This is a genomic window from Bradyrhizobium sp. NBAIM01, from assembly GCF_020194115.1.
In the GTDB taxonomy this organism is placed as follows: domain Bacteria; phylum Pseudomonadota; class Alphaproteobacteria; order Rhizobiales; family Xanthobacteraceae; genus Bradyrhizobium; species Bradyrhizobium yuanmingense.
Genome location: NZ_JADYVU010000004.1, coordinates 451,656 through 509,326, shown reverse-complemented (window position 1 = coordinate 509,326; position 57,671 = coordinate 451,656). Strand labels below are relative to the sequence as shown.

Below are 57,671 nucleotides of genomic sequence, written 5' to 3'. Positions count from 1 at the left end.
GGCCGTACATGATCTTGGAGAGGAAGTAGCCCTTGACGCAGTTGAGGCCGCGATTGACCTCGGCCTTGATGTCGCCGTGGGTGGCGACGACGCGGTTGTCCTTGGTCGCGACCATCACCGAGCAGCCTGTGCCGCAGAAGCGGCAGGCGGCCTTGTCCCATTTCAATTCGCTCTCCTTCCGCTCGGCGGCGAGGTTGGCGGCGAGCGCCGGTGCCGGCAGGCCGGCGGCGGCCGCGGCGATCGCGGCGGCCTCGAGCTTGAGCATCTGGCGGCGGTCGAGCTTCGGCGATGTCATGATGGCTCTTCCTGACTCAGGCGGTTTCAATGGCGTGGAAGACGAGCGCCGCGGAATAGACGTTCGGCAGCGACTGGATGGTGTTGAGCATGGTGCCAAGGCTGCCGGCATCCGCCGCTTCAGCCACGACGACGAGCTTTCCGCGCGCGTCGCGGGCATGAATCTCGCAGCCGGGAAGCGCTGCGATCTCCGCTTCCAGTTCGGCAAGGCGCTCGGGCCGCGCCTGCACGATGATGCTGGCGATCTCGGCGCCCGGCGGCGCGATGACGCGGTCGGCGCTGAGCATCCGGCCGGTGATCAAGGCGCGGCGGTTGAGTGTGGCGTGAGCCATGATGCCTGTCTTTCGCTGGTTGCCGGTCAATGCGGGGAGGGCGGCGGGCCGGGAGGGCCGGCGAACATCTGGTAGATCCAGACGCCAAGGCCGTAACTGCCGACGGTCCCGACCGCGAGCACGGGCATCACGATCGCGGTCAGGAACAGGAAGGCGAAAATCTCCATGCGCTTACGGCGCACGCGCGACGTCGTGTCGTCAGGGGCCGACATATTCGGTCTCTTGAAGCTGTGGGGAATCGTGACGGCATCCGGGCCGTCGCCTTGCTGCACTTTAGATACGTTCCACCCGACAGCGCGTTGATTTGGATCAATGTCGGTTGGCTGCTTCTCGCTGCGCCGGAGGATGGATCGTCTCCCACGTGGCGGAATTGCGCATCCGTAGACAGCGTCGCCTCGCGCATTAAGATGCCGTTAACAACAATAAGCGGGAGAGCGACGCCATGAAGTTCGGCATCTTCTACGAGCTGCAGCTGCCGCGGCCCTGGGTGGCCGGCGATGAGCTCGCCCTTTATCAGAATGCGCTCTCGCAGATGGAGCTCGCCGACAGGCTCGGCTACGACCATGCCTGGGTGGTCGAGCATCACTTCCTCGAGGAATATTCGCACTCGCCCTCGCCGGAATCGTTCCTGGCTGCCGCAAGCCAGCGCACCAAGAACATCCGGCTCGGCCACGGCATCCTCCAGCTCACCACCAACCATCCGGCGCGCGTCGCCGAGCGCGTCGCGGTGCTGGATCTGCTTTCGAACGGCCGCTGCGAGTTCGGCATGGGCGAGAGCGCCTCGATCACCGAGCTCGAGCCGTTCGGCCGCGACATGGAGACCAAGAAGGAGGTGTTCGAGGAGGCGGTCGCGGCCATCTTCCCGATGTTCAAGGACGCAGGCTCAGAGCATCACGGCAAATATTTCGACATCCCCTTGCGCAACGTCGTGCCCAAGCCGGTGCAGAAGCCGCACCCGCCCCTGTGGATGGCCTGCTCGCAGCTGCCGACCATCGAACGTGCCGGCCGCCACGGCTTCGGTGCGCTCGGCTTCCAGTTCGTCAGCGCCGATGCCGCGCATGCCTGGGTGCACGCCTATTACAACGCCATCACCAAGCGGCTGCACAAGCTCGCCGACTACGAGATCAATCCGAACATGGCGCTGGTCTCGTTCTTCATGTGCGCGAAGACGGATGAAGAGGCGCGCGCCCGCGCCGACGGCGCCACCTTCTTCCAGTTTGCGCTGCGCTTCTACGGCGCTTCGCAGAGCCGCCAGCGCCCCGCGCCCTACACCGTCAACATGTGGGACGAGTACAACAAGTGGAAGCGCGACAATCCGCAAGCCCAGGAGGCGGCGCTGCGTGGCGGCCTGATCGGCTCGCCCGAGACGATCCGGAAGAAGCTGAAGCGCTTCCAGTCCTCGCACATCGACCAGGTCATCTTGCTCAACCAGGCCGGCAAGAACAGTCACGAGCATATCTGCGAGTCGCTGGAGCTGTTCGGTCGCGAGGTGATGCCGGAGTTCCAGAACGATCCGGCGCAGGCGGCCTGGAAGCAGGGCGTGATGAGCGGCGAGATCGAGCTGGAAGAGATCGATACCGAGGCCTTCACCGATCGCTACGGCAAGCTGGCGATCAACGTGCCCCCGCGAAGGCGGCGGCGGGGTAGCGTGTAAGCAACGACAGGTCCTGCTTCCTGGCGCTGAAGCCGGTGCGGTGAGCCGCGCAGGAGTGCGGCGTTTTGACCCGGAGCAGACCTTTCGAACTCTCTGCATCCAGCAATGGCTGGGCGCTCGACGTCCCTTGCGCTGCTTCACGCATATCGTCGTCCCAGCAAGCGCCCAAGCGGCGCGAGGAACGATTCAACACAGCGTGAGTTCGACCTCAAATCCAAGAAACAAAGCAAGAGGGTAACGCGATGACACGATCCGTGGAGGAGTTGAGACGGGAGTCCGAGCGTAGCCGCGCGGAGCTGGCGGCGACGGTCGGACGGTTGAAGGAGCAGATATCGGACACCGCCGAGGACATTCGCCACAAAGTCTCGCCGCAGCACATCAAATCCGAAGTCACCGAATACGTCAGCCACAAGACCCAGAGCTGGGTCGAAGGGCTCAAGCAACAGATCATGGACAACCCGATGGGCGCAGTGGCCGCGGGCGCCGCAGTGGGCGTTCCGTTGCTTCGGTTGGTGCGAGGTACGCCGTTGCCACTTCTCATGATCGGCGCAGGACTCGCCCTGACCTCGAAGACGGTGCGCGATCGTGCTGCAGACGTCACCGGCCCGGTCTTGGACAAAGCCGGGCACATGCTTGAGGGGGTGGCCGAGGGCGCACGGGCGATGCAGGGTGATGCCAAGGAGACGCTGTCCTCCGCGCAAAGCCGAACCGCTGGCATGGCTGATGACGCGCAGGAGAAGGCCGCCGGCATTGCCGCTGATCTGCGGGAGAGCGCGGCGCGTGCTGCCACTTTTGCGAGTGAAAAGCTCAAGAGTGGCATGAATGCAACCAGGGATGCCGCCGCGAGCGCGCCTGACCAGGCCCGGCAGGCCATTGGCGACAATGCTGCGCTCATCGGCGGCCTGGGCATCGCGATCGGCGCCATCATTGCGGCTGCTCTTCCCGAGACCAAGGTCGAAGCTAAGGTTATGGGCCGGACGAGCGACGGGGTGAAGCAGGCTGCTGCCGCCGCGGCGCAATCCGGGTTCGAGGCCGCAAGAGACGCCACCACGTCGGCGGCCGATGCTGCGGCGCAAAGGGTCGCCGATGCTGATCTCGGCACCCATGCCAGCCGCATGACGCAGAACATGGCGGACACTCTGAAGGAGGCTGCGGACGACGTCGTCAAAGCTGCCTTTAGCCCCTCTCAAACCAAAACCTGAAGGAAACCATCATGAGCGATTTGGACCCGCAGAACGTGAAGCAGTTCACAAAGAACCAGGACAAGGGCACCGCGAAGGACATGAAAGAGCAGATCGGCGATGCCGGAGCGGAGATGAAGCAGCGCGCCGGCGATGCGTTCCGGGCATCGGCCGACGTCGCGCGAGACAAGTTCGGCGAGGCCGCGGATGCAGCAAAGGGCGTCGCGGACGGAACCATGGACCAGATTCAGAGCCAGGCGCGCGAACAGCAGCGATCGGGCGCCGATTTCGTCGAGCGCCTCGCGGCCAACATCCGCGAGGCCGGACGGGCTTTCGAGAGCGACGTACCGTTCGCCGCACGCGGCATCGGTTCGGCGGCGGACTATGTCGAGGATGCCGCCCAGAAGATTCGGGACGGAAGCTTCCGAGATCTTGTCGCAGGCGCGACCGATTTCGCCAAACGTCAGCCGGCCGCCTTTCTTGGCATATCGGTGCTGGCTGGCTTCGCGGCCGTTCGCTTCCTGAAGGCATCGGGCGGACAGTCGTCATCCCAAGGGCAGCGCAACACCCCCGGCAGCACGTCGGGGAGCGGGCAAACGTCGGGCGGGAGACCGTTTTCGGCGGGAGAGCAAAACTGGAATCGGGAGTCCGGGACCCGTAACCCCCATACGCAACAATCCTCATCCTTCCAGGGCAGCACGTTACCATGAGCATCGAGCGCGATATCAAAACCAGCAAAAGCGAGTTCAGGGAAATCTCGACGCTGCTCGGCGATGCCATGTCGCAGTTCGCCAAGCTGTTCCAGAACGAGATCGACCTGGCAAAGGCAGAAGTTGGCGAGAAGCTCCAGAATATCGGCGGCGCCGTCGGCTTGATCGTAGGCGGCGCCGTTCTGGTGATCCCGGCCATCGTCATGGCCTTGTTTGCCCTCTCGGCCGCATTGATCTCCGCAGGATGGTCGCAGCCACTGTCATATCTGACATCGGCAGTCATCGCTGCGGCCATCGCCGCCGCGCTGGTGGCCATGGGCATGAACCGGCTTGATATGCGTCAGCTGGCTCCCCGCGAAACGATCGGCCAGCTGGAAAAAGACAAGGACACCGTGAAGGGAATGGTGCGATGAGCAGCACGAAAACCGGTTTTATCGACAATCTGGTAACGGCCGCCAGGGACAATCCGCTTGCCGTGGCCCTCATCGGAGGCGGCGCGCTTTGGCTATTGGCCGGCGACCAGAAGTTAAAGACTGTAGCGCGTTCTGCTGCCGAGGCCGTCGAACCCGTTGCCGACTTAGGGACGCGCGGCTTCAGCTCGGCAGCATCCGCGATCAAGCGGACCGTGGCGCCGCCGACCGCCCCCGAAATGGACAACGACGGCTCGCAAGGGGTCGGGGAGACCCTGCGTGGCGCGACCGCCGCCGCTTCCGATACTATGTCGCAGGCCGCCGAGGGCGTCCGGGATCGTTTCGACGAGGGCGTCGCCTTCGCGCAGGAGCAATTCAGCAAGCTGGGCAATGCGCTTCCGAACAAGGACACCATGGCGAGTGCGAAGTCGTCACTGGCGGACATGCTGGAGCGGCAACCGCTCGTGCTAGGGGTCGTGGGCATCGCAATTGGTGCGGCCGTGGCGGGCGCGTTCCGCGCCTCCGAGATCGAGAACCAGTATATCGGAGACGTCAGCGACGACGTGAAGGCTGACCTGAACCGGCGCGCCGGTGCGGTCTCGCAGGCCCTGCGTGAAGCCTCGGACACGGTTGTCTCGGAAATCAGCGATACCGGCGCCGAGATTGTGGACCGAGTCAAGCAGGCCGGGATGGACGCCGCGGCAGCTGCCCGCGCCGAGGTGAAGGCTCCGTAGTGAGGCGACGGAGAGCGGGGTGCGCTGGCCACGCGCCTCGCTCTGGTTGGGTGATCAGGCAGGTGGGTTGTCCTGAAGGCGAACCTAATCCCAGTATGGAATGGCCGGACGGGCGATCATCAGCCAGAAGATCATCAGCACGGCCGCGAAAGCCGGAAAGCCGAAGGCGAACCACCACCAGAAGAGACGGTGATAGCGGGCGGGCAGCTTGCCGTTGCTCGCGACCGCTGCGACGGCGAGATCGCGCATCTGCATCTGCATCCACACCACCGGCAGCCAGAAGGCGCCGATCACGAGATACAGTGCAATCGACGCCGCCACCCAGCCGTCGCCGAGGGAATACCCGCTCGACCAGGCGAGCCATGTCCCGGTGATCGGCTGCAGGATCACGGCACTCGCCGTGAACAGGAAGTCGGCCAGCACCACCGTCCGCGCGACTCCCGCGATCTCGCGCGGGTCGCCGCGCAGATGTGCCACCAGCATGAAGAAGGCGATGCCGGCCCCGGTGCCGAGCAGCACGGCAGCGCCGATGATGTGCGCCATCTTCACGAGGAAATAGATCATCAGCGATCCTCGCGGATGGCCATGGCGACCAGATTGAGCATGATCACCGGCCAGATCTTCAGCATCGGTCCCAGCGGATCGGCCCACAGTCGCGGCACCAGGACGGTGCCGATCACGGCATAGGTGAGCGAGATGATCAGTGCGGCCCAGAGTCCGTAGCGGCTCAGAGGCCGCCAGAGAATGGCGATGCCGATGACGATGTCGGCGAGCGCGCCCGCGGTGACGACGAGCGCCGCGACGTTCCCTTGCAGCCCGCCTTCAAGCAGCAACGACATGCCGATATTCCAGCCCGCGCTCAGCGAGATGATGCCGGTGGCGATCCAGAACGCGCCGAAGACGCCAAAGATCAGCGGCTTGAGCGCATACAGCTGTGCAAACCAGCGTTCCTGCACCGACGCAGGCTCGCGTGCGAGCGCGACTTCGAGATCGCGCGGTGGAGTGCCGGTCAATCGACGCCAGGGCTCGGGATCGCCGGTCGCACCGCGGCGCATTTCCGCCTGTGCCGTCGTGTTGATGGGCGTTGGCCATCCCAGCATCTGCGCAACGTCGCCCGCACGATAGGCAATTGAAGCCGCCCAGCGCGGCAGCTGCAGGCGATAGGCCGGGCGCCAGCGCAGCCAGGCGCGAAACAGCGCGACCGCATCGCTGAAGGCGATCCGCCGCGGGCCGGCCAGATCGACCGCGACCCGTGAAGGCGCGCCGGGCTGCAGGAAGAACAGCACGGTCTCAACGACGTCGTCGAGATGCACCGGTTGAATCGCCGCCGTGTCCGGCATGACCGGCAGAACCGGCAGCGCCGCCAGCCCGCGCAGCAGCGCGCTGCCACCATAGGCGGGCCGGCCGACCACGACAGAAGGCCGCAGCACCACCCAATCGAGCTCCCGCGCCATCAAGGCGGCTTCGCCCTCGCGCTTGGTGCGGGAAAAATCGCTGAGCGCATCGACATTGCTGCCGATTGCCGAGAACAGGATGACCCTGCGGACCCCGGCGGTCTCGCAGGCCGCATAGAGTGCCGCGCTGCCGGCGACATGAACGCCTTGCATGTCCTGTCCCTGCAGCGCACCCGCTGCATTGATCACGGCATCGACGCCGGCGAGAAGGCCCTTCCATTTCGACACATCGGTGGTCCGGGCGACGTCGAGCGCGACGTGGCGAGGATCGTGCGCCGCCGCGGGATGACGCGACACCAAGATGCAGTCATGTCCTTCGGCGGACAGCCTGGCGTGGATCGCCGATCCGATGAGTCCTGTAGCCCCGACGAGAAGGATGCGCATCGACTGATCCTTCGATGAGCGGCCTGGGCAACGCCCTGATCAAGCCTTGAAGATACGGACCAATAAAGCGGGGCTGCAATCGTTCCTCGCGGGGGAACTGATGGGTTTGGCTGCAGGCAGAGAACCGGACACCCCGCCCCGCGCAGCTCCCTTGAAGTCAATGGCGGATGATCGAAAGGGTACGGAGCGACGCAGCGGCGTGATCCGCGAATGCCCTCACAGCCGGTGCGGTGCGCCGGGAACCGGGAATCACGACTTGAACCGGTACGGCCGGCTCATAGGCCGGAAGAAGACGCACGAGCTTGCCTGACGAAATCTCGGCTTCGACCTGATAGGATAAAAGTCGAGCGATGCCTTGGCCCGATGTCACGGCGGCAATGACCGTGTCGAGATCTGTCGTCATGAGGCGCGGCATCACGCGAACCGTGTGCAAGCGACCTCGATTTTGAAAACGCAGTTCGGTCGGCCCCGCAAATCCGGAAAAGAACACGACATCGTGCTTCGGTATGTCTCGCGGATGTCGAGGCTCAGGTTGCCTGCGCAAGTAGGAAGGGCTGGCCACCAGGACGCGACGGACCGACCCCACTGATCTGACGACGAGGCGCGAGTCGCGCGGCTGACCTATCCTGACCGCAACATCGATGCCTTCACTGATCAGGTCGAGCGACCTTTCGCCCATGACGAGCTCGATACGGATCGCCGGATGAGCGTCAAGGAAGCTCGATACGATCGGGGCGACATGACGGCGTCCGAAGATGGTGGGAGCGGCTATTCGCAGGATACCGTGCAGCGGAGCCCCCTCCGTCTCGACAAGCCTGCTCATGACGGTCGAGTAGCCGTTGACCAGCTCGCGGGCGCGCTCAGCAAAGTGGCGTCCGGCATCCGTCGGTGCAAGGCGGCGGGTTGTTCGCTCCACCAATCGTCTTCCGACCCTTTCCTCGAGGGCCGCAAGCGCGCGAGTGACCGCGGGAGGCGAACGCTTCAATCGCTTTGCTGCGCCTACCAGACTTCCAACCTCAACTATCGCGACGAATGTCGCAAGTTCATCGAGCCTGTCCATCGGATCATTCCCCGAAATGGAATTGTGACTTTCAGCATTAATTCTAGTGCAATTCAGGAGGTCGTAATAGCCTTCGAATGCGGTCGGCAGCGGAGGCGATCATGATCGCGGCAGCGCGAGAGGCCATAAAGGCTGATAACGCAGACGCAGTGCTCGCGTTTTTCAACGAGCATCAGTGCCCCGCCTTTGTTTCGCAACTCGTTTCGAAAGGTGCCCTCATGCCCGCAGCATTGGAATTTCTGTTGTGGTGTGTCGCGCTCGCAACGTGGCTGATGCTTCTTTGCGCGCTGGTCAGTGAGCGCTTGAAGCGGCTCTCAAAGCTTTTCAGTCATCTGCGCGAGATTGCTTTCAGGCACAGGGTGAAGTGACTCGGTGGGGCCATCGGATCAGCCTCATCTGAGAAAATCGCGACGATGCCGTCTCGAAGGGGGAGGCGCAGCGTGAGACCCGCCAATGGTGTCTGCAACAGCCGAGCGGCCCTGGGCGGCGGTGCTCGTGAGCGCTTCCGGTAAGATTCCGTTGCTGCTATCCTCTCGCAAAAGAGCGTCTTGCGGAGGAATACGGTGCGACCCAACGGGACAACCTTTCATCCGTCGGCCGGCGATGTCACGCCCGCGGTGCTCGCCATCGGCCGCTCCGATTTTCCCGATGTGCTCATCGACACGCTGCGCCGGCAGGCCGATGTCGGCCATTGCATGGTGTTCGCGCTGAGCCGGGCAGGCGCGGCAAGCTGCCTGCTCGATGCCGGCAACATCCCGATCGGCGCCGATCTCGGCGCCGCCTATGCCGGCCAGTTCCACGAAACGGATCCCAACCGCGATGCGCTGTTCGAAGGCGAGGGCGGCGCGCCGATCATGCTGCCTCGCTTCGCGCCGCGCATGTACGGCGCGCGCTACCGCAAGATCTTCTTCCAGGATTCCGGCATCGTCGACAAATGTGCGACCGCGATCTGGACCGGTGACACCTGCTTCTACGTCAACTTCTATCGGATCGCCGCGCAGGGCCGCTTCAGCGCCGCCCAGCGCGAGCGGCTCGGGGCGATCGCACCGGCGATCGCAGCCAGCGTCGCCCGCCATTTCCAGGAGAAGCCGACGTCCGATCTTGCGTCCCTGTTCGCGACGCGCAAGCCGCTCTCCGCGCTCACCCTGCGCGAGCAGGAGGTCTGCCGCCATATCCTCGGAGGCTTCAGCTCGGAGGCGATTTCGCAGGCGCTCGGCATCAGCCTGCATTCGATCCTGACCTACCGCAAGCGCGCCTATGAGCGGCTCGGCATCTCCTCGCAGAGCGAATTATTCGGAATTGTGCTGCGCCTGCTGACGGGTCCGCGCGGCCTGAACTAGGGGCTCCAAGTCCGCGATGTCTGTGTCCATCCAACTTTAGTTGAAGCATTTGGCCTATCATCCGATGCGGTTGCGGCACGTAGGGCCGATCCGAGGATGAGAACATGCCAGACTGGCTTCTTGCACCTATCTGCCTGGTCGCCTTGCTGGGAGTCATTGGCTACGCCTTTTACCAGGGCATGAGGGTCCCGCCGGATCGAAACAATACGAACTTTGGACCCGGCCAGAATGATGGTTGGTCCGGCGGCTCTGACGGCCATTCCGGAAGTTAGCAACGTCGGCGCGGCCGAACGTCCGACGAACCCGAGCTAACCCGACGATCGCTTCTCGACAGCCGCCGCGATTTTCTCCAGGGCGGCGTTTGTGTGCCGCAAGTCGACCAGCTGCTGTTCGCACATCTCGATGATCGTTCGTCCAGACCGCCATCCGAACGACCGTGCGCCCCCTCGGCAACAAAGCCAGATCAGCGCTGCCAGAAAGACGCCGGCAGCGAGCCAGGATAGCGCCTGCTTCCGGTCGACGTCCGCGAAGGCCTGGCGGAGGTCGCCCTTGCGCAGGTACGCAATCGCGCGGCTGCCGTAGGCGGCATAGTCGTGGGCATATTCGGGATCAACTGCGATCACCCGGTTGTAGTCGGCAATGGCACGGTCAAAATCGCCTTTGGCAAAATAGGCGTTGCCCCGGGCCATGAGAGCGAAGCTATTGTTCGCATTCAGCTGGATGGTGGCGGTATAGTCGGCAATGGCGCGGTCGTTGTCCCCTTTCCTTTGATAGGCGTAGCCGCGCTCGCCGTATCCGACCCGCTTTCCATGGTCTGACAGGCCGGCTTCGAATGCCTGGTCGACGTCGGCTATTGCCCGGTCGTGGTCGTGCCGTTGGTTGTAGATGTGCGACCGGTTGAGCAGTGAGCCGCCAGCTTTCGGGTTTACCCGGATCGCCGCGGTGAAATCTTCCAGGGCGCGGTCATCGCGATCGGCGAAGCTTGTCCATGGCCAGGAACAGCCACGCGCATGATACAAACTCGACAGGTCTTCGCCGTTGTAGTCTCCGCTCTGGATCGCGCGTGTGCAGGCAGCGATGATCTCGGCAGAGGCTTCCTTCGTCCGTTCCAAACAGACTTGTCGATCGTCGGCAGCCGCTGGCCGGCTGACGACGGCGGCTGCGAGTGCCAGAACAACTAGCAGGATGTCGGCGGCAATGCCCGAGCGCATGACTTCGTCCCCGCGATGCCCGGTGTTCGCGCTAACCAGGAGACGGCTTTTCCAGAGCGGTCGCGATCCTCTCCAGCAATGCATTGGTTCGCCTGTTTTCCGCGACCTGCTGCTCGTATAGATCGACCCAGCTCGCCCCGGATGATGAGCGCCGGATCGTGCGCGAGTACCATAGCCAGGCGCCCACCAGCACCAGGAACGGCAACCAAGACACGATCAGATTAAAGACCCAGGATGAACCACCGCTTCCGCCTGGTGTGTTGGCGAACGCAAAGAAAACGACGAGAGCTCCGACGAGACTGACCCACAAGGCAATCAACAGAAGTCGAGATCGAAGCTTGGTCATTTCAGTCACGGCAGTTCCCTTTGGTCGGCTGACAAGGCCGATACTATCATGAGTTGATTTCTCCTCCATGCTCTCGCGCATGCGGTCGTTGCAACGTGGTTAGCCGTTTCTTTGCTGTACGCCTTGGCCATCATGACGCCCACCGTCACGAGGGCACACCGTGAAAGTCGTTGCAATTGTCCGGATTGAGCCGGAAGCCGTCGTTGCCTTTCGCTCAGGACGTTCGCGCGGGGTCCCTCAGCGGAAATTAACGTTGCGTCGCCAACATGCTCGACATGCATTCCAAACGGCGTCGTCAAGTGCCCTATCTGGTTCACACCAACAGAGAGCTCGGCCTGATGCTCCGGGGCACCAAGCCCCTCGCATATTTCATGGATATCGTCGGCCAGGAGCCGGACATCTGTATTCGGTATTGGCGCATGTTCGACCGGCATGTCGCTGAAGGCCGCCTGACGAAGCGCGAGCTGATCGAGCCATGTCCTGGGGCGCCGCAGCTCGAATATCGGATGCTGTTCTACACATTGCCCGGTCACGAGTGGCGGATTGACGCCATGCTTGCGCTGCTGAACGAGCCCGGAGCCTGGTCCGATGATCGAGAACGGCGCTTCGGCGAATTGCTCGGTTACGAGACCTGGCAGATCGACCATTGGCTGACGCATGGTCGCTCGCCGACCGACGCTTAGCTTGCTGTCCCGCACACTGGCAACCCTGCAGCGCTCGAGGAGCCCCTTGCTATGCGGAAAGTCGGGAACGATAGGGCGCGGTGAGCAGCAGCATGAACAGCGCTCTCTCGGCCTGGTACTTTGCTGCGGGTCGACTGGCTTCCCGGCCCTGCATCACCACCGCGCCTTGAATGGTGCAGACGCTCCAGCTCCATGTCCTGCGCCTGCGCTGCGCCAGGGTCACTTCGAAAATCGGAAATTCCGGTCCCGCCATCGCCGCCGCTTCTCGCCAGACATCCAATTTGGGCGGAGTTGAACCCGGAGCGCCGGCCTGTGTCTTCACCCATTTGGGTGAAGCGAAGCTTGTCCCTGCCGACGCACGCCACCGGACAAGTCCGGCGTCAATCTCTCAGCGGTAATTTGGGGATCGCGCCGAAGAGGGCAGCTGCGCTCTTCTGGTTGCGCGTTCCCGTCTTGGCGAGGACGGCCTTGACCTGGGTGCGGATGGTTTCGCGGCTGAGCCCGTGATGCGCGGCGATGTCGCCGATCGTCTGTCCTTGCGCGATTCCGCGCGCAACGCGCGCCTCGCTCGGGGTGAGGTCGAACAGGCCGCGAATGAGGGCGAGGCTCGGGGCCTGTGAGGCGGTGACCGGCGTCGCGATGAGGAGGCCAACCGCTCCATCGAAGAGATCGCGGGCCTCGCCCGGCATCGAAACCAGATGAAGCACCACCCGATCGAGATCGCTGGCGCGACGCGCGGCGAAGGAGCACACGGCCTTGTCCGGCGCATCGAGTTGGGCGAGGCCGGCGCGCAGCAGGGTGTCGGCGGCGCGGTCCTTGATCGCGATCCGGTCCTTCGGCAACCATTGCAGAAGGTCGGTCATGGCTTCGATCAAGGCGTTGGCGGTCAGAACCCGCCCGGAGCGCGTGATCGCGAGGGCCGGCAAGCCGACCAGCGACAGCGCCTCGGTTGCCGCCCGCATCCGGGTGAGGCGCCAGCGTGTCGACAGCAAAGCCGCCCGCGCGAGATGGGGGCGAAAGCGGTCGAGAAAATCGAGATCCTGCCGCGAAAAGGCGGGGCGGCCGGCCAGTCTTTCCATGTGGAAGACGATGATCTCACCGGACGGGCTGCGGACCGCCGTCGCGCAGGCGTGTTCGAAGCCCCACTTCTTGTTCCATTCCACCCGATATGGATCGCGCTCCCATTCCTCCGGCGAAAATGCCTCGTGCTCGCCGACGAAGCCGGGGTGATCAAGCGCCAGGAGTCGCGGGGTCGTCTCCGTCCGGCTGGAGAGGTCGCCACGCAGGAACGCCGAGAAAGCCTCGCGGATCGACGGCGACGTCACGACACCGTTCCAGACACCGGACCATTGATCGGAGTCCGAGGTGATCATGACCATGCCATGCGCGCCCGCGGCATGAGCGATGTTCTCCAGGACGTCCGGCCAGAGCTCCGGAACGGTCGCTGCCTCGTGGATGCGGTCCACGATCTGCTCGAAATCGATGCCCGTCATTGCTGCGCTGGACCCATCAGATTCGACCGATCTTTCAGACGCGCGGCGTGCATTTCTGCAGCAGCCTTCGTGCTTCGCCCGCCCAAGGCCCTTGATACCAATCCGCTTCGGCGGAACCAATTGCTACTATTTCCCAAGCCGGCCCGGATGGACGGCTAGCAGAAATCATGTCCATATATCAACTATTTGACAGGTCAGAGGTTGTCCCGGCGGCTTTCAAGGTCGGTCTGATCCCGTAAGCCGGGGGCAGCGCTGAATGGACCACGGTTCTCGGCGCATCAACCTATCGGCGTTCGCGGGTAGAGGAGGCGAGCATGATCCTCATATGGCTTGGAGTGCTCCTTGTTTTCGGCGGCCTATTCCAAATGGCGTTTCAGCCCATTTGGCGAGGTCGATTCAGTGGTGGGAAGTGGCTTCGCTCCGGACGTGACACGCTGGAGCCTGAAAGGCCCGGTAGCGGCTTCGGCGTCAAATCGAACTGGCCTGGACTTGTGATGGTCGCGCTTGGCGGCGCTTTCTTGCTGGCCGGAGCTGCCATCTGAGTTGAAAGCAGACAAAGGCCTGAGAAGATACAGGATGGCCGAACCCGTCGACCTGCGCCAGTTCAGAAGGCAGTGCAGGCCCTGGATATCGTGCTGAGCTGGAATTTTCTTCCAGAGGTGAATGATGCGCAACCCCGTCGCGCCTTTGCCGAGTTGACGTCACAGCAGTTCGACGCTGGCATGGTTGACGCGAGCGGCAGCTTTTGGCCCGCCTGTCCCAATCCATGGGGACAGACGGCGGCAACTGAAAGGCGCTAGCCTTGGTATCGAGGAGACGACAAGGGAGCGAAGCTTGAGCACCGCGCCGCGCATCGAGATCGACCCGGCTGCCTTCTGGGCCGACCCCTATCCGATGCTCGCCAAGATGCGGAAGGAGGCGCCGATCGCCTTCGTGCCGCAGCTCGGCTCGACGCTGCTGACGAGCCGCGACGACATCTCGATCTCGGAGAAGCAGATCGACGTGTTCTCCTCGCACCAGCCCGCCGGCCTGATGAACCGGCTGATGGGCCACAACATGATGCGCAAGGATGGCGAGGCGCATCTCGTCGAGCGCCGGGCGATGTTTCCGACGGTCTCACCGAAGACGGTGAAGGGCTACTGGACCGCACAGTTCCAGGCCCATGCGGATCGCATCATCGCTTCACTCGAACCGGGCCGGATCGATCTCATGCGCGACTTCGCGCTGCCGTTCTCCGGCGAATGCCTGAAGTCGATCACCGGCCTTACCAATATCGGCTTTCAGGACATGGACGCGTGGTCGCAAGGCATGATCGAAGGCATCGCCAATTATGCCGGCGACCCTGAGGTCGAGGCGCGCTGTCATGCAGCAACCGCGGGCATCGACGCCGCGATCGACGACGTCCTGCCGGTGATGCGCAAGCATCCCGACCAGAGCATTTTGGGCGTGCTGCTCGCCTCGGACATGCCGATGGAGAGCGTGCGCGCCAACGTCAAGCTTGCCATCTCCGGCGGCCAGAACGAGCCGCGCAAGGCGATCGCCGGCACGGTCTGGGCGCTGCTGACCCATCCCGACCAGCTCGATCTGGTCCTGCGCGGCGAGGTGTCCTGGCTGCAGGCTTTCGAGGAATATGCCCGCTGGATCTCGCCGATCGGCATGTCGCCGCGCCGCATCGCAAAACCCTGGACCATTCGCGATGTGGCGTTCGAGCTCGACGAACGCGTATTCCTGATGTTCGGCTCCGCCAACCGCGACGAGAAGCATTTCGAGCGCGCGGACCAGTTCAACGTGCGGCGCGACACCTCCAAGAGCGTCGCCTTCGGCGCGGGCCCGCATTTCTGCGCCGGCGCCTTCGCCTCGCGCGCCATGATCGCCGACGTCGCGCTGCCGACATTGTTCGCGCGGGCCTCGCGCATCGAGCTCGCCGAGGACGAAGAGGTGCGGATCGGCGGCTGGGCCTTCCGCGGGCTGCAGAATCTGCCGGTGAGGTGGGAGCAATAGGCCGGTAAGGAGCCTCTCCCCCAAGGCTGCAATCGTGCCATTCTGCCGCTGTTTTGCCCGACAGGTCAAACAAATTTCGGATAATTCGTAAGTCGTTGATCTTGCACGTCTCGTCTACTGTGCATGGGGTTGTTTTCGCGTTTTATGTTTCGCGCCAAAGACCGCTCGACCAAATCCGTGGAGCTCTCACATTCGCGTGCAGAAAAATTCCATCCTCATTCGCTTCCCCGCTTGAAAGATTAATCACGCGCGCGGCATGCAGCGCAGTGCTCGCATCGCTATTTTCCCGGACGTCTCGACACTTCCGATGACGCGCACCATCATTCGGCATACGTGAATGATGACGGCCACATGCGGCCGGGAGTGTGGAATGCAGCGTCGGGACTTTCTGAAACTTTCGGTTGGAACTGCGGCCGCCGCTGCGTTCGCATCGCATGCGATCGCGCAAGGCGCGGTGAAGGAAATTCGTATCGGCTACCAGAAGACCGGCGTGCTGGTCATCGCGCGCCAGCAGGCTGCCCTGGAAAGACATTTCGCAGCCTCAGGCATCGAGGTGAAGTGGATCGAGTTCTCCTCGGGGCCGCCGATGATGGAGGCGATGAACGTCGGCAGCGTCGATTTCGGCGCGGTGGGTGATTCCCCGCCAGTGTTTGCCCAGGCCGCGGGCGCGGCGATCGTCTACGCCGCCGGCCAGCCCATCACCAACGGCCAGGGCATCCTGGTGCCCAAGGATTCGCCAATCCGCGACATCGCCGATCTCAAGGGCAAGCGCATCGGCTTCACCAAGGGCTCCAGCGCCCACAACGTCGTGGTGCAGACGCTGGAGAAGGCCGGCCTCACCTATGCCGACATCACCCCGGTCTACCTGACGCCGCCGGATGCCGGCCCCGCCTTCGCCAATGGCAGCATCGAGGCCTGGGCGATCTGGGATCCGTATTTCGCGATCGGCGAGACCAAGCAGAACGGCCGCATCCTGATCAATGCGCGCGAGGTCACCAAGACCAATTCCTTCTACATCGCCAACCGCGAGTTCGCGAAGAACCATGGGGCGATCCTGCAGCAGATCGTCGACGTGACGACCGCGGCAGGCCAATGGGCCGAGCAGCACCGCGACGAGGTCGCCAGATCGCTCGCCGCGATTACCGGCGTTCCCTTGGATATCCAGACCGTCGCCGCCAATCGCGCGAACTTCGTGGTCGGCCCCGTCACCGACGAGATCGTTGCGACCCAGCAGGGCGTCGCCGACCGCTTCTACAAGCTCGGCCTGATCCCGAAGCCGATTCATATTCGCGACATCGTCTGGCGCAACCCGGCAGCCTGACCGTGCCGACAACTCTTCCCGTTCAAAAAGGTCTGAACATGAAGCGCATCGTTCAACGCGTGATCGCAGCCATCGTGCTGTCGATCGGCATCGTCGCGGCCGCGGTCGGCACCTCCTACGGTCAGGATAAGGTGGTCCGCATCGGCTACCAGAAGTACGGCAAGCTGGTGCTGCTCAAGAGCAAGGGCACGCTGGAGCCGAAGCTCGCCGCTGACGGCTACAAGGTGGTGTGGACCGAATTTCCGTCCGGTCCGCCGCTGCTCGAAGCGCTTAACGTCGGCGCGATCGATTTCGGCAACACCGGCGAAGCTCCGCCGATCTTCGCGCAGGCCGCCGGCGCGCCGATCCAGTATGTGGCCTACGAGCCGCCGGCGCCGAAGGGCGAGGCGATCCTGGTCCCGAAGGAAAGTCCGCTGAAATCCGTTGCCGACCTCAAGGGCAAGAAGGTCGCGCTCAACAAGGGCTCCAACGTCCACTATCTCCTCGTCAAGGCGCTTGAGAAAGCCGGCGTCAAATACTCGGAGATCGAGACCGTGTTCCTGGCACCAGCCGACGCGCGGGCCGCCTTCGAACGCGGCGCAGTCGATGCCTGGGTGATCTGGGATCCGTTCCAGGCCGCGGCGGAAGCGGCCACCGGCGCACGCACGCTGGCCGATGGCAGCGGCATCGTGGCCAACTACCAGTTCTACTTCGCCTCCAAGAAATTCCTCGAAGCCAACCCGAAGATCGTCGATGCCGTGCTCGCCGAACTCAGCGCGGTCGATGATTGGGCCAAGGGCGACATCCGCGCCGTAGCCGAGCAGCTGGCTCCCTCGATCGGTCTCCCGGTCCCCGTGGTCGAGGTGGCCCTGAAGCGCCAGTCCTACGGCATCAAGCCGATCACCGATGCCGTCATCGCCGACCAGCAGCAGGTGGCCGACGCGTTCTTCGCGCTCGGCCTGATCCCCAAATCCATCAAGATTTCCGACGTGGCGCGGAAGCCGGGAACGTGAGCACACTCATGAGCAAGCAATCAAACGCCAACATCCTCTGGTTCCTGCCGACCCACGGCGACGGCCGCTATCTCGGCACCGGCATCGGCGGCCGCGAGGTCAATTTCAACTATCTGCGCCAGGTCGCGCAGGCCGCCGATCAGCTCGGCTATTTCGGCGTGCTGTTGCCGACCGGGCGATCCTGCGAGGATTCCTGGATCGTTGCGTCCTCGGTCGCGCCGTTCACCGAGCGGCTGCGCTATCTCGTCGCCGTTCGGCCCGGCCTGCAATCGCCGAGCGTCGCCGCGCGCATGACCGCGACGCTCGATCGCGTCTCGAACGGCCGGCTCCTCGTCAACGTCGTCACCGGTGGCGATCCCGTCGAGAACAAGGGCGACGGCATCTTCCTCGGCCACGACGAGCGCTACGAGGTCACCCGCGAGTTCCTCAACCTCTACAGCGACCTGCTCGCCGGCAAGACGGTGAACGCCGAGGGCAAGCACATCCGCATCGAGGGCGGCAAGCTGCTGTTTCCCCCCGTGCAGTCGCCGCGGCCCCCGCTCTATTTCGGCGGTTCCTCCGATGCCGGCATCGACGTCGCGGCGGACACCGTGGACAAATATCTCACCTGGGGCGAGCCGCCGGCGCTGGTCGCCGAGAAGATCGCGAAGGTGAGGGAGGTTGCCGCCGCTCGTGGCCGCAAACTCTCCTTCGGCATCCGTCTACACGTCATTGTCCGCGAGACCAACGAAGAAGCCTGGCACGCCGCGAACGAGCTGATCAGGCATGTCAGCGACGACACCATCGCGCTGGCGCAGAAGAACTTTGCCCGTATGGACTCGGTCGGTCAGCACCGCATGGCGCAGCTCCACGGCGGCAAGCGCGACAAGCTCGAGATCGCGCCGAACCTGTGGGCCGGCGTCGGCCTCGTACGCGGCGGCGCCGGCACGGCGCTGGTCGGCGACGCCCAGACGGTGGCGGCGCGCATCAAGGAGTATCAGGATCTCGGCATCGATACCTTCATCATGTCGGGCTATCCGCATCTGGAGGAAGCCTATCGCTTCGCCGAGCTGGTGTTCCCGCTGCTCGCGCTGGAGCAGCCGAGCAACGTGACGAAGCTGCATTTCAACGGCGGTCCGTTCGGCGAGACGGTCGGCAGCGATTTCCGTCCGCAGCACCGGGTGTCGCAGTCATGAGCCTGATCGACAGCATTTCGCTTCCGCGCAGCATCCGCCTGCCGCGGGCCGACGGCCTGATCCAGTGGATCGTGCCGCTCGCCATCATCGCGGTCTGGCAGGTCGCGAGCGTCACCGGCTTCGTGCCGACGCGGGTGCTGCCGGCCCCGAGCGACGTCGTGCTCGCGGGCTGGAAGCTGCTGGTCTCCGGTGAGCTCGTCCGCAACATCTGGGTGTCGTTCTGGCGCGCCTCGGTCGGCTTTTTGATCGGCGGCAGCATCGGTTTCGCCTTCGGCCTCGCCAACGGCCTGTCGCAGCTCTCGGCCAGGCTCACCGATACCACCCTGCAGATGGTGCGCAACGTGCCGCATCTGGCGCTGATCCCGCTGGTCATCCTCTGGTTCGGCATCGACGAAAGCGCAAAGCTCTTCCTGGTGGCGCTCGGGGTGTTCTTCCCGATCTATCTCAACACGCTGCACGGCATCCGCACCGTCGATCCGCAGCTGATCGAGATGGGCCGCATCTACGGCATGACCGATGGCGAACTGTTCCGCCGCGTCATCTTCCCGGGCGCGCTGCCTTCGATCTTCGTCGGCATCCGCTTTGCGCTCGGCATCATGTGGCTGACGCTGATCGTCGCCGAGACCATCGCGGCCTCTTCCGGCCTCGGCTACATGGCGATGCAAGCGCGCGAGTTCATGCTGATCGACGTCGTCGTGCTCTCGATCCTGATCTACGCCCTGCTCGGCAAGCTCGCCGACAGCGCCTCCCGCGTGCTGGAGCGTCTGACGCTCTCCTGGCACCCCGCCTTCCAGAAACGTTGAGCGAAAATACTGGGAATCACATGCAGACAGCGCTTCGTACCTCTCTTCCCGAGACAGAGCTCGCCGGCCGCGCCACTTTCGCTCCTCACGCCCGCGTGGTGCGCGAGGAGCGGCAAGAAGAACACCGAGTTCAGGCCAGCGGCCTGCCGCTCAGCATCCGCGGCTTGCGCAAATCCTTCGGTGACAACGAGGTGCTGCGCGGCATCGACCTGCACATTCCCGCCGGCCAGTTCGTCGCGATCGTCGGCAAGAGCGGCTGCGGCAAGAGCACCCTGCTGCGCCTGATCGCCGGCCTCGACAAGATCGATGCGGGCAGCATCAGCTTCGGTCAGGAGATCCAGCCCGAGGACATCCGCGTGATGTTCCAGGAGCCGCGGCTGCTGCCCTGGGCCCGCGTGCTCGCCAATGTCGAGGTCGGCCTCGGCCGCGATCGTGTCTCAAGCGATGCGCATGCCCGCGCCGAGAAGGCGCTGATCGAGGTCGGCCTCGCCGACAAGCGCGATCAATGGCCCTCGGTGCTCTCAGGGGGCCAGAAGCAGCGCGTCGCGCTCGGCCGTGCGCTGGTCTCGCGCCCGCGCGTGCTCGCCTTCGACGAGCCGCTCGGCGCGCTGGATGCGCTGACCCGCATCTCGATGCAGCGGCTCCTCGAGCGGGTCTGGCGCGATCAGGGCTTTACCGCGATCCTGGTGACCCACGATGTCTCGGAAGCCGTGGCGCTGGCCGACCGCGTGCTCGTCATCGAGGAGGGCCGCATCGCCCATGACGTCACGGTTAACGCCGCCCGGCCGCGCCAGCGCGGCTCGGCCGAGCTTGCCGGGCTCGAAGGCTCGATCCTGAGCCACCTGTTGTCGGCGGACGATCGTACCTAAATAGAGGGAACCCCGCTTGCGGGGAGTAGCGCCATGAATGTAGTGCCCCGCGAGCTCATGACCGAAATTCCCGTCTCGTCCGCCGATTTCCGCGGCGCCATGCGCCACCTTACCGGCGGCGTCAGCGTCATCACGGCCGGGCGGGGCAAGGACATCTCCGGCATGACGGTGACCTCGGTCACCTCGCTGTCGGTCGAGCCGCCGACGCTGCTGGTCAGCATCAACCGCGACGCCTCGTCGTTTCCGCTGATCCGCCGCCACGGCGCCTTCGGCGTGAACATCCTCAATGCTGACCAACTCGACATTGCCGAACGCTTTGCCGGCAAGGGCGGGCTGAAGGGTGCGGATCGCTTTGTAGGCAGCCAGTGGGTGACGGCAGTCTCTGGTGTCCCGCTGCTGGCCGGCGCGCTCTCGGCCTTCGATTGCGAAGTCGAGGAGATCGTCGAACGGCACTCGCACGGCATCGTCATCGGCCGTGTCAGGGATATCAGGAGCTCGACTCGCAATGCCGCGCTGGCCTATTGGCACGGCCAATACGTGGCGGTCGACCAGGACGAAGACGCGGCCCGGCTTGCCGATGTCAGCCTTCCCGCGCGCGGCCGGCGCGGCATTTGATCGCCGTCGGCGAGCCTCGCGCAAGGCTGGCCTTTTCCGCCTCGTCGCTCTAGAAGCGCTCCTGACTGTCCCGCCGGACGCATGGAGCGGAACGATGAAGCGCGTGGCTACCTTGATCTTCTACGCCATCGGCGCGCTCGCGATCGCCTATCTCGCGCTCTACGCCTACGCGATGTTCTCCGGATCTCCGATCGTGCCGGGCGATCCCATCCACATCTTCCGCAAGCCGGATGCGCCGAGCTATTCGTGACGGTCTCGTAGGGTGGGTTAGCCGAAGGCGTAACCCACCACTGTTTGTCTCCACGGAAAATGACCAGGTGGGTTACGCTTCGCTAACCCACCCTACGGCACCTCCGTTCACCCCCGCAGAATCGCCAGCGCCAGCGCCTGTGCGCGCGGCACGATGCTGTCGATCTCCAGATATTCCTCCGGCGTGTGCGCGAGCCCGCCGACCGGGCCGAGACCGCAAATGGTCGGCGTGCCCACGGCGGCGGTGAAGCCGGAATCGGCGCAGCCGCCGGAGAACTCGCCCTGCAGCGTGGTGAGGCCCACCTGCCTTGCGGCCGCCTGATAGTTTTCGAACAGCGCCTTCGAGTCCGCGCTCTGCATCACCGGCACGAACTCGCCCTTGATCGACAGCGTCGCGCTGGTGCCGGGCACGTAAGGCGTCGCGACGATCTTCTCGATCGCACCCATGATCCGCGCGCGATCGGCCGGATCGACATAGCGCAGGTCGATCTGCCCTTCCGCGTAAGGCGCGGTCGTGTTGACGGACTGCCCGCCCGACACGAGGCCGACATTGAGCGTGATGCCCTTGTCGAGATCAGTGAGCGCGTGGATTTGGACGATCTTGTGCGCGAGCTCGCCAATGGCGCTGACGCCGGCGGCGAAGTTGGCGCCGGAATGCGCGGCCTTGCCGGTGATGGCCATGTGCATGAAGATGCCGCCCTTGCGCCCGGTGACGACGTTGCCCGTGGGCCGGCCCGGCTCGGAATTGAACACCGCGCGGGCCGCGCGTCCCTCGCGCTCGATCACCGGGCGCGAGGAGGGCGAGCCGATCTCCTCGTCGGAGGTGATGAGCACCTTAATCGGATGCGGTGCGCCGCCGAACTTGTGGAAGGCGGCGGCCACGAACACATTCATGACGAGGCCCGACTTCATGTCGGCGACACCGGGCCCATAGGCGCGGCCATCCCGGATCGTGAAGGGACGCCGCGCGGCCTCGCCCTTGCCGAACACGGTGTCGCGGTGCCCCATCAACAGCACCGGCTTCTCGTTGCTGCCGGGCTTTGCCACCTCGGCATGGATCGCGTCGCCGAAGGTGGCGTTGGCCTCGCGCCGGAACGGAATGCCGTGCTCGGCAAAATGCCGCTCGAACCGCGCACCGACCGCATCGACGCCCTCCTTGTCGTAGGAGCCGGAATCGATGTTCACGACGTCGCGGAGCAGGTCGATCATCGCCTGCTTTTGCGACGCCAGCCAATCCGTGATTTGAGCTTCAGACATGTGGTCCCTCGCGTGGTTTTCGGGCGGGTTATAGGGCGTGCCGCGCGGATGGCATAGTCACGTGGCGCGGTTCGGTCATGCGAAGGATGCTCTTGAGGTTCGTCATTGCGAGCGCAGCTAAGCAGTCCAGTCTGTCGCCGCCGAGGGATTCTGGATTGCTTTGCTGCGCTCGCAATGACGGGGTGGCGGCCTGCGCCAAACGAAAAATGCCCGGACTTGGCCCGGGCATTCGCGTCCGCTCGATGGTCGCGGGCGCCTACGCCCCCATCATCGGCATCCGCGGATATTCTCCCGGCGTGCCTGCGGGCGGGATCGGGATGCCGCCGTCGGCATATTCATTGAGCTTGTTGCGCAGCGTGCGGATCGAGATGCCGAGGATGTTGGCGGCATGGGTGCGGTTGCCGAGGCAGTGCTTCAGCGTCTCCAGAATCAGGTCGCGTTCGACGTCGGCGACGGTGCGCCCCACCAGCGCGCGCGTCACCTGCTCGGCGGCCATAGTGGCATGCGCCACGGCCGGGGCGGTCTTGGCGAGGTCGAGGCGGTCGCCGTCCGGCGTGATGATGGCGTCGGGCCCGATCTCGTCGCCCTGGGCCATCAGCACCGCGCGGTGCATGGTGTTTTCGAGCTCGCGGACGTTGCCCTGCCAGCGGTTGGCGGAGAGCACGCGCCGCGCCTCGGCCGAGAGCGGACGCAGCGGCACGCCGTTGGCGTCGGCATATTTCTTCACGAAGTGCTGGGCGAGCTCGAGGATGTCGGCGGGACGCTCGCGCAGCGGCGGGATCTTCAAATTCACGACGTTGAGGCGGAACAGCAAGTCCTCGCGGAACGTGCCCTCTCGCACGGCCTCGGCGAGATTGCGGTTCGAGGTCGCGATGATGCGGATGTCGACCGGAACCGGCTTGGTGCCGCCGACGCGGTCGATCACACGCTCCTGGATGGCGCGCAGCAGTTTCGATTGCAGGCGAACGTCCATCTCCGAGATTTCGTCGAGCAGCAGCGTGCCGCCGGTCGCCTCCTCGAACTTGCCGATGCGGCGGGCGACCGCGCCGGTGAAGGCGCCCTTCTCGTGGCCGAACAGCTCGGATTCCAGCAGGTGCTCCGGGATGGCGGCGCAGTTGATCGAGATGAACGGACGCTTGGCCCGGGCCGAACGGGAGTGAACGTAGCGGGCCAGCACTTCCTTGCCCGTGCCGGATTCGCCGGTGATCATCACCGAGGCGTCCGAGCCGGCGATCTGCTGGGCGAGCTTGATCACCTTTACCATCGCATCGTCACGGTAGACCAGCTCGCGGGAATCGTTGGCGACAGCAGCCAGCACCGCGGCGATCAGCTCCGGATCCGGCGGCAGCGGGATGTATTCCTTGGCCCCGGCATGGATCGCGGCGACCGCGGCGCGGGCGTCGTTGGTGATGCCGCAGGCGACGATCGGGGCGTGGATGTGCTCGGCTTCCAGCCGCAGCACGAGGTCGCGGATGTCGAGCGCGACGTCGACCAGCAGGAGGTCGGCGCCCTTGCCCCCGCGCAGCACGCGCATCGCCTGCTCGTGATCCTCGGCATGGGTCACGGTGGCGCCGTTCTCCATCGCGATCTTGGTGGCGGTGGTGAGCTGGCCCTTCAATGTGCCAACGATGAGAAGCCGCATGTCAGTCTCCTGTCCGTCTGCTCGCGCCGTCGCGCGTCATGTCCTTGCGTGTCAGCCGCGTTCGGCCTTGATGATTTCCGTCATGGTCACGCCGAGCTTGTCCTCGACCAGGACGACCTCGCCGCGGGCGACCAGCTTGTTGTTGACGTAGATGTCGATGGCCTCGCCGACGCGCCGGTCGAGCTCGAGCACGGTGCCCGGTCCGAGCTTCAGGAGCTCGCCGACGTCCATCTTGGAGCGGCCGAGCACGGCCGAGACCTGCACCGGCACGTCGAACACCGCCTCGAGGTCGGCGGCGGCACGCGCCGCATATTCGTCCTCGTTGTAGCCGACGTCGGTGCCGGCAGGCGGCATCGGGCCGTTGAGATCGGGCAGCGGGACCTGTCCGTCGGTGTCGCTCATGGTTTAGCTCCCCCTGCGGGACGCGATATAGCGTCCGACCATTTCGTCGATCTTGGCCGCGATGGCGCCGCGCTCCAGCACGACGCCGCCATCGGCCCATTCGATCCGGCAGTCGCCGGTGGCAATTTCCGGCTCGGCCAGGATCACCAGCCGGCCCTCGAAGCCGCTCTGCTTGGCGAGCCGCTCGATCTTCTCGCGCGCGCTGTCGTAGAGCGAATCGTTGATGCGGACGACGAGATGCGGCGTCGCGACCAGATGCGAGAAGCAGTCCTTGACCAGCGCGATGACCTCGCCGAGCGGCTCGGCGGCGACAAGGTCGGCGCACAGCTTGCGCGCCACCGCGACCGCGACCTCGACCGCCTCGGTCTCCATCCTGGTCTCGATGTTGCCGATGCCGGAGGCGACGCCCCGAATCGCGATGTTGATCTCTTCCATGGCGAGCGCAACGCGGCGGTCGCTTTCGGCCTTGGCTTCGCGCTGACCGGCGGCAAAGCCGTCCTGGTAGGCGCGCGCCTCGGCTTCCGCGACCTTCTGGGCGATCTCGGCCGCGGTCGCGGCCTTCTCGCGCGTCGCCCGTTCGGGCGCCGCGAAGTCGGTATCGAACAGGAATTTTGCCGGAGCGGCCATCAGTACACCAGCTCGTCGTCGGCGCGGTTCTTGGTCAGCATGATCTCACCCTTGGCGGCGAGGTCCTTGGCGAGATTGACCAGCAGCGCCTGGGCCTCGTCAACGTCGCGCAGGCGCACGGGGCCCATCGCCGCCATGTCGTCCTGGAGCATCTTGGCCGCGCGCGAGGACATGTTGCCGAAGAAGAAATTGCGGACGTCCTCGTTCGCGCTCTTGAGCGCGACGCCGAGCTTGTCCTTGTCGACGTTGCGCATCAAGGTCTGGGCGGAGCCGGAATCGAGCTTCACCAGGTCGTCGAAGGTGAACATCAGCGCCTTGATGCGCTCGGCGGATTCGCGGTTGTCCTCTTCCAGAGAGGTGATGAAGCGGGTTTCGGTCTGGCGGTCGAAATTGTTGAAGATTTCCGCCATGACCTCGTGGGCGTCGCGGCGGCGGGTCTGCGACAGGTTGGACATGAATTCGGTGCGCAGCGTCTTCTCGACACTCTCGATCACCTCCTTCTGCACCGCCTCCATCTTCAGCATGCGGTTGACGACGTCGAGCGCGAGCTCCTCGGGCAGGATGCCGAGCACGCGCGCGGCGTGCTCCGGCTTCAGCTTCGACAGCACCACGGCGATGGTCTGCGGGTATTCGTTCTTGAGGTAGTTGGCGAGCACCTCTTCCTGCACGTTGGAGAGCTTCTCCCACATGTTGCGCCCGGCGGGACCGCGGATCTCGTCCATGATGCCGTTGACGCGTTCCGGCGGCAGGTATTGCTGGAGCAGCCGCTCGGTGGCGTCGAAATTGCCCATCAGCGCGCCCGAGGCCGACATGCGCGAGACGAATTCGAGCAGCATGTCCTCGACCGTGTCGACCTCGACGGTGCCGAGCGTCGACATCTCCAGCGAGAGCTGGCGGACCTCGTCGTCGTCGAGCAGGCTCCAGATCTTGCCGCCATATTGCTCGCCGAGCGCCAGCATCAGGATCGCGGCGCGCCTCGGCCCTGTCAGACCTTCTGTCTTGGGTCCGCCCTCACGGCTGCCGGCGCGCTGACCGAGCGTGGAGATCACGCTGGTGATGTCGTTGGAGTTGGCGTTTTGCAAGGAGGCGGCCATGTCAGATCACTTCTTGATGCACTTGGCTTTGGTTATTTCGTCGGCTCAGTCAGCCACTGGCGGATGATTGCGACGGTTTCGTTGGGATTGCGTTCGGCGAGTTCGCCGACGCGGTGAACGGACTGGGCGTGGACCTGGCCCTGAATGGTGGCGACGTCGATGGCGCTGGTGCCGCCGCTCGGCAGCAGCGGCTGTCCGGCCGGCGCGGCCTCTTCCGAGGCGGCTGGGCCCGTCAGCACGCCGGAGATGGCGGCGGCGACCTCGTCGGAGGCGAGAATGCGCTTGACCAGCGGGCGGATCACCAGGAACAGCACGACGAGGCCGAGCAGCATCATCACGCCGAGCTCGACGAAGTACATGACATCGTCCTTGGTGAACTGCAGCATGCCGAGAAAGCCGCTGGGCTCGCCGATCGGGGCAGTGGAGGGCGCGTCGGCGAAGCGCAGATTGACGACCTCGACCTGGTCGCCGCGCTTCTGGTCGAAGCCGATCGCCGAGCGCACCAGCGCGGCGATGCGGTCGAGCTGCTCCTTGGTGCGGTCCTGGTAGGCCAGCTCGCCCTTGTCGTTCTTGCTGTAGATGCCGTCGACCAGCACCGCGACCGAGATGCGGTTGACCCGGCCGGCCTCGGTCACCTCGGTCTTGGTGGTGCGGGAGATCTCGTAATTGTTGGTCTCTTCGGTCTTCTTGCTCTGGTCCTTGGCCGCGACGCCGTTGTTCTGCTGGTTGCCGGGCAGCTCGTTGTTGACAGTGACCTGGCCGTTGTTGTCGGCGGTCATGCTCTGCTCTTCGCGGGTCTGGCTCGAGCGCAGCACGCGGCCCTCGGGATCGAACTTGTCCGAGGTCTGGGTGACCTTGTTGAAGTCGAAATCGGCGGAGAGCTGCACGCGGGCGCGGCCCGAGCCGACCACGGAGGAGACGATGTCCTCGACCTGCTTGCGCATGCGCTTCTCGAAGGCGATGCGGCGCTCCTCGCCGACCGCCTGTTCCGGATCGGTCTGGGCTCCGTCGGCGAGCAGCTGACCGGCCTCGTCGACGATCGAGACCCGCTGCGGCTTCAGGCCGTTGACGGCGGAGGCGACGAGGTGGCGGATGGCGCGGATCTGCTGGGCTTCCAGCGCGCCGCGGACGCGCACCACGATCGAGGCCGACGGCTCCGGCGCTTCGCGGGCGAATAGCGGCCGCTCGGGCAGCACCAGATGGACGCGGGCGGCCTGGATGCGGTCGATGGCCCGGATGGTGCGGGCGAACTCGCCCTCGAGCGCGCGCAGATGATTGATGTTCTGGACGAAGGAGGTGGTGCCGAGCGCGTCCGACTTGTCGAACACCTCGTAGCCGACGCCGCCGCCCTTGGGCAGGCCGCCCTCGGCGAGCTTCATCCGCAGCCGGGTGACCTTGTCCTTGGGCACCATGATGATGGAGCCCTCATTGCGGATCTCGAACTGGATGCCCTGGCGTTCCAGGTCCTTGATGATGCTGGAGGAGTCTTCGACGGACAGGTCCGTGAACAGCGTCGTCATCTGCGGCGTGGTGACACGCATGATGACGAAGGCAAAGAAGCCGATGAGCGCGGCGGTGACCGCGATCATCGCCCCGAACCGGGCGGCACCGATACTTTTTAAGAAGTCCGCAAGACCTTGCAAGCAACCGCCCCGACCAATCCGACCCGCAACCGAGCGGTCGACTGGGCAATTATTGCCTAGGTGATGGTTTCGATATGGTTAACGAAGGTTAAGAGGTCGGACAAAAGTGCATCATGAAAAAAATCGGCCTCGCGAAGCGAGGCCGATTTTCGTCAAAAACCGCAGAATTCCGGATCGCCTACTGGCGATATTGCTGGATGCGGGTGGTGCGAAGACCCGCCAGACCGTGCTGGTCGATGGAAAACTGCCAGGAGAGGAATTCGTCGACCGTCAGGGTATAACGGCTGCAGGCCTCCTCCAGGGAGAGAAGTCCGCCACGGACAGCGGCGACGACTTCGGCCTTGCGGCGGATGACCCAGCGTTTGGTGCCGGGTGCAGGCAGATCCGCGATCGTCAACGGACTGCCGTCCGGCCCGATGACGTATTTTACCCTCGGGCGATGGGGTTCTGTCATGGCGTACTCACAAACTCTCAACCACTGAACTCACGCCGTAACCGTAACCCCCGCGGCTTAAAAATCCGCTAAGCCTAAGGGTTCAATACAATTCTCGTTGAATCTTGCGGGAACGCGGCCGACTCGGCGGGCGAAAGACGCAGTCTCGGCCGGCTGAGCGGGGCAGAAGGTAAATACTTTACTAACGAACGAGGGTCGGAGCGCGGTGCCGCGGAGGCCCAACCGTCGTCCCGGGGCGCGCGTAGCGCGAGCCCGGGACCCATAACCCCAGGGAGCAGTTTGACGACGACTCGGGGTTACGACCTAATGCGAAAACGACTTCCTGGGGTTATGGATCCCCGCCTTCGCGGGGATGACATCTCGTATGTGGTTCGCTTGCCCGCCCTCAATTGCTCGTCGCAATGATGCTCTTCACCTGGCTCAGCGTGTAGCTGGCGCCGTCGATGGTGAGCAGCGGCGGCGACTGGGTCAGATCGACCGACGACACCACGCCCTGCACCTGCGCGGCGATGCCGACATTGTTGTTCGCGACGTCCTTGCCCGTGGCCGAGATCGTGTACTTGCCGTCGGGCCATTGCGTGCCGTCATTGCCCATCCCGTTCCAGGTGAAGGGAATGTCGTTGCCGGCGGCCGCGGTATATTTACCGTTGAACACGGTCTGGCCGCTCGAATTGGCGATGGAGATCTCGACGGTGGAGTCGGTCGGCACGTTGAGATGCCAGACAGCCGTCGAGTTGGTCATCGTCGCGGTCGAGCCGTCGACCAGCGCGGTCTTGCCGACGAAGCCCAGCGCCTGGGTCGCCTGCGTGGTCTGCTGCAGGGTGACGAGCTGAGCCAGCGATTCGTTGGTCTTGAGCTGCTGCTCGACGCCGGCGAACTGCACCAGCTGCTGGGTGAACTGGTTGGTGTCGAGCGGATCGAGCGGGTTCTGGTTCTGCAGCTGCGTCGTCAGCAGGGTCAGGAAGGTCTGGAAATTGCCGGCGAGCGTCGATCCCGTGGTCGAGCTCATCGACGAACTCGACGAGGATTTCGGCAGGTCGGTCGTTCCGGAGACGACCGAGGGCGCAGTGGCGGCATTCGTGGTGGTCATTGCCAGATACTCCTCACACTCTGATGTCGACGCCGCTGCTCGATCCGAGCATGCGGCCATAGCCGCGCCCGATGGGCGCCGTGGAAACGCTGTCGTCCTCGCTGATGATCAGGCGGCGGGCATTGCCACCATTGTCGTTGTTCTGGCCTGAGTGCTGGCCCGATGAATTCTGGTCGCGCAGGCTGAAGGACAGACCGTTGCTGCCGGTCTTGAAGCCGGCATCGTCGAGCGCGCGCTGCAATTGCGGCGCGTCCTGACGCAGCATCTGCAGCGTCTCCGGCTTCTCGACGGTGAGATGCGAGGTGACGTTGCCGGCGCGGTCGACATTGATGCGCACATCGATGCGGCCGAGCTCGGCCGGATCGAGGCTGATGTCGAACCGCGACTTGCCGGACCGAATGGCGGCTGCGATCTCGATCGGGATGCCGCTGATCGGCACCGCCGTAGTGTGGGTCGCCGCGGTCGCGGTGAGCGTCGCGGTTGATGCTGTCGCGGCCGAGGTCGCATTCGTCAGCGGCGCCTGCACGGTAGAAGCGGCCTGCGCGCTGGTATCCGTCGGAGCGATCGTGGCTTGCGGGCCGGCATGCGCCGGCGCGGCCGACGTGGCCTGGGCCGGATCGGCGGCGCGGTCGGCGGGGCCCGCCTTGGCGTCGGTCGCGACGCTATCGGGCTGCGGCTTGACGCCTTGCGCATGCGCGGCGCTGGCGGGTGCCTGCGCCGTGGCGAGGTTCGTCTTGCCGGTGTCCTGGCCGATATTCGAGATGTCGGTCTGGGCTTGCGCCGTGGCGGCATCCTTGAACGCGGTCTTGGGCGTGCCCTGGCTGACCGCGGCGATCAGTCCGCCACCAGCTTTTCCATCGGTCGAGGCGGTCTCGGTCGTTCCGGCCGCGGCCTCGCCGAGCGTCGTCGTGGTCTCGGCATCGACCTCGGCGCCTGCGGCCTTGGCGCTCGCCGTGGCGGTATCGGTCTTGGTGCCGGTGATCTGGGCCGCAATGGAGGCGCTGGCGGCAAGACCTGCCGCGGCGATCGCGAGCGGCGCGGCGGCGGCATCGCCAGCCTGGTTCGCAGCTGCATTCGGGTCGACCGGGACGACCGGCGCGGCAACGATGATGCCGGGGTCGGGCAGGGCGGCCTGCGTCGTCGCGGACGGCGCGGCGGCAGCTGCCTCGACGGCGGCGGTGAGGACCTCGGTGCCATCAGTCGCGTCGCTCTCGGGCTCGTCGAATTTGTCGGCCGATTTGGCGTCGGCCGTCTCGGACTTGTCCTTGACCTTGCCGGCGTCCGTGGCCGGATCGCTGGACGCCTCGCCCCTGTCATTCTCCGCCGGCGCAGATGGGTCGGTGTCGTCGCTCGCCTTGCTCTGCGAAGCCTGGTCGGTGGACGAGGTGTCGCGCGACGGCCGCTCGGCCGCCGGGGAGGACGAGGTCTGCTCGCTCCGGCGTGGTGCGCTGTCCTGTGCCGGCGCGTTGTTGCCGCCGGCCTGCGTGTTGCTGTCGACCAGCGAGCCGAAAGCCTCGCTCGCGGGCGTGTCTTTCGGGCCTTGCGACCGGGCAGGCTTCTGCTGCGCGCTCTGGATTTGCACGCTTGCCACGACATCTGACATCCGACCGACCACAGGCAACCCCTTGCAAGCAACTTCGCATCAAGAGGGAGCAAGGAGCGGGCCAGCGCCCCGAACCGAATATTTCAGTAATATAATCAATGATTTGGCGATGTGGGTGCATTGCCGGGCCGCCGGCTCCGACCCCGCCATTTCTGCCGCCCCGGCAAGAATTGCCCTAAGCGGGGGGCTCGCGTGATTGCTTCACCGGAATGCCGCCTATATTAAAGAGGCTACTCTCAGCCGCTTTCGACTTGGGCAGTCGTGCTCTTCGGGAACCAAGGTTCCGGGGGATCGCCACCGTCCCCCGAGAAAGCAAATCGCGCGTCGCCGCCGTCACAACGCTCCAGGGCCCATGCTCAACAGTCTGGATCTCGAAGGCCGTCCCGAGGACACCAGGGTCGTCGTTGCCATGTCGGGCGGCGTCGATTCCTCGACGACGGCTGCGCTGCTGAAGGCTGAGGGCTACGACGTCGTCGGCATCACGCTGCAGCTCTACGACCATGGCGCGGCCACCCACCGCAAGGGCGCCTGCTGCGCCGGCCAGGACATCCACGACGCCCGCGACGTCGCGGCCAAGCTCGGCATTCCCCATTACGTGCTCGACTACGAGGACCGCTTCCGCGAGTCCGTCATCGACAATTTCGCCGATTCTTATGCCCTTGGCGAAACGCCGGTGCCCTGCATCGAGTGCAACCGCAGCGTCAAATTCCGCGACCTCTTGAAGACCGCCCGCGAGCTCGGCGCCCAGGCGCTCGCCACCGGCCATTACGTCGCCTCACGGCGCCGGAACGACGGCTCGCGCGCGCTGGTCTGCGCCGCCGACGCCGATCGCGACCAGAGCTATTTCCTGTTCGCGACCACGCAGGAACAGCTCGACTTCCTGCGCTTTCCGCTCGGCGACATGACCAAGCCCGAGACGCGCGAGCTCGCGCGTCGCTTTGGGCTTGCGGTCGCCGACAAGCACGACAGCCAGGACATCTGCTTCGTGCCGACCGGCCGCTACACCGACATCATCACGCGCCTGCGCCCCAATGCGATGGACCCCGGCGACATCGTCGATCTCGAGGGCCGCGTGCTCGGCCGGCACAACGGCATCGCCAATTTCACCGTCGGCCAGCGCCGCGGCCTCGGCATCGCAGCCCATGCGCCGCTGTTCGTGGTGCGGCTGGACGCGGCCACCCGCCGCGTCGTGGTCGGCCCGCGCGATGCGCTGAAGATGCACCGCATCGCACTTCGCGACGTCAACTGGATCGGCGACGGCGACATCGACCGCGCCATCGGAAGCGGCCTTGAGATGTTCGTGCGCGTGCGCTCCACCCGCAGCCCCCAACCGGCCTGGCTGCGCGGCAGCAACGGCCGTTACGAGGTCGAGCTCGTCGCCGGCGAAGAGGGCGTCTCGCCGGGACAGGCGTGCGTGTTCTACGACGCACCTAGCGGCCAGGCCCGCGTGCTCGGCGGCGGCTTCATCCAGAGCGCCGCAGCCAAGGTCGGCACGGGCACATCGCGCCCGCTCGCGGAAGCCGTGCGCGGCTGAGCGCGATGAGATTGAGCCCAACTGTCACCGCAGCCACGGTGCGCCCCCTCTCCCGCTTGCGGGAGAGGGTAGGGGAGAGGGTGCTTCCGCGATGGGATACTCCCGATGCGGAGAGAACCCTCATCCGCGCCTTCGGCGCGACCTCTCCCGCACGCGGGAGAGGCACTAGACCTCCCGCGGGGCGGGATCCGTTCTCACCAACAAACACACCTTAGAGAATCTTCGCGCAAGGGCAGGGGGCATGGCAGCAGACATCTCGCGGGCCGGGGTCGAGAAGGCCTATGGCCGCTGGGCGCCGGTCTATGATCTCGTGTTCGGCAAGGTGTTCGACGCCGGCCGGCAGTCGACCATCGCCGAGGCCGACCGCATCGGCGGCCGCGTCCTCGACGTCGGCGTCGGCACCGGTCTTTCGCTCTCCGAATACGCGCGCACCACCAAGGTCTGCGGCGTCGACATCTCCGAGCCGATGCTGCGCAAGGCGCAGGCGCGTGTGCGTTCGCTCCGCCTCTCCAACGTCGAGGTGCTCTCGGTGATGGATGCGAAGAACCTCGCCTTCCCCGATGATTTCTTCGACGCGGTGGTGGCGCAATATGTCATCACCGCCGTTCCCGATCCCGAAGGCACGCTCGACGAGTTCATGCGCGTGCTCAAGTCAGGCGGCGAGCTGATCCTGGTCAACCACATCGGTGCGGAGAGCGGCCCTCGCAAGCTGTTCGAGCTCGCTTTCGCGCCCATCGCCCGCCGCCTCGGCTGGCGCCCGGAATTCCCGTGGGCGCGCCTCGAGGGCTGGGCCGCAAGGCACGGCGGCGTCGCGCTCACCGAGCGCCGCCCCATGCCGCCGATGGGCCATTTCTCGCTGATCCGCTACCGCAAATCGTGATTGCCACCTGCGGGAACAGGGGGCCTCGCGCGCGCGTTTCCTTCCCATGCGCACGACAAACCTCATTCTTGCGGGCCTCCTGATCGCCGCCTCTGGCAGCGCGATCGCGCAGGCCCCGCCCGCCCCGGCGACGCCGCCGCAAGCGACCGCGCCGCCATCCCCGCAACGCGCCGCCGGCTGTGCCCCATCCGATCGGCTGGCCACCACCCCGGAAGGCACCACCACCGGCCAGTCCCGGGAACCGCTCGGCGACAAGCTCGCCAAGACGGACGGCGTGCTCTGCCCACCCGCGGGCGTCGATCCCGATATGCACGCCCCGGCCCCCAGCACTGACAGCAACACCCCGGTGATCCCGCCCCCCGGCAGCCCCGGCGGCGACCCCAATGTGAGGCCGAAATAAGGGACGCTTCCCTTCGCCTCTCCCCCGCCGGGGAGAGGCCGGAATCCGCGCGACGCGCGGATTCCGGGTGAGGGGACACCATCCACGAGTCCGGCCCCGTAAAAAATCGCAAATTCTGGTGAGAAATCGGGCCGAAGCGGGCTTGTCGCGCCGAAGCTTTAGCGAAGGCGGATTGACTTACCCCCGCCCCCTTCCTTATATGCCGCGCGTTCGCGAGATCGGCCTCAAGTCGCCGCCGCGATCCCTGTGGCGGGGTAGCTCAGCTGGTTAGAGCACGGGAATCATAATCCTGGGGTCGGGGGTTCGAGTCCCTCCCCCGCTACCATCTTTCCCCACACTCCCTTTACCCCCTTAGGGTAGGCAGCTTCGCCGAGCAGGGCATTTAATCGGCCTGCAATCTCAATCGCTACTCCACCCCGTCTGTCTGGATCCCGGAACACAGTGACGGTATCGACAAGATCTCTAATGGCCTGTGCGGCCTCTGCGTCTCCGGCTGACACACTTTTCCCCAGCGCTTCTTCAAGTCGACCGAGTTGCTCCTCGTATCGTTTCAGGATGCCCGGATGTAACCTGACTTCCTTTGGCGTGTGCGGCTCGCTCTGCAACTCCTCACAGATCCGCTTTCGCTGGGCACCTAGGGCGGTTGATCTTGGCCCGAGAATTGATGGATCGCCGTGTCCTTTTGCAATTGCATCCACTAGTCGTTCGATTTCGCGGTCCAATTGCACTAGCTGCTGCTCGAGGCGCTGCCGCTTTGCGTGTGATGTAGCTGCGAGGCGCTTCCGCTCCTCCAGATATGTTCGTACGTACTCCAAAATAACGTTCGGAGCACGCAGTTCGGCCTTTAGCCCGCTGAGGACTGCACTTTCGACCGTGTCTAAATAGAAAGTCTTCGCATCAGAACATGTGCCGCTCTCTGTCGCCGCGGAGCAGCGAATACGAACGCGCCCTGATTTGTCCCGCCCATTGGTTGCCATACCCGAACCGCATGAGCCGCAACGGAGGAGGCCAGATAGCATTCGACGAGGCCGACGTTGGTGGCTGGGGTGGGTGTGACTGCGCTCTTCCTTACGTTGCTGAGCAGCTGTGAATAGCTCCGGATCGACGATTGCAAGCTGCGGCACTTCAGCAACCTGCCAGTCACTCTTCGGATTCGGTCGTGACAGGCGCTTTCCTGAGTCGGGGTCTTTCACCATCCTAACTTTGTTCCAGACCAGGCGGCCCACATAAAGCTCGTTCTGCAGAATGCCGGCACCCCTCCCACTATTGCCATTTAGTGTTGAGGCATTCCATGCGCGCCCCCGCGGAGGCGATATCCTCTCCTTGTTGAGATCGTGCGCGATTTCTCGAGGCGTACGGCCCTCCACGTATTCCTGAAAGATGCGCCGGATCACTCGTGCCTCGCTCTCGACCACAACTCGTTCGCCACTTCTCCCAGGAACCGCGGCGTATCCGTATGTCAGGCCACCCCCAGCCAGACCTTGCTTGATCCGCCCCGCTTGGCCACGACGCACTTTGTGCGCGTTGTCCTCACGATAGAGTTGTCCGATCAAGCCGCGAAGGCCGACCAGCACGGTGTTAACGACGCCTTCGTGGACCGCCCTGATCTCGATCCCGAGAAAGGATAGCCGCTTATGAATGCCTGCAAGATCTTCCATGTCGCGAGAGAGGCGATCGAGCGCTTCGACGATCACTACGTCAAAAGATCTCTCCCGCGCTTGGTCCAACATCCGCAAGAGGCCTTCGCGTCCCATGACAGAGCCGCCCGAACGAGCCCGATCTTCATAAGTACTGATAACAGTTAAGCCTTCGCGCTCCGCATACGTTTGACAAAGTAAAAGCTGATCCTCAATCGATCGCTCGTTCTGAAGATCGGTTGAGAACCGAGCATAGATCGTTGCTCTCTTCATCGTCGTTTCGATTGGCGAGCTGTCTTTCATGATCTTCCCTCGCGGCCAGACGAGCAAGTGCGCGCGCGAGCCTTAAGATCACCCTGTCTGGAGTCCTCTGCAAGGACAATTTGCGATGGGCTTCTCGCACGGTCGAAACTCTAAGTCGTCCCGGAACTCAACGAGGTGCACGCACCTGCGCTGGCGCCAATCCACAAGAGGTAGGGGTAGTGATCATCCGAGCATCATGCTCGGATCTGTGCCCGCTCGGAACGGCCGCTATCAGCTCGTCGTGCAATCGGCCGCTGCGGCGAAAAAAAAGGGAGGAGAGCCGGATGTGCGAGACGTCGCGTCGGCGTGACCGGCTCGATCCATGGCAATTCGGGGACGTGCACCAGACTTCCGAGACGACATCCGTCAAATTGTAGTCGGCCGCGAACTGAAGCTCTGAGTCGTACTCGTTTGACCCATCCTTGTATCATTCTCACAACGGCGTTCGACGTCATTACCGAGCTGGTGGTCTTGCGGTTGCACGCGTGCCGGCGTGATGTGCGAGGCGGTAAGAACCCAAACTCGGCCGGCGATTTCGATCGGTGTCGGTCATGTTCTTAGCTGTGATTAGGACGATGTGGCGAATCATGGCTGGCTATGGCTCGTGCGAGATGAAGGCTGATCGCAGGGCTATTTTGGTATCGTGCCACTGACGACCGCGAGCCGCTCAATACTTTGAATGTGACGCGCAAGCAGATCGCAGGCCTGATCGATATTACGTGATCGTACTGCTTGCAGAATCAAGCGGTGATCCTGATTGGATCGGGGACGCCATCCGGCACTGCGCGCCATCGCGAACACCAGTCGCGAGTTTGCGAGTTGCAGTCCATCGAGGCAGGCGAGCAATCGAGGCATTGCGCAGGGCGCCACCAGTGCGTGGTGAAATGTGCGATTCGCGATCTCGAATTCCTGAATTGTCTCCGCGTTGTCTGCTTCGATCAGGGCCAGCTCAATCCGCGTCAGATGAGCCGCCGTGAGTTTTGGCGCGGCATTCCGCAGCGCGACTACTTCCAGCGCGGCGCGCATCTCGGCGATCTCCTTCACCGACTTCGCGTCGAGCGATGCAACACGCACGCCACGGCGGGGGGCGGCAACAACGAGATGTTGTGCTTCCAGTTGCCGAAAAGCTTCCCGCACAGGGACGTGGCTCGAGTTGAATTCGCGTGCGATATGGTCCTGCCGCAGCGGTGCGTCTGGTTCTAGGGCGCCGCTGATAATGCGGCCCCCGATCAAACTGGCAATGCGTTGCGAAGTTGTCGCGTTCTCATTCATTATAGATTATCTATCAGAAAACATAGTGCATGGCCGCCAGACGTCGGTTAGCATACATTTGCAGGAAAGTTTATAGATAATCCTAAGGATTATCTATAATTAGTAGAGGAGGCTGGTTCGGTGGTCGCAAGCGCGAAAACAAAACCCGACGACAGCTGCGACATTGAACCCGTTCGCCACGACTGGACACTTGGAGAGGCGGAGGCGCTCTATAGCGCACCGTTCTCCGACCTGATGTTCCGCGCCCAGGCTGTTCACCGCCGCCGCTTTGATCCCAATCATCTGCAGACCGCGAGCCTTCTCAGCATCAAGACTGGCGGCTGCCCAGAGGATTGCGGTTACTGCTCGCAGAGCGCGCACTATGACACGGGGCTGAAAGCAACGCGGCTGATGGACAAGGCGGATGTGATTGCGACTGCCGAGCGCGCGAAGGCGGCCGGCGCGGAGCGGTTCTGCATGGCGGCGGCATGGCGCAGTCCAAAGGACCGCGACCTAAACCAGGTCTGCGAGATGGTCAGCGCGGTGAAGGGTCTCGGAATGGAAACCTGCGTAACACTCGGAATGCTCACCGCCCCTCAGGCGCAGCGTTTGCGTGAGGCCGGCCTCGACTTCTACAACCACAACGTCGATACCTCGCCCGAATTCTATGGCCAGATCATCACCACGCGGATACTGCAGGATCGTATTCACACGCTTACTGAGGTGCGCGCGGCGGGTATCAAGGTCTGCAGCGGCGGCATCATCGGGATGGGGGAGCGCGTCGCGGATCGGCTCGGCATGCTGGTGCTGCTCGCCAATCTTCCGAGTCATCCGGATAGCGTGCCGATCAACCTTTGGAACGAGGTCAAGGGCGTGCCTGTCAGGGAAACTGCGGAACGGCCCGATCCAATCTCCCTCGCGCGTGTCGTCGCGGTCGCACGCATCCTGATGCCGCAAAGCATGGTGCGGCTGTCCGCGGGGCGGCAATACATGACCGACGAATTGCAGACGCTGTGCCTTCTCGCTGGCGCTAATTCGATCTTTATCGGCGACGCGCTTCTGACCACGCGCAACCCGCAGCGCGAGCGAGACGTGGAGTTGCTTGGACGCCTCGGCATCAAATCCAGCCTCGACCAGGAGCCGCCGGACAACACGCAATGTGCGCCGGCTAATGATAGCGTTCACAGTGATTGTCGCCCATAGCCGCGTCCGCCGCCTCGAAAGACTATTGAATAATCTCAGGAAGAATCAGGGCTTCGTGATTGGCGGCCGTGAGGGATTTGCGCAGGCACCCCCTTCTACAGACACACGGGAATGATTCATGATTTCAACACGCGCGGATAAGGTGGCCACTTATCACGCGGCCTTGCGGGCCCTAGACGAGCAGGACCGGCTGCGGCGCCTAGCGCCGCGTTCGGGCATTGATTTTGGATCGAACGATTATCTCGCGCTGGCGAGTGCGCCGCGTATGAAGGAGGCTGTGGCGGCTGCGCTGGAAGCCGGCACTCCAATTGGAGCCGGCGGGTCACGACTCCTGCGCGGAAATTGCGACGAGCACGAGCGTCTCGAAGCGGAGGCCGCGCACCTTTTCGGAGCCGAGACGGCGCTGTTTTTCAGCGCCGGGTATGTGGCGAATTTTGCCATCCTGACGACGCTGCCTCAACTGGGCGATCTGCTGGTACTCGATTCGCTCGTGCACGCGAGCATTCGCGAAGGAGCGCGGTCCGGACGAGCCGAGTTTCGCGAAAACGCTCACAACGATCCGACGTCGGTCGAAGGCATAATCCGCGACTGGCGCGCGAAAGGCGGGACCGGCTGCGTCTGGATCGTGGCTGAAAGTCTGTACAGCATGGACGGCGATTTCGCGCCGCTCAGGGAGCTTGTCGCAATTGCCGATAGGCATGATGCGTTCCTTTTGGTGGATGAAGCTCATGCCACTGGCGTTTATGGTGAGCAGGGAAAGGGGCTGACCGCCCCATATGAAGGGCGCGAGAACCTGGTGGTCGTTCATACATGCGGCAAGGCGTTGGGCGCCGCCGGCGCCCTCGTCACCGCGAGCCAGGTGCTGCGCGACTTCATGGTTAACCGTTGCCGTCCACTCATTTTTGCAACGGCGCCGTCGCCTTTACTGGCTGTTGCCGTGCAGGAGGCGCTAACAATCTTGAAGGAGGAACCGGAGCGGCAACAACGCCTAGCCAGCTTAGTCGCCTTCACACATCGGGAGATCCGCTTGCGCGGAGGCCGGAGTCCCTCTGCTTCCCAGATTGTCCCTTACATTGTCGGTGACAACGCGCGCGCCATGAAAGTGGCGTCGATGCTGCAGGCTCGCGGATTCGATGTTCGCGGAATCCGACCACCGACCGTGCCGGCCGGCACAGCTCGGCTGCGAATCTCCCTGACACTGAATGTCGGAGAGAACGATGTGCGTTCCTTGCTCGATGCCTTGATGGAAGAAACCGGAAGCGAGGCAAGATGGCTCGGCGATTCGTAGTCACCGGCACCGATACTGGCGTCGGCAAGACCACCTTTTGCGCAGGGATCGTCGGTTTTCTTGATGCCTATTATTGGAAACCGATCCAGGCTGGTCTTCGGGCGGAGACCGATTCTGAGGTCGTTAAACGACTGGCCGAACTTCCGAACGATCGGATTGTGCCAGAGCGATATCGTCTTGAAACGCCCGCGTCACCACATCTCGCAGCAGAACTCGATCGGCTTCACATCGACGCCACCTCACTCAATGTGCCGGACACCGGAAAGCGCCCGCTCGTGATCGAGGGGGCAGGTGGGCTAATGGTACCGCTCAATCGCAACGAACTATATATAGACGTCTTTGCACGATGGCGGGTGCCGGTCATTCTCTGTGCGCGCACTGCCCTCGGTACCATCAATCATTCGCTGCTTTCGCTCGAGGCCTTGCACAATCGCAACATTGACATTCGCGGTATCGTGTTCATCGGCGAAGAGAACGTCGACACCGAGACCACTATTTGCAGGATCGGAAAAGTGCGGAAGCTGGGCCGGCTCTCGTGCCTTGTTCCACTCACCGCCTACGCGCTTCGCGCGGCCTTCAAGGTTTCGTTCCATGGTGGCGATTTCGATTCATAATGTGCAAAGCAAAGTCGCGGATCTGGCATCCGTTTACCCAACATGCGCTGCAAGGCGAGATGATAAAGATTCTGAGCGGCGAGGGTGCATATCTTTACACTGCGAATGACCGTCGCATCATCGACGGGATTGCGTCTTGGTGGGTTGTGACCCATGGCCATTGCCATCCTTACATCGTGAATGCCATTCAGAAGCAGGCGGAAAAGCTCGACCAGATCATCTTCGCTGGCCACACTCATGAACCCGCCGAAGAGGTAGCCTCCCTGCTGTTGAAACTGGCGCCCCGTGGCCTCGACTACGTCTTCTTCTCCGACAGCGGCTCGATCAGCGTGGAGGTGGCGCTTAAAATGGCGCTCAGCTATTGGCGCAACATCGGCGAGTCGCGCTCACGTATCCTCGTGATGCAGCATTCCTATCATGGCGACACCGTAGGTACGATGTCGGTCGGCGCGCGTGGTGTGTTCAATGCCGCATACGAACCTCTGCTGTTCGAGGTTACCTCAGTTCCGTTCCCGGCGCTGGGTCATGAACAGGCGACACTCGACGCGCTCGAGGCCGCGTGTTGCAACGATAATCCGGCTGCCTTCATCGTCGAACCCCTTATCCTAGGCGCTGGGGGGATGCTTATGTATCCTGCTTGGGTCCTAAATGAAATGAAACGGATCTGTGAGGCCTCGGGCGTCCTATTCATTGCCGACGAGGTCATGACCGGCTGGGGGCGTACTGGAACATTATTCGCGTGCGAGCAGGCTAGTGTCAGGCCCGACATTGCCTGCTATTCCAAGGGCCTCACGGGTGGCTCTCTTCCGCTTGCGGTGACGCTCTGCCGCGCGGAGATTTTTGATGCACACTATTCGAAAGACCGAACCCGCACCTTCTTCCACTCCAGTTCTTACACGGCAAATCCGGTGGCATGTGCCGCTGCCAAGGCGAACCTGGATCTCTGGTCCCACCATGAGACTTATGAGCGTGTGGCCTCCATCGCTGCAATGCAGAAACAGAAAATCGAGCCATTTCGCGCGGACGCGCGCTTCGGGAATGTCCGTCAGACTGGTACTATCACCGCACTCGAGCTGAAGGTGTGCGACGAAGGGTACCTCGCCAATATAGGGCCGAGGTTGCAGGCGTTCTTTAGCGATCGAGATCTGCTGCTCCGCCCGCTCGGCAATACGATCTATGTCATGCCGCCGTATTGTGTCACGTCGGCGGACCTTGCTGAAATCTACGCGGCAATTAACGATGCAGCCGATGAGCTGGTCTAGAAGCAGGCCGGATCGGTCGCCGATCGCCACAGCCCGTCGGCGAATCTGCCGAAGCCAATCGCCCCCCCCCCCCCCCATGGTCCAACCCAGCGGCCGAGAAAGTCTTCGTATGGTGATCGCGCAAGGAATTTCATCCGTCGGCGGGCCGTTCTCGAGGCACCGATTTCTTTCTTCGTTCGACAATTATCCTCCACGGATCCCTAGGGGGTACTGGGTGGGCAAAGGCTCAACGGTATTTGAAATAACAAAGTACTTGCTGCTAAGCTGCACGGCATCCATCTCAGAGGCTAATCTTCATTATTACGGTTCCATCCCCCTCGATCCAGATCACTGTGACGAGGCGCATTCTAGCGACGGAATTCGTGGAGATCTGGAACAAGAACTTTGGGGCACGAATCCTAAGTTATGTCATTCTTGGCGCACGCGGCTCACGTTGCTGTGGCTCAACGGCGCTGCTACGCGGACCTGCCAAGTCGGTGACCAATTCATTGCTTGCAGTTCGTCCTTCTCGGACGAGCAGCGAAGTTGACGTAGAAAATTTTTATTTTTGACGCAGCAACCAGATTACTGATCGCCCGATACACTCGGTCACTTCTGACGCGGCGGGCGGCTTGCCACTTCGCACCGCAGAATCGAGGCGATGGAGTCGAAATGAGCCACCCTTCAGAGCAGCCGGGCGCGTGCATCACGATTCCTACGCTGCAGCGGTGGAAGGAGGACGGCCGGCGTTTTGTCATGACCACTGCCTACGACGCGGTTGCGGCGCGCAAGAAGTCGGGCGGGTAGGTGCTGAGAGAGACTGTGCCGCGAGGCCGGTGTTGCAATCCTCTTTTTGATGCACAGGAACTTTATCCGAGCCCTTTTCGAGACCTTCATTGAACTCGGCGACCTCGCCAAACCTATGTGCCGAGCCTTCAGGGCCGGAAAGTTTCGCAGTTTCGCGACTGTGTTATGCAAGTTGTTGAACATGGTGCAGTCCGACGTGGTGTTTTTGGCCAGAAGGATCTTCAGTAATGCACAGTCGCGCGTCGTATGGCCGGTTGATCTCAATCTCCCGATCAAGATCGTCACCGTACCGACGGTATGCGAACTGGATGGGCTCGCGATGAGCAGTCGCGACCGGTATCTCAGCAGGGAAGAGCGTCAGCGGGCCCTTGAGCGATGCGATAGATGGCGTACGGAATATTGTGGGATTAAAAACTTTGCGTCTGGCAACGCCACAACTTTCGCAGGGCTGCGGTCAGGACGGTTTCGACAAACTTTGGTATAGTGTTTTGCAGCGCATTCTATATTGCCCGTTTACCTTTGTAGAGTTGAGCGCCCGTCATATCGTTTGTACTTTCGATGTCGAACCTGGATCATTCGATCGACGGGGCGGCGCGAAGCCTGGAGTGACGCCTTGCTAGAAATTGTTGCGTTCCAGTAAATGTGTGAGGACTAGCATCTTGAGTCTGACCTTTGGCCGCTTGCGCGCAAAAAGACTAGGGGGCTTTGTCTTAAGAAGGGTCACTATTCGAGATCGCGACGAGTGATCAGAACAGCGCAGCCAACCTTCATTCAAGGGACGAAGATGCGGAAGTGGAGGATTGCGCACGCTATGCTCAGCAACGTGTGAGTCCTTAGAGTAGCCGATAACGCTTCCCTCACACTACGGGCTTCAGCGCAGTCGCCACATTGATCATTGCTGTACAGCAAGTTGCTGGCGTAATTGCATCCCCTTCTGGAAAGGCGAGTCGAGATGGCATTTACCGACCTTTTCATCAAACGTCCGGTATTGTCTATCGCCATCAGTTTCCTGATCTTGCTGATCGGCTTTCGGGCGGCCACCCTATTGCCGATCCGGCAATATCCCAAGCTATCTAATACAGTTGTCAATATCACGACTTCCTATCCTGGCGCCTCTGCCGACATGGTCCAGGGGTTCATCACTACTCCCCTGGAGCAGGCGGTCGCTTCCGCCGAGGGCGTTGACTACATCAGTTCCTCATCGGTGCTCGGTACCTCGACGATCCAAGTCCACATCAAGCTGAACTTCGATCCCAACGAGGCGCTCATCGAGGTGCTCTCTAAGGTCAACTCAGTCAAGTATTTAATTCCAAAGGAATCAAACGATCCGGTCGTCACCAAATCGACCGGTCAGACCACCGCTGTCATGTATATCGCCTTCTCCAGCGAAGAAATGACGGCCAGCGCGATCTCCGACTACCTCTCGCGCGTCGTGCAACCCGCTATGTCAACCGTCGATGGCGTCGCAGCGGCAGACATCCTGGGCGGCCAGAGTTTTGCGATGCGGCTATGGCTCGATCCTGCGAGAATGGCAGGGCACGGCGTATCGCCGGCTGAAGTTTCGGCTGCAATCGCCGCTAACAATTTCCAGGCCGCGGCCGGCCAGACCAAGGGCAATTTCACTATCTCTGATGTCACTGCAAACACAGATCTGCGGAGTGTCGATGATTTCAAGCGCATGATCGTCAAAGCCAATGACGGCGGCTTTGTGCGGATGGAGGACATTGCCGTAGTCGAGCTTGCCGCGCAGACCACAGACATCAGCGTCGCCATGAACGGCGAACACGCGGTCTTTATCGGCGTTCAGGCGAGCCCGCAAGGCAATCCGCTAAACATAGTGCGAGACGTTCGTGCGCTGTTTCCAGGCTTGGACCGTAACCTGCCACCGTCACTGAAGATGAAAGTGGCCTACGACGCCACCAAATTCATTCAATCATCGATCGATGAAGTTGAGAAGACGCTCATTGAGGCCGTGGTTGTCGTGGTGGTGGTGATCTTCCTATTCCTCGCCTCGCTGGCGTCGGTCATCATCCCTGTAGTCGCTATTCCGTTGTCGCTCGTTGGTGTCTGCAGCATGATGCTGGCGCTGGGGTTTTCATTCAATCTCCTGACCCTTCTTGCCATGGTTCTCGCGATCGGTCTCGTGGTCGACGACGCGATCGTGGTGGTGGAGAATATTCATCGCCATTTAGAAGAAGGTGCGCCGCCTCTACTAGCTGCAACGAGGGGCGCGCGAGAGATCGTCGGCCCCGTTGTGTCCATGACGATTACCTTGGCTGCGGTATATGCCCCAATCGGATTTCTCGGCGGCGTCACCGGTGCGCTGTTCCGCGAGTTCGCGTTTACGCTAGCCGGAGCGGTGATCGTGTCGGGCGTGATCGCTTTGACGCTGTCGCCGATGATGTGCTCGCTCTTCCTGAAGCGCACTGAGGAGGGGCGGGTCGCAAGACTTGTGAACCGCGGGTTCGGCGCCATGACACGATGGTACGGCCGCAAGCTCGACCGCTCGCTCGACTATCGTCCGATTACCGGTCTGTTTGCGCTGACCATGTTGGGCCTTGTCGGTTTTCTCTATATGCATAGTTCGAAGGAACTCGCACCCGAGGAGGATCAAGGTATCGTATTCGCTCTAATCAAGGCTCCGAAATACGCCAATATTGACTACCTCGACTATTACGGTACCAAGCTTGAGAAAGCCTTCCAGAAGTTTTCCGAGACTGATTTGAGCTTCGTGCTCAATGGCGTTAGCGGGCAGCAGAGTGGCATGGCGGGCATGTTGCTCAAGCCGTGGGATGAGCGCAAGCGGTCATCAACCGCGCTAAAGTCCCTTGTCCAGGTCGAGCTGTCGAAAATCGAAGGCATTAACGCGTTTGCCTTTAGCTTGCCGCCGCTTCCGGGTGGCTCGGGCGGCCTACCAGTGCAGATGGTGATCAGTTCGACGCTTGGCTTTCAATCCGTCTACGAGCAGATGTCGAAGCTGAAGGATGCCGCGCGCAAGAGCGGTCTATTCATGGTAAGCGACTCCGACCTCGAGTTCAATCAGCCGGTGGTACGAATCAAGGTTGATCGATCGAAGGCCAATGAGCTTGGCATTACAATGCAGACCGTCGGTAACGCGCTCGCCACCTTACTTGGCGGAAACTACGTCAATCGCTTCAATTTGCAGGGTCGCTCCTACCAGGTGATCCCGCAGGTGCCGCGTAAGGAACGCCTGGCGCCGCAAGCAATCGGGAGCTATTATGTGAAGACTGCGACGGGCTCGATGCTCCCGCTGTCTACCGTAGTCTCCGTCGAGACTGCGACCGATCCGAACGCGCTCACCCACTACAATCAGCTCAACTGCGCGACCTTTCAGGCCGTGCCGATGCCAGGCGTCACGATCGGTCGGGCTGTGGACTTCCTGGAGGCCGAGGCAAAGAAACTGCCCGCAGGCTTCAGCCACGACTTTCTCGCCGATGCCCGTCAATATGTGCATGAGGGTAACCAACTGGCGATTGCCTTTGCATTTGCAATCATCATCATATTCTTGGTGCTTGCGGCGCAATTCGAGAGTCTGCGCGATCCCCTCATCATTATGATCAGCGTGCCGATGGCAATCGTCGGCGCCTTAATCCCGCCGTTCTTTGGCTGGGCGACTATGAACATCTACACCGAGGTCGGACTGTTGACACTGGTCGGGCTGATTTCCAAGCACGGCATCCTGATGGTTGAGTTCGCCAATGAGCTGCAGCTCAAGGAGAGACTTGACCCTCGCTCGGCTATAGAGATGGCGGCGCGCGTCCGACTGCGTCCAATCTTGATGACTACGGCGGCAATGGTCACGGGCGTTATACCTTTGTTGACTGCAACGGGAGCTGGCGCCGCGAGCCGTTTCTCAATCGGGCTTGTGCTCGTCACTGGCATGTCTGTCGGCACGCTATTCACACTCTTCGTGCTGCCGGCGGTCTATGTCGCGATCGCGTCCGATCACCGTGGCGATGCGAGCTCCGGCAGCGCGAACATCGCCCCCGAGCTCGACCTCACCAGCGCTGCTAATGCCCAACTGGCCAAGCAATAACGATAAATTCAATCCGGGTTCGCTCAGTGTGGTGAGCGAAGGAGCCTGTGACCGCTTCACGCTCCGTTACCTATCAAAAGTTTCACGCTCGTGGTGCCGAGCTTGGTGACCATCAAGTGTTCGGAAGAACAGGTCGGTGATCCGCGGCTGCTGGCTAAGGTGAATTGCCCGTACATTCACGCCAGCGGAACGTCCGAGATCGACATTGCCAGGCGCGAGGAGAATTGATGCTCGTCTGATAAAAAGGTGGCGCGCCATTTATCCCAAGCGCGAAGGAGAAGTGTTTTTCTTCCGTCTGACCACGTTGCGTTGGTAGCGGAAAAATATGTCGCTGAAGCGCTTCGGATTCGGCACACGAGTTCAATTCCATGTCGGTCATGGATACGAGCGGCTTTCGACATAAGGACCATTGATCAGCAACCGAAAGCAGGCTCAAATGTATTGGCTGAGTGATCGTAGTCGGGTACTGCGACTGCTGCACAGCTTCTGTTGTGCGACCGAAGGCGAGAACAAGAGCAATGCTGAACGCACGCAACGGCCACTGCCATTGTGAACGCGGGCGGAGCTGCTAAGGGAATGATCAGGCCTGCCGCAATCCTGATAACAAATAGCCGCGCTGTTTCCGCGACGCGTGACCTGACGACCCTCTAGAGTGGGAAGTTAAGGAAATGCCTGAGTTCGATGCTGCTATGTGGTTTCTGGCTGCAATGACATGTTTTTCCGCTTTTGTAAATGGAGCCATCGGCTACGGCTTTTCGTCGCTCTCTGTACCCCTCGCGCTGCTTTTCTACACCAATCGCATTCTCAACCCCCCGTTATCGAAGTCTTCGTCAACGTTTACGTCCTCCTCATCAACCTGAGAGGCGTGCGGGTGGTTTGGAGACGAGTGCTTCCCATCTTGCTTGGACTCCTGCCGGGCGTTGCGCTCGGCGGTTATGCCTTGACCTCGCTCCAGCCGGGCTGGATCAAATTCGCCACCTACACGATCATTCTGCCCCTGATCCTGCTGCAAGCTGCGGGTTGGCGCCGCCCTATCAGAGCAAGCTGGCTGATCGGCCTGCCATTCGGGTGGATGCTGGGCATACTCTATTCAGTACGCTTATCTCCGGCCCTCCCTTAGCGATGCTGTTTAACAACCAGGGCTTCGTCAAACACGAATTTCGCGCCGGCCTAGCGCTGGTTCGCGTAGCGGAATCGATCGTTACCCGCGTTCGTCTATTATCAGCTCGGCTTGTTCATTTCCGAAAGCGGCAGCTTGCTCTAGTTTTGATACCCAGTGTCATGCTTGGCATCCCGCTGGGGTCCTACGTCATTCGCCGGCTCGATCCGGAGATGTTCAGGCGCGTCTGTATGAGCTTTGATGCGTGGATCGTCGGCTTCGGTTTGTCACGGGTGCTGATCGAGCTCGATCTAGTGCAGAGCGCCTGGGCTTATAGCGTGATGGCGGCGGCGATACTGATCGATCTCTGCCTGCTATACTTATTCCTTACCACGCGCGGTACGATTTGGTCAGAGCGACGGTCTCGGCGAACTGCGGATATAAGCGCTGCACCTGGAGGCTGATGTTGTCATCATGCCACTCGAAGTGGCTGTTGCCGGCGGCGACCCGACAGTCCAGAACAAACGAGCGATTCGAGACACGACACATCAAGCGCGGCGCGGAGAACCATTTCTGGCCGCCTGCAACAATCGAATATCAAAAGTGTCGAGCCGACATTGACGGCCTGCATAGCGGTGCTGGTTGTATTGAGATCGCGAGATTCAGGGCCGTTACTCGTGATGAGAGCTTCCAAGTTCCAACAGCTGTCGGAAGACCTACGACCGTGTTAGCGCCAACTACATAGAGGCGTGGGGCGCCGTTGGCTTTGTAGGCTTTACGACAAGCCATACTCGCGTTGCACCTCTGCTGTCGCAGACCAGCAGAATCATCACCCTGGTATGGCTAGCGGGAAAAAGGAGCCGAAACACCACATTAACCGGCTCGACGATCACCCCTAGTTGTGGCTTCCCCTGTGATTAGGCCGGTATCCGTGGGCGGCATCGCATTTGCAGGGATGAAGAATGTCAACTTGAGGCGATTATCATCGAGCCGCGCCTCGGGAGCCCGTTCTCTCAGGAGCGCCCGTGATATCATCTGCCAGTTTGTCTGCCGGCCTGCTTGGGATGCGGCTGACATTTTTTGTGGCCGGATTGGGCCTCGCGGCGTGGGCGCCTTTGGTGCCAATCGCCAAGCAGCGGCTCGCGGTGGATGACCGCATGCTTGGTCTACTGCTGCTCTGTCTCGGAACGGGGGCCGTCACCGCGATGCTTTTGACCAGCGTTTCGAATGCGCGGTACGGCAGCAAGCCCATTATCCTCGCGGGTGGACTTGGACTCGCGATCATCCTGCCGTGCCTTGCAATCGCCGACACACCTCTCAGGCTCGGTGCCGCGCTGTTTGCTTTCGGCGTTTCACTCGGCTCGATCGATGTAGCCATGAACATTCATGCGATTGAATTAGAGCGCGCCACCGGCCGTCCGTTGATGTCCGGCTTCCACGCCCAGTACAGCATTGGGGAATTCACCGGCTCTACTGCGGTGACTTCGTTCCTGTCGCTGCAGCTTGGCTCGCTTTTTTCGACGTTGGTCTGTTCGGCGTTAATGACCATTGCGATAGTGTCGGCCTGGCCGGGCTTGCTCCCGACGGGTTCCAGACGCCAGGGGCCATTGTTTGTCTTGCCGCACCGCGGTGTGTTGCTAATAGCTATGCTCGCGGGCATCACCTTTCTTGTCGAAGGTGCAATGCTCGATTGGAGCGCCTTGCTTCTCATCGAGCGAGATCTTCTTGCGGAGGCGCACGGGGGCATTGGTTGTATGCTCTTCTCAATCGCCATGACCGCAGGGCGTTTCAGCGGAGATGCCGTGGTGGCGCGTATCGGCGACCGTGCCACATTGACGCTCGGCACTCTGCCGATCGTGACCGGCTTTTTGGCTGTCGTGGCCGCACCCGTTGCGTTGATTGCTATGACGGGGTTCGTGCTTATTGGATTGGGTATTTCAAATGTTGTACCCGTGCTATGTCGACGTGCCGGCAAACAGAACGTCATGCCACCAGGCATAGCGATCGCGGTCATCACGACAGGCGGCTACGCGGGTATACTTGTCGGGCCCGCCGGGATCGGCCTCATCGCACACATGTTGGGCTTGCCCCTGGCGTTCGGCGTGTTGGGCGCGCTCATGCCCATCGTTACGCTGTCGGCGGGGATGATGATGACAGACCATCGCTGAGGCATTGGTCGAGAGGAAAGGGCACTAGCACGCTTCCAGCTAATGATCGTCCACACGACGTGTGAGACTTAAACTCGATGAGCTCTCAAGTGATGGCCGTACGTCTCGATCATGATCATTTTTCCCTTCCTGCAGGTCGGCTGGCTGCGCCGTAGCTAGGACTCGCCGGGTCGGTCGGGTTCTTGGCGGCAAACTGAGGGCGGTTGTTGACGATAAACGTTCGTCAACTTCGAAACAAGATTGACAGTTGCGTGAGCGGCGGGTCCGCTAGGCCGACGTTCACCGCTGATTGATCGTAAGATCGGCCGCCTTATCCTGGAACAACTGAATCATTCTGGTGCCGTCCATCGCTGTCAGCGCGATAGGCCCGATATGCCAGCTGAATGCCGTCCTCAAGCGAGGTCGTGGCGCGCCAGCCGAGCCCGGACAGCCGCCCCACATCGAGCAGCTTGCGCGGCGTGCCGTCCGGGCGCGAGGTGTCGAAGCTGATTCCACCGCGATAACCGACCGCGGCCGCGACCATGAGGGCCAACTCGGCGATGCTGATATCCTCGCCGGTACCGATATTGACTGGCTTCGGCGAGGAATAGGTCTTCATCACATGGATGCAGGCGTCAGCGAGATCATCGACATAGAGGAATTCACGGCGCGGTGTGCCGGTGCCCCACACCACGACGTTGCCGCCGCCCGAAATCTTCGCCTCGTGGAAGCGGCGGATCAGTGCGGCGACGACGTGGCTGTATTCAGGGTGATAATTGTCGCCGGGGCCGTAGAGATTGGTCGGCATCACGCTGATGAAATCGGCGCCGTACTGACTCCGATAGGCCTGGGCCATCTTGATGCCAGCGATCTTGGCGATCGCATACGCTTCGTTGGTCGGCTCCAGCGGGCCGGTTAACATCGAATCCTCTCGCAGGGGCTGCGGCGCCAGGCGCGGATAGATGCAGGAGGAGCCGAAGAACATCAGCTTCTCGCATCCATTAGCATGCGCCGCCTGGATCACGTTGCTCGATATCGCCAGATTGTCGTGGAGAAACTCGGCGCGAAGCATGTTGTTAGCGACGATGCCCCCGACCTTGGCGGCAGCGAGGAACACGGCTTGCGGCCGCTTCGCGGCAAACCAGGCATTCACCGCCGCCTGGTCGCGCAGGTCGAGCTCGCTGCGCGACACCGTCAAAAGATCGGCCTGTTCGCGTGCTAGGCGACGCGTCAGCGCCGCGCCGACCATGCCGCGATGGCCGGCAACGAAAACCGTCTTGCCCTTCAGTTCAAACGCCGTGGTTGCCATTGCCCGCGCCCTGCTTGGCTTCGACGAGATCGCTGGCGACCATTTCGCTCACCAACCGCGAGAACGGCGTCTTCGGAACCCAGCCGAGCTTCGCGCGCGCCTCGCTGGCGTCGCCGATCAGGAGATCAACCTCGGTCGGACGGAAATAGGCCCGATCGATCTGCACCAGCGTCTTGCCGGACGCTTTGTCCACGCCAACCTCGTCGACGCCCTTACCCCGCCATTCGATGCTGCGCCCGACCTCGGCAAACGCCAACTCGACGAACTCGCGGACCGACCGCGTCTCGCCGGTCGCGAGCACGAAGTCGGCGGGCTCGTCAACCTGCAGGATCCTGTGCATGCCCTCGACATAGTCGCGGGCATGGCCCCAGTCGCGCTTGGCGTCGAGATTACCGAGATAGAGTGTGTCCTCGAGGCCGATCTCGATGCGGGCCACGGCGCGGGTGATCTTGCGTGTTACGAACGTCTCGCCGCGGGTCGGGCTCTCATGGTTGAACAGGATGCCGTTGCTGGCGAACATGCCATAGGCCTCACGGTAGTTCACTGTGATCCAGTAGCCATAAAGCTTCGCGACGCCATAGGGGGAACGCGGATAGAATGGCGTGGTTTCCTTCTGCGGCACCTCTTGCACAAGCCCGTAAAGCTCCGACGTCGAGGCCTGGTAAAACCGCGTCTCTTTTTCCATGCCCAGGATGCGGATCGCTTCCAAAAGGCGCAGCACGCCGATTGCGTCGGCGTTGGCTGTGTATTCCGGGCTCTCGAAACTGACCTGGACATGGCTCTGGGCGGCCAGGTTGTAGATCTCGGTCGGCCGGATCTGCTGCACCAGCCGAATCAGATTGCTCGAATCCGTCATGTCGCCATAGTGCATCAGGAACGGCACGTTGCCGGCATGCGGATCCTGGTAGAGACGATCGACGCGCGCGGTGTTGAACGAGGACGACCGGCGCTTGATCCCGTGCACGGTGTAGCCGAGACGGAGCAAATACTCGGCCAAATATGCGCCGTCTTGCCCTGTGACGCCGGTGATCAGCGCAACGCGCCGCTTTGAGTGCTGTGTCGCCATGGTCTCCCTCAGTTGCCCCAGAAAGAAAGCCCTGTGAAACGCTAGTACGAAGCCGTTTCTCAAGAAGTCTAGATGCGCAAGCCCGCTTCACCCGCAATTTGAGGAAGCGATCGTTCGCTCCAGTCATACACATCATGTAGGAATGCACACTATATACATGGATTTAGATTGGACTGGAATGTGCCGACACATTGCGCTTCAAAAAATGAAAGTCAATTAACGCTCGCATCCTGGCTGATACTCCGTGATGACCCTAAGCAGGGGGATGGCGATCGCCGTTACGAGGGCCAAGCCTGCGCGTCGATTCGTAGTCTACAAGCGCCCTTACCGGTTACTTCCGGACAGAACACCCGGTCTTGGCGGTCGACTCACCCACTATGATCAGCGCCGTTGCCAATTTAAAGTTTGCGATGGGCAGTGGACGGTCGAAGCATTGATAAAGAGTAGCAAACGTTAGTATAGATCCTCCAACGTTTCGATATGGAAAGTTTACGTTCGTACAATGGAGCTTCGCTGCCAATCGTTTAGTCTCGACGAGCGTAACTTGCCTCTGTCCGAGTATGATGAGCTTCTTAAACCCGCGCCGGCAAAATGTTTCCAGCAACACAGGACAATTCCCGCTAGAGCGGCTGCTCAAATATATTGGCAGCAGACCACGTAGGCGCCGTGGGTAGGTCTCATCATTCTATCCGCCCAGTGCAGGTCTGCTGAGACGGAGCGTCAGCCTCTCGAAGAGTCAATGAGTCACACGCAAGGACTCAGTTGCTGCCAGTCAGGTGCCGCCCGGTTCGCCGGTTTTGCTGCTCACTTCCTTGGGAATTTCAGTGGTAAGTCGGGAAATGGCTTATAGTGATGATGAGCCGAACAAGACAAGATGTTTCATCGTAGGATAAATGGCTGCCGATCTGGCTCGAATGACCCTAATCTATGGAGCCAGGCTACTGCGCGACATGCACTCGCAGCAGCTTGTTACGACGACCGCAGCCATTGTCGCAACGGAGCAAGCTTGCTTGTGTCGGGATTGGATGTCGCACCAGCGGTCAAGCGAGCCTGCATATATGGCCCTCCTCAAAGCGGCTATTCGCAGCCACATCCCCGTTTGTACTCGATGGGCAACCAAAAGCGGAATGTAGCCGGGCCAACCCATGATGGCTGAAAGACATCTTAAGTACGCTTGCTGCGGCGGCGATACAGGGGGCCGCGACAATCCAAAACTCGACACGTGTTATCATCCGGCAAGCGAATTTCAGAACGGCGTTCCTGTGAGAGGGCGTCGGGCTTCTTGAACCTGGGCAGCATTAATCGATATGTGTGGAATTGTCGGCATCTTAGGGCGTGGTCCGGTCGTTGGGCAGTTGGTCGCGTCGCTCAAGCGATTGGAATATCGAGGTTACGACTCCGCAGGCCTCGCGACTCTCGAGGGTCTCCGTATCGAGCGGCGACGCGCTGAAGGTAAGCTGAGAAACCTTGAGGAGCGGCTTCGGTATTATCCACCATCGGGTCATACCGGTATTGGTCACACCCGCTGGGCGACTCATGGAAAGCCGACCGAGAGCAATGCTCATCCGCATGCGACGGAAAATGTAGCGGTCGTTCATAACGGGATCATTGAGAATTTCAGCGAGCTACGAGCCGAGCTGGAGCGGAATGGAGCCCATTTTGACTCAGAGACGGACACGGAGGTGGTGGCACATCTTGTCGAATCCTTTCTCAAGAATGGCTGCTCGCCGCAGGATGCCGTACAAGCGTCGCTGCCGCGGCTGCGTGGTGCCTTCGCGCTGGCATTTCTTTTCAAGGCCCACGACGATCTCATGATCGGTGCGCGCAAGGGGTCGCCTCTTGCGATCGGACACGGTAACGGTGAAATGTATCTAGGATCGGACGCGATCGCGCTCGCGCCCTTGACCGACACCATTACCTATCTCGAAGACGGCGACTGGGCCGTGCTTACGCGCACGATGTGCGTGATTTATAGCGCGGACGGCTCCGCCGTCCAGCGGGAAGCATCAAAGTCTGGCGTATCGTCACTCCTTGTGGACAAAGCGAATTATCGCCACTTCATGGCCAAGGAAATCCACGAGCAACCGACAGTGGCCAGCAAGACATTGGCTCGTTATCTCGACATGGCGGCCAAGAGCGTCGCCCTGCCGCTCACATTGCCGTTCGACTTCAAATCCATTCAGCGCATCTCAATTGCCGGGTGCGGTACGGCGAGCTACGCCGGGCACATCGCCAAATACTGGTTCGAGCGGCTGGCGCGCTTGCCTGTCGAGGTCGATGTAGCGTCCGAGTTTCGTTACCGCGAGGCGCCTCTGCGCCGAGGTGATCTCGCCATCGTCATCTCGCAGTCGGGCGAAACCGCTGACACGCTAGCTGCGTTGCGATACGCCAGGGGTGAGGGAGTGCACACAATATCTGTGGTCAACGTTCCGACGTCGACGATTGCGCGCGAGAGTGAATCCGTTCTGCCGACGCTGGCTGGGCCAGAAATCGGCGTCGCCTCCACAAAGGCATTCATCTGCCAGCTGATGGTATTGGCGGCGCTTGCCGTAGCAGCAGGCAAAGAGCGCGGTAAGCTGTCTGAGGTCGATGAATCGAAGCTCGTGCGTGAGCTTATCCAAGTCCCGCGGTTGATTGCTGCGGCGCTGTTGATCGAGCCTCAGATCGAGAAGCTCGCGCGTTATATCGCCGACTCGAGAGGCGTGCTCTATCTCGGTCGGGGCACATCGGCGCCCCTGGCGTTCGAGGGCGCACTCAAGCTGAAGGAAATTTCCTATATCCACTCAGAAGGTTATGCCGCCGGCGAGCTCAAGCACGGACCGATCGCAATGATCGACGAGACCGTACCTGTGGTGGTGATAGCGCCTTACGACGAGGTCTTCGAGAAGACCGTCTCGAACATGCAAGAGGTTGCCGCTCGGGGCGGCAAGATCATCCTGATCACCGATGCGAAGGGGGCTTTGGAAGCGACGGTGGACACACTCATGACCCTTGTGCTGCCGGAGATGGTCGCAAGCTTTACTCCGATGGTCTATGCCGTTCCGATTCAGCTCTTGGCTTACCATACCGCTCTCGTAAGGGGCACCGACGTGGATCAGCCGCGCAATCTCGCAAAATCCGTCACTGTCGAATAAGGCCGCACTGTTAGGATCTGAGCATTGAGGCCTCCGCGTCGAGGTCTTGGGCTGCGTTTGGTCGCGTCGAGTTCGAGGAGACGGAACTCTGACAAGTTCTCAATCTTGAGGTGTCCGAAGTTGCTCGTAACTGCCGTATGGTTGCGCGACCTCAGGCAATGCCGGCCCGTGCTCCGCTAATCAGCGAGACGACCATCTGAGCGTCGTCATGAAGTGGGCGAGCTCAGAGGGAGAACGATCCATGGATCAACAGATCAATCACAGGTCGATCCAGCTGGATGAGCAGAGTCAGTCGTGCTTCGTCATCACGTCAAGACGTCAATGGCAGCCCACTTGGTATTCGAGAGGAGCGGTCCATACCGAGGGAATTGTGGACAATTGGGAGATCCAAAGCAGCTCTTGGTTACCCAGCCTGGTATCTGCCTTGCAGCGCCAAGTCAGCCTGCAGCTCGATGCACAAAAGATATCCGCTAACTCATCCTCGGTCCTGCCCGAAGCCGACGAGCAAGCCGGCGTAGACAGCGCGGGCCGCTCCGTCGCTGCCTATCGGTGGAAGAGCATACGCGCGACAACTTACTTTTCCCAATCGAACATCCGCGCCCTTCGGGCAAGTTGAGGTTGCGCTTCGCCCCGGGGAGGATGCTTAGGATTAGTTTGTTAGAAACCGGACATTCCCGCGCAGGATCGAGACCCGCCCTAGAATCAATAGCAGATGGCTTGCCGCTCCGGCAGGACGTGGCCCACGGGCTTTATGGGCGACCGGCGAGTACCATTGGCCATTATCCGCCCCCAGCGCAGCAGACCCGCTCGTATAGCAAGATCGATCAGCGTCGCGGCGCGCGGGATTTAGCACGGCTGGCAAATCCGATGCCAGGGATCGTATCCTTCTCCTATGGCTGAGCCGCAGATCTGTTTGACAGAAGAACCGCTCTTCATTCTCGGCACGGGAATTGCTGTCCCGCTTCTCGAAAGCGACTGCTGTCAACGCATGTCCGGGGGCGACACCGTACGGCAACCTCTTCATTTCTGTCGTTTAAACGCTCGCAACGAGAGTACGATTGTGTGGCCGCAAATCTCATGGCCGAAACCAATAAGGCATTCGTGGTGAGGTGGCTTGGCAGGCTAGGGCGTCCGTTCGCCACACTGCAAGGAGGCACGAGATGAATGATCGAAATGTGGCCGAAGTCGATCTTCACGACATACAGGTCTCGGATCCGCTGATTGGGAAATGCCAGCAACTAGTCAGGGACGTGGCGATTCCCTATCAATGGGAGGTGCTGAACGATCGCGATCGCGAGGCGATACCAAGCCACGCGGTAGAGAACTTCCGCCTTGCCGCCGGACGTGCGAGCGGCGAGTTCCAAGGCACGGTTTTCCAGGACAGCGACGTCGCAAAATGGCTTGAGGCGGCTGCATGGTCGCTATGCCAGGCACCAAGTCCAGAGCTTGAGAAAGCCGCCGATGAGCTGATTGAATTGGTTGCGGCCGCCCAATGCGACGACGGCTATCTCAACACCTATTTCACGCTAAACGCGCCTCAGGAGCGCTGGACCAACCTAGCGGAGTGCCACGAGCTCTATTGCGCCGGCCACTTGATTGAAGCGGGTGTTGCGTTCTTTCAGGCGACGGGCAAACGGCGATTGCTGGAGGTCGTTCGCAGGCTTGCTGATCATCTCGACACAGTTTTCGGCCCGGAGCGCGATCAGTTACACGGCTACGATGGCCATCCGGAAATCGAACTTGCGTTGGCACGCCTTTACGAAGTGACGAAGGAGCAGCGATATCTCACGCTAGCCAATTATTTCGTGGAGCAACGCGGCACGAAACCACACTTCTACGAGATTGAGTACGAGAAACGCCAGCAATCCGGCGTTCCCAAATCGGACCGCACGCCTTGGATGATAACAAACAAAGCGTATAGCCAAGCGCACTTGCCACTTTCGGAGCAGCGGAGTGCAACTGGTCATGCGGTTCGTTTCGTATACCTCATGACCGCCGTAGCTCATCTCGCGCGTCTGCGCCAGAATGAGGAGCAGCGCCAAGCTTGCCTGCGCCTATGGCAAAACATGGTCCAGCGCCAGATCTATGTTACCGGAGCCATCGGCTCGCAAGGCGCTGGCGAAGCGTTCAGCAGTGATTTCGATTTGCCGAATGATACGGCGTACGCGGAAAGTTGCGCGTCGATTGGCCTAATGATGTTCGCACGCCGTATGCTGGAGATGGAACTAGACAGTCGCTATGCCGACGTGATGGAGCGCGCACTCTATAATACTGTTCTCGGCAGTATCGCGTTCGACGGGCGTCACTATTTCTATGTTAACCCGCTCGAAGTACATCCCGAAACGCTGAGGTCGAATGGCATCTACAATCACGTCTCGCCGGTGCGACGAGGCTGGTTTGGCTGCGCGTGCTGTCCGCCGAATATCGCACGCCTTTTCACATCGATTGGTCACTACATTTACACGGCCCGCCGCGACGCGCTCTATGTAAATCTCTACGTTGGTAATAGGGTGGCAATATCTGTTGGCGGATATGCGCTGCGCTTGCTCATGAGCGGAAGCTATCCCTGGAAAGACGA

The 57,671-nt window shown here is 62.1% G+C and carries 52 protein-coding genes, 1 tRNA gene and 2 pseudogenes (2 of these 55 cut by a window edge); 32 read left to right on the top strand and 23 right to left on the bottom strand.

Annotated elements, in window-relative coordinates; translation table 11 throughout:
• The 3 genes in view from napA to napE are tightly spaced (at most 26 nt apart) and all read right to left on the bottom strand, a layout consistent with a single transcriptional unit that may run on beyond the window.
• Positions 1-295, bottom strand: the beginning of a protein-coding gene (gene napA / locus I6F31_RS17645) for a nitrate reductase catalytic subunit NapA (RefSeq protein WP_225185825.1). It extends 2,219 nt beyond the left edge of the window; 295 of the gene's 2,514 nt are visible here — the first part of the coding sequence; its start codon is at positions 293-295; its stop codon lies off the left edge, out of view.
• A 16-nt stretch (positions 296-311) separates the two neighbouring features.
• The gene (locus tag I6F31_RS17640) at positions 312-626 is read right to left on the bottom strand and encodes a chaperone NapD (protein WP_035998976.1); all 315 of its coding nucleotides are present in this window, start codon (positions 624-626) and stop codon (positions 312-314) included.
• A gap of 26 nt (positions 627-652) precedes the next feature.
• Complete coding sequence (gene napE / locus I6F31_RS17635; protein WP_018318384.1) at positions 653-838, bottom strand: periplasmic nitrate reductase, NapE protein; 186 nt, start codon at positions 836-838, stop codon at positions 653-655.
• A 230-nt stretch (positions 839-1,068) separates the two neighbouring features.
• Here napE and I6F31_RS17630 point away from each other — a divergent pair, with 230 nt between their 5' ends.
• From I6F31_RS17630 to I6F31_RS17610, 5 genes are all read left to right on the top strand, one after another.
• Positions 1,069-2,280: an LLM class flavin-dependent oxidoreductase gene (locus I6F31_RS17630; RefSeq protein WP_225185824.1), complete on the top strand. Its 1,212-nt coding sequence runs from the start codon at positions 1,069-1,071 to the stop codon at positions 2,278-2,280.
• Positions 2,281-2,522: 242 nt separating this feature from the next.
• Entirely contained in the window at positions 2,523-3,482 is a 960-nt protein-coding gene (locus I6F31_RS17625) for a DUF3618 domain-containing protein (RefSeq protein WP_036022116.1), read from the top strand.
• Between the two features lie 11 nt (positions 3,483-3,493).
• On the top strand, positions 3,494-4,171 hold the full coding sequence (locus tag I6F31_RS17620; protein ID WP_036022119.1) for a hypothetical protein: 678 nt from the start codon (positions 3,494-3,496) through the stop codon (positions 4,169-4,171).
• On the top strand, positions 4,168-4,584 hold the full coding sequence (locus I6F31_RS17615) for a phage holin family protein (protein ID WP_225185823.1): 417 nt from the start codon (positions 4,168-4,170) through the stop codon (positions 4,582-4,584). The genes I6F31_RS17620 and I6F31_RS17615 overlap by 4 nt, the downstream gene beginning before the upstream one ends.
• On the top strand, positions 4,581-5,315 hold the full coding sequence (locus I6F31_RS17610; protein WP_225185822.1) for a hypothetical protein: 735 nt from the start codon (positions 4,581-4,583) through the stop codon (positions 5,313-5,315). The genes I6F31_RS17615 and I6F31_RS17610 overlap by 4 nt, the downstream gene beginning before the upstream one ends.
• 84 nt (positions 5,316-5,399) lie before the next feature.
• On the opposite strand, the gene I6F31_RS17605 is transcribed toward I6F31_RS17610, so the two are convergent.
• From I6F31_RS17605 to I6F31_RS17595, 3 genes are all read right to left on the bottom strand, one after another.
• On the bottom strand, positions 5,400-5,879 hold the full coding sequence (locus I6F31_RS17605; RefSeq protein ID WP_036022126.1) for a DUF2269 domain-containing protein: 480 nt from the start codon (positions 5,877-5,879) through the stop codon (positions 5,400-5,402).
• Entirely contained in the window at positions 5,879-7,153 is a 1,275-nt protein-coding gene (locus I6F31_RS17600; RefSeq protein WP_036022129.1) for an SDR family oxidoreductase, read from the bottom strand. Before I6F31_RS17600 ends, I6F31_RS17605 begins: the two co-directional genes overlap by 1 nt.
• A 157-nt stretch (positions 7,154-7,310) precedes the next feature.
• Positions 7,311-8,213 (bottom strand): LysR family transcriptional regulator, encoded by a 903-nt coding sequence (locus I6F31_RS17595; protein ID WP_036022131.1) that lies wholly within the window; start codon positions 8,211-8,213, stop codon positions 7,311-7,313.
• Positions 8,214-8,314: 101 nt separating this feature from the next.
• On the opposite strand from I6F31_RS17595, the gene I6F31_RS17590 reads away from it, so the two are divergent.
• Together I6F31_RS17590 and I6F31_RS17585 are read left to right on the top strand one after the other, a co-directional pair.
• A complete protein-coding gene (locus tag I6F31_RS17590) occupies positions 8,315-8,581 on the top strand; it encodes a hypothetical protein (protein WP_141697582.1) in 267 nt (88 codons plus the stop codon).
• Positions 8,582-8,776: 195 nt separating this feature from the next.
• A complete protein-coding gene (locus I6F31_RS17585; RefSeq protein WP_036022134.1) occupies positions 8,777-9,553 on the top strand; it encodes a LuxR C-terminal-related transcriptional regulator in 777 nt (258 codons plus the stop codon).
• 308 nt (positions 9,554-9,861) lie between these two features.
• Here the strand turns inward: I6F31_RS17585 and I6F31_RS17580 are convergent, their stop codons facing one another.
• Positions 9,862-10,764, bottom strand: coding sequence for a tetratricopeptide repeat protein (locus I6F31_RS17580; RefSeq protein ID WP_074447710.1), 903 nt, complete (start codon positions 10,762-10,764; stop codon positions 9,862-9,864).
• 31 nt (positions 10,765-10,795) lie between these two features.
• On the bottom strand, positions 10,796-11,119 hold the full coding sequence (locus I6F31_RS17575; RefSeq protein ID WP_225126228.1) for a hypothetical protein: 324 nt from the start codon (positions 11,117-11,119) through the stop codon (positions 10,796-10,798).
• A gap of 290 nt (positions 11,120-11,409) precedes the next feature.
• On the opposite strand from I6F31_RS17575, the gene I6F31_RS17570 reads away from it, so the two are divergent.
• Positions 11,410-11,793, top strand: coding sequence for a hypothetical protein (locus tag I6F31_RS17570; RefSeq protein WP_225126226.1), 384 nt, complete (start codon positions 11,410-11,412; stop codon positions 11,791-11,793).
• Positions 11,794-11,842: 49 nt separating this feature from the next.
• Here the strand turns inward: I6F31_RS17570 and I6F31_RS17565 are convergent, their stop codons facing one another.
• Both I6F31_RS17565 and I6F31_RS17560 read right to left on the bottom strand, forming a co-directional pair.
• Positions 11,843-12,046, bottom strand: a complete 204-nt coding sequence (locus I6F31_RS17565; protein ID WP_050995847.1) for a hypothetical protein — start codon at positions 12,044-12,046, stop codon at positions 11,843-11,845.
• A 127-nt stretch (positions 12,047-12,173) separates the two neighbouring features.
• Entirely contained in the window at positions 12,174-13,286 is a 1,113-nt protein-coding gene (locus I6F31_RS17560; protein WP_036022142.1) for a helix-turn-helix transcriptional regulator, read from the bottom strand.
• Between the two features lie 834 nt (positions 13,287-14,120).
• Here I6F31_RS17560 and I6F31_RS17555 point away from each other — a divergent pair.
• From I6F31_RS17555 to I6F31_RS17520, 8 genes are all read left to right on the top strand, one after another.
• On the top strand, positions 14,121-15,287 hold the full coding sequence (locus I6F31_RS17555; protein ID WP_035999015.1) for a cytochrome P450: 1,167 nt from the start codon (positions 14,121-14,123) through the stop codon (positions 15,285-15,287).
• 370 nt (positions 15,288-15,657) lie between these two features.
• Positions 15,658-16,608, top strand: a complete 951-nt coding sequence (locus tag I6F31_RS17550; RefSeq protein WP_035999017.1) for a sulfonate ABC transporter substrate-binding protein — start codon at positions 15,658-15,660, stop codon at positions 16,606-16,608.
• Between the two features lie 38 nt (positions 16,609-16,646).
• Positions 16,647-17,600 carry a sulfonate ABC transporter substrate-binding protein gene (locus I6F31_RS17545; protein ID WP_035999020.1) on the top strand — a complete coding sequence of 318 codons (954 nt, stop codon included), beginning with the start codon at positions 16,647-16,649 and terminating at the stop codon, positions 17,598-17,600.
• Positions 17,601-17,608: 8 nt separating this feature from the next.
• The gene (gene ssuD / locus I6F31_RS17540) at positions 17,609-18,775 is read left to right on the top strand and encodes an FMNH2-dependent alkanesulfonate monooxygenase (protein WP_035999064.1); all 1,167 of its coding nucleotides are present in this window, start codon (positions 17,609-17,611) and stop codon (positions 18,773-18,775) included.
• Entirely contained in the window at positions 18,772-19,578 is an 807-nt protein-coding gene (ssuC, locus tag I6F31_RS17535; RefSeq protein ID WP_035999023.1) for an aliphatic sulfonate ABC transporter permease SsuC, read from the top strand. Before ssuD ends, ssuC begins: the two co-directional genes overlap by 4 nt.
• Positions 19,579-19,598: 20 nt before the next feature.
• Positions 19,599-20,447, top strand: coding sequence for an ATP-binding cassette domain-containing protein (locus tag I6F31_RS17530; protein WP_035999026.1), 849 nt, complete (start codon positions 19,599-19,601; stop codon positions 20,445-20,447).
• Positions 20,448-20,480: 33 nt separating this feature from the next.
• Complete coding sequence (locus tag I6F31_RS17525; RefSeq protein WP_035999029.1) at positions 20,481-21,062, top strand: flavin reductase family protein; 582 nt, start codon at positions 20,481-20,483, stop codon at positions 21,060-21,062.
• 94 nt (positions 21,063-21,156) lie between these two features.
• Complete coding sequence (locus I6F31_RS17520) at positions 21,157-21,312, top strand: hypothetical protein (RefSeq protein WP_035999067.1); 156 nt, start codon at positions 21,157-21,159, stop codon at positions 21,310-21,312.
• 107 nt (positions 21,313-21,419) lie between these two features.
• On the opposite strand, the gene I6F31_RS17515 is transcribed toward I6F31_RS17520, so the two are convergent.
• From I6F31_RS17515 to I6F31_RS17475, 9 genes are all read right to left on the bottom strand, one after another.
• Positions 21,420-22,568: a M20 family metallopeptidase gene (locus I6F31_RS17515; RefSeq protein ID WP_035999032.1), complete on the bottom strand. Its 1,149-nt coding sequence runs from the start codon at positions 22,566-22,568 to the stop codon at positions 21,420-21,422.
• Positions 22,569-22,824: 256 nt separating this feature from the next.
• Positions 22,825-24,210, bottom strand: a complete 1,386-nt coding sequence (locus I6F31_RS17510; RefSeq protein ID WP_225185821.1) for a sigma-54 dependent transcriptional regulator — start codon at positions 24,208-24,210, stop codon at positions 22,825-22,827.
• A gap of 51 nt (positions 24,211-24,261) precedes the next feature.
• A complete protein-coding gene (gene fliN / locus I6F31_RS17505; RefSeq protein ID WP_035704875.1) occupies positions 24,262-24,612 on the bottom strand; it encodes a flagellar motor switch protein FliN in 351 nt (116 codons plus the stop codon).
• A gap of 3 nt (positions 24,613-24,615) precedes the next feature.
• Positions 24,616-25,239, bottom strand: coding sequence for a FliH/SctL family protein (locus I6F31_RS17500; RefSeq protein WP_035999041.1), 624 nt, complete (start codon positions 25,237-25,239; stop codon positions 24,616-24,618).
• A complete protein-coding gene (gene fliG / locus I6F31_RS17495; RefSeq protein WP_035999044.1) occupies positions 25,239-26,333 on the bottom strand; it encodes a flagellar motor switch protein FliG in 1,095 nt (364 codons plus the stop codon). The genes I6F31_RS17500 and fliG overlap by 1 nt, the downstream gene beginning before the upstream one ends.
• Positions 26,334-26,365: 32 nt before the next feature.
• Entirely contained in the window at positions 26,366-27,976 is a 1,611-nt protein-coding gene (gene fliF, locus I6F31_RS17490; RefSeq protein ID WP_225185820.1) for a flagellar basal-body MS-ring/collar protein FliF, read from the bottom strand.
• A gap of 178 nt (positions 27,977-28,154) precedes the next feature.
• A complete protein-coding gene (locus I6F31_RS17485; protein WP_002714638.1) occupies positions 28,155-28,430 on the bottom strand; it encodes a DUF1153 domain-containing protein in 276 nt (91 codons plus the stop codon).
• A gap of 385 nt (positions 28,431-28,815) precedes the next feature.
• Positions 28,816-29,520: a flagellar hook capping FlgD N-terminal domain-containing protein gene (locus I6F31_RS17480; protein ID WP_035999051.1), complete on the bottom strand. Its 705-nt coding sequence runs from the start codon at positions 29,518-29,520 to the stop codon at positions 28,816-28,818.
• Positions 29,521-29,533: 13 nt separating this feature from the next.
• The gene (locus tag I6F31_RS17475; protein WP_346656494.1) at positions 29,534-31,111 is read right to left on the bottom strand and encodes a flagellar hook-length control protein FliK; all 1,578 of its coding nucleotides are present in this window, start codon (positions 31,109-31,111) and stop codon (positions 29,534-29,536) included.
• A gap of 364 nt (positions 31,112-31,475) precedes the next feature.
• Between I6F31_RS17475 and mnmA the strand changes: the two genes are divergently transcribed.
• From mnmA to I6F31_RS17455, 4 genes are all read left to right on the top strand, one after another.
• The gene (gene mnmA, locus I6F31_RS17470) at positions 31,476-32,657 is read left to right on the top strand and encodes a tRNA 2-thiouridine(34) synthase MnmA (protein ID WP_225185818.1); all 1,182 of its coding nucleotides are present in this window, start codon (positions 31,476-31,478) and stop codon (positions 32,655-32,657) included.
• A 241-nt stretch (positions 32,658-32,898) separates the two neighbouring features.
• Entirely contained in the window at positions 32,899-33,537 is a 639-nt protein-coding gene (locus tag I6F31_RS17465; protein WP_109142574.1) for a methyltransferase domain-containing protein, read from the top strand.
• A 46-nt stretch (positions 33,538-33,583) separates the two neighbouring features.
• A complete protein-coding gene (locus I6F31_RS17460) occupies positions 33,584-33,937 on the top strand; it encodes a hypothetical protein (protein WP_225185817.1) in 354 nt (117 codons plus the stop codon).
• A gap of 248 nt (positions 33,938-34,185) precedes the next feature.
• Positions 34,186-34,262: transfer RNA gene (locus tag I6F31_RS17455), tRNA-Met, on the top strand.
• On the opposite strand, the gene I6F31_RS17450 is transcribed toward I6F31_RS17455, so the two are convergent.
• Together I6F31_RS17450 and I6F31_RS17445 are read right to left on the bottom strand one after the other, a co-directional pair.
• Positions 34,219-35,847, bottom strand: a complete 1,629-nt coding sequence (locus tag I6F31_RS17450) for a recombinase family protein (RefSeq protein WP_225185842.1) — start codon at positions 35,845-35,847, stop codon at positions 34,219-34,221. The two genes, I6F31_RS17455 and I6F31_RS17450, sit on opposite strands and share 44 nt — an antisense overlap.
• A gap of 660 nt (positions 35,848-36,507) precedes the next feature.
• Positions 36,508-37,149: a GntR family transcriptional regulator gene (locus I6F31_RS17445; RefSeq protein ID WP_225185816.1), complete on the bottom strand. Its 642-nt coding sequence runs from the start codon at positions 37,147-37,149 to the stop codon at positions 36,508-36,510.
• Between the two features lie 120 nt (positions 37,150-37,269).
• Between I6F31_RS17445 and bioB the strand changes: the two genes are divergently transcribed.
• The 9 genes and pseudogenes from bioB to I6F31_RS17400 all read left to right on the top strand — a co-directional run bounded on the left by bioB (position 37,270) and on the right by I6F31_RS17400 (position 49,605).
• Positions 37,270-38,331 (top strand): biotin synthase BioB, encoded by a 1,062-nt coding sequence (bioB, locus tag I6F31_RS17440; protein ID WP_225185815.1) that lies wholly within the window; start codon positions 37,270-37,272, stop codon positions 38,329-38,331.
• Positions 38,332-38,449: 118 nt separating this feature from the next.
• On the top strand, positions 38,450-39,619 hold the full coding sequence (locus I6F31_RS17435; protein ID WP_225185814.1) for an 8-amino-7-oxononanoate synthase: 1,170 nt from the start codon (positions 38,450-38,452) through the stop codon (positions 39,617-39,619).
• Positions 39,601-40,233 (top strand): dethiobiotin synthase, encoded by a 633-nt coding sequence (gene bioD / locus I6F31_RS17430; protein WP_225185813.1) that lies wholly within the window; start codon positions 39,601-39,603, stop codon positions 40,231-40,233. Before I6F31_RS17435 ends, bioD begins: the two co-directional genes overlap by 19 nt.
• Positions 40,233-41,495 (top strand): adenosylmethionine--8-amino-7-oxononanoate transaminase, encoded by a 1,263-nt coding sequence (locus I6F31_RS17425; RefSeq protein ID WP_225185812.1) that lies wholly within the window; start codon positions 40,233-40,235, stop codon positions 41,493-41,495. Before bioD ends, I6F31_RS17425 begins: the two co-directional genes overlap by 1 nt.
• A 651-nt stretch (positions 41,496-42,146) precedes the next feature.
• Positions 42,147-42,260 (top strand): annotated as a pseudogene (locus I6F31_RS17420) (3-methyl-2-oxobutanoate hydroxymethyltransferase); the annotation flags it as partial.
• Positions 42,261-42,288: 28 nt separating this feature from the next.
• Positions 42,289-42,651: pseudogene (locus I6F31_RS36725) on the top strand (pantoate--beta-alanine ligase); the annotation flags it as partial.
• Positions 42,652-43,233: 582 nt separating this feature from the next.
• Positions 43,234-46,338, top strand: coding sequence for an efflux RND transporter permease subunit (locus I6F31_RS17410; RefSeq protein WP_225185811.1), 3,105 nt, complete (start codon positions 43,234-43,236; stop codon positions 46,336-46,338).
• An 898-nt stretch (positions 46,339-47,236) separates the two neighbouring features.
• Positions 47,237-47,458, top strand: coding sequence for a hypothetical protein (locus I6F31_RS17405; protein WP_225185810.1), 222 nt, complete (start codon positions 47,237-47,239; stop codon positions 47,456-47,458).
• Between the two features lie 1,043 nt (positions 47,459-48,501).
• On the top strand, positions 48,502-49,605 hold the full coding sequence (locus I6F31_RS17400; RefSeq protein WP_225185840.1) for an MFS transporter: 1,104 nt from the start codon (positions 48,502-48,504) through the stop codon (positions 49,603-49,605).
• 310 nt (positions 49,606-49,915) lie between these two features.
• On the opposite strand, the gene I6F31_RS17395 is transcribed toward I6F31_RS17400, so the two are convergent.
• Positions 49,916-50,893 carry a GDP-L-fucose synthase gene (locus I6F31_RS17395; RefSeq protein ID WP_276573208.1) on the bottom strand — a complete coding sequence of 326 codons (978 nt, stop codon included), beginning with the start codon at positions 50,891-50,893 and terminating at the stop codon, positions 49,916-49,918.
• A complete protein-coding gene (gene gmd / locus I6F31_RS17390) occupies positions 50,874-51,959 on the bottom strand; it encodes a GDP-mannose 4,6-dehydratase (RefSeq protein ID WP_225185809.1) in 1,086 nt (361 codons plus the stop codon). The genes I6F31_RS17395 and gmd overlap by 20 nt, the downstream gene beginning before the upstream one ends.
• Before the next feature lie 1,307 nt (positions 51,960-53,266).
• Between gmd and glmS the strand changes: the two genes are divergently transcribed.
• From glmS to I6F31_RS17375, 3 genes are all read left to right on the top strand, one after another.
• Positions 53,267-55,093 carry a glutamine--fructose-6-phosphate transaminase (isomerizing) gene (gene glmS / locus I6F31_RS17385; protein ID WP_225185808.1) on the top strand — a complete coding sequence of 609 codons (1,827 nt, stop codon included), beginning with the start codon at positions 53,267-53,269 and terminating at the stop codon, positions 55,091-55,093.
• A gap of 241 nt (positions 55,094-55,334) precedes the next feature.
• Positions 55,335-55,709 (top strand): hypothetical protein, encoded by a 375-nt coding sequence (locus I6F31_RS17380; protein WP_225185807.1) that lies wholly within the window; start codon positions 55,335-55,337, stop codon positions 55,707-55,709.
• 544 nt (positions 55,710-56,253) lie between these two features.
• A protein-coding gene (locus tag I6F31_RS17375) for a beta-L-arabinofuranosidase domain-containing protein (protein ID WP_225185806.1) crosses the window boundary here: on the top strand, positions 56,254-57,671 show its 5' portion. 547 nt of this gene lie beyond the right edge of the window; only the first 1,418 of its 1,965 coding nucleotides appear in the window; it begins with the start codon at positions 56,254-56,256; the stop codon falls past the right edge of the window.

Coding starts and splice junctions, on each gene's coding strand:
- I6F31_RS17640 (WP_035998976.1), bottom strand. CDS start 626: ATGGCTCACGCCACACTCAACCGCCGCGCCTTGATCACCGGCCGGATG.
- napE (WP_018318384.1), bottom strand. CDS start 838: ATGTCGGCCCCTGACGACACGACGTCGCGCGTGCGCCGTAAGCGCATG.
- I6F31_RS17630 (WP_225185824.1), top strand. CDS start 1,069: ATGAAGTTCGGCATCTTCTACGAGCTGCAGCTGCCGCGGCCCTGGGTG.
- I6F31_RS17625 (WP_036022116.1), top strand. CDS start 2,523: ATGACACGATCCGTGGAGGAGTTGAGACGGGAGTCCGAGCGTAGCCGC.
- I6F31_RS17620 (WP_036022119.1), top strand. CDS start 3,494: ATGAGCGATTTGGACCCGCAGAACGTGAAGCAGTTCACAAAGAACCAG.
- I6F31_RS17615 (WP_225185823.1), top strand. CDS start 4,168: ATGAGCATCGAGCGCGATATCAAAACCAGCAAAAGCGAGTTCAGGGAA.
- I6F31_RS17610 (WP_225185822.1), top strand. CDS start 4,581: ATGAGCAGCACGAAAACCGGTTTTATCGACAATCTGGTAACGGCCGCC.
- I6F31_RS17605 (WP_036022126.1), bottom strand. CDS start 5,879: ATGATCTATTTCCTCGTGAAGATGGCGCACATCATCGGCGCTGCCGTG.
- I6F31_RS17600 (WP_036022129.1), bottom strand. CDS start 7,153: ATGCGCATCCTTCTCGTCGGGGCTACAGGACTCATCGGATCGGCGATC.
- I6F31_RS17595 (WP_036022131.1), bottom strand. CDS start 8,213: ATGGACAGGCTCGATGAACTTGCGACATTCGTCGCGATAGTTGAGGTT.
- I6F31_RS17590 (WP_141697582.1), top strand. CDS start 8,315: ATGATCGCGGCAGCGCGAGAGGCCATAAAGGCTGATAACGCAGACGCA.
- I6F31_RS17580 (WP_074447710.1), bottom strand. CDS start 10,764: ATGCGCTCGGGCATTGCCGCCGACATCCTGCTAGTTGTTCTGGCACTC.
- I6F31_RS17565 (WP_050995847.1), bottom strand. CDS start 12,046: ATGGCGGGACCGGAATTTCCGATTTTCGAAGTGACCCTGGCGCAGCGC.
- I6F31_RS17560 (WP_036022142.1), bottom strand. CDS start 13,286: ATGACGGGCATCGATTTCGAGCAGATCGTGGACCGCATCCACGAGGCA.
- I6F31_RS17550 (WP_035999017.1), top strand. CDS start 15,658: ATGCAGCGTCGGGACTTTCTGAAACTTTCGGTTGGAACTGCGGCCGCC.
- I6F31_RS17545 (WP_035999020.1), top strand. CDS start 16,647: ATGAAGCGCATCGTTCAACGCGTGATCGCAGCCATCGTGCTGTCGATC.
- ssuD (WP_035999064.1), top strand. CDS start 17,609: ATGAGCAAGCAATCAAACGCCAACATCCTCTGGTTCCTGCCGACCCAC.
- ssuC (WP_035999023.1), top strand. CDS start 18,772: ATGAGCCTGATCGACAGCATTTCGCTTCCGCGCAGCATCCGCCTGCCG.
- I6F31_RS17530 (WP_035999026.1), top strand. CDS start 19,599: ATGCAGACAGCGCTTCGTACCTCTCTTCCCGAGACAGAGCTCGCCGGC.
- I6F31_RS17525 (WP_035999029.1), top strand. CDS start 20,481: ATGAATGTAGTGCCCCGCGAGCTCATGACCGAAATTCCCGTCTCGTCC.
- I6F31_RS17520 (WP_035999067.1), top strand. CDS start 21,157: ATGAAGCGCGTGGCTACCTTGATCTTCTACGCCATCGGCGCGCTCGCG.
- I6F31_RS17515 (WP_035999032.1), bottom strand. CDS start 22,568: ATGTCTGAAGCTCAAATCACGGATTGGCTGGCGTCGCAAAAGCAGGCG.
- I6F31_RS17510 (WP_225185821.1), bottom strand. CDS start 24,210: ATGCGGCTTCTCATCGTTGGCACATTGAAGGGCCAGCTCACCACCGCC.
- fliN (WP_035704875.1), bottom strand. CDS start 24,612: ATGAGCGACACCGACGGACAGGTCCCGCTGCCCGATCTCAACGGCCCG.
- I6F31_RS17500 (WP_035999041.1), bottom strand. CDS start 25,239: ATGGCCGCTCCGGCAAAATTCCTGTTCGATACCGACTTCGCGGCGCCC.
- fliG (WP_035999044.1), bottom strand. CDS start 26,333: ATGGCCGCCTCCTTGCAAAACGCCAACTCCAACGACATCACCAGCGTG.
- I6F31_RS17485 (WP_002714638.1), bottom strand. CDS start 28,430: ATGACAGAACCCCATCGCCCGAGGGTAAAATACGTCATCGGGCCGGAC.
- I6F31_RS17480 (WP_035999051.1), bottom strand. CDS start 29,520: ATGACCACCACGAATGCCGCCACTGCGCCCTCGGTCGTCTCCGGAACG.
- mnmA (WP_225185818.1), top strand. CDS start 31,476: ATGCTCAACAGTCTGGATCTCGAAGGCCGTCCCGAGGACACCAGGGTC.
- I6F31_RS17465 (WP_109142574.1), top strand. CDS start 32,899: ATGGCAGCAGACATCTCGCGGGCCGGGGTCGAGAAGGCCTATGGCCGC.
- I6F31_RS17460 (WP_225185817.1), top strand. CDS start 33,584: ATGCGCACGACAAACCTCATTCTTGCGGGCCTCCTGATCGCCGCCTCT.
- I6F31_RS17450 (WP_225185842.1), bottom strand. CDS start 35,847: ATGAAGAGAGCAACGATCTATGCTCGGTTCTCAACCGATCTTCAGAAC.
- I6F31_RS17445 (WP_225185816.1), bottom strand. CDS start 37,149: ATGAATGAGAACGCGACAACTTCGCAACGCATTGCCAGTTTGATCGGG.
- I6F31_RS17435 (WP_225185814.1), top strand. CDS start 38,450: ATGATTTCAACACGCGCGGATAAGGTGGCCACTTATCACGCGGCCTTG.
- bioD (WP_225185813.1), top strand. CDS start 39,601: ATGGCTCGGCGATTCGTAGTCACCGGCACCGATACTGGCGTCGGCAAG.
- I6F31_RS17425 (WP_225185812.1), top strand. CDS start 40,233: ATGTGCAAAGCAAAGTCGCGGATCTGGCATCCGTTTACCCAACATGCG.
- I6F31_RS17410 (WP_225185811.1), top strand. CDS start 43,234: ATGGCATTTACCGACCTTTTCATCAAACGTCCGGTATTGTCTATCGCC.
- I6F31_RS17400 (WP_225185840.1), top strand. CDS start 48,502: ATGCGGCTGACATTTTTTGTGGCCGGATTGGGCCTCGCGGCGTGGGCG.
- I6F31_RS17395 (WP_276573208.1), bottom strand. CDS start 50,893: ATGGCAACCACGGCGTTTGAACTGAAGGGCAAGACGGTTTTCGTTGCC.
- gmd (WP_225185809.1), bottom strand. CDS start 51,959: ATGGCGACACAGCACTCAAAGCGGCGCGTTGCGCTGATCACCGGCGTC.
- glmS (WP_225185808.1), top strand. CDS start 53,267: ATGTGTGGAATTGTCGGCATCTTAGGGCGTGGTCCGGTCGTTGGGCAG.
- I6F31_RS17380 (WP_225185807.1), top strand. CDS start 55,335: ATGGATCAACAGATCAATCACAGGTCGATCCAGCTGGATGAGCAGAGT.